This is a genomic window from Pinisolibacter sp., from assembly GCF_036782435.1.
Taxonomy (GTDB): domain Bacteria; phylum Pseudomonadota; class Alphaproteobacteria; order Rhizobiales; family Ancalomicrobiaceae; genus CALBKH01.
The window spans coordinates 113,025-170,695 of record NZ_DAIPZB010000002.1 but is presented as its reverse complement, the minus strand read 5'-3'; the positions used below and the strand labels follow the sequence as shown (position 1 = coordinate 170,695).

Here is a 57,671-nt window from a genome sequence, read left to right as displayed (position 1 = left end):
CGAGTCCGCTCCGTCCGTCTCCGCTGGAAACACTTCGCCGACTTCGGTCGCGCCTTCCCGGTGATGTTGCGCCTCGCCGACGGCACCTGGCTGGTGGCCGAAGGCTTCCGCGACGTCGGCGGCGTCCCGGCGGTGATGCTGCGCGACCCGCGCGATCCCGACGGCGCCGCCCAGCCGATCGACGAGATCCGCCTCTCCGCCGCCTGGACCGGCGAAGCGATGCTGCTGCGCCGCCGCCCCGGCGAGGGCATCGAGGAGCAGCCCTTCGGCTTCGGCTGGATGATCCGCCAGGTGATGCGCGAGAAGCGGCTGGTGCGCGACGTCGCGCTCGCCGCCCTGGTGCTCTCCGTCCTCGCCCTGGTGCCGCCGCTCCTCTACATGGTCATCGTCGACCGGGTGCTCGTCCATCAGCGCATGTCGACGCTCGTCGTTCTCGTCGTCTTCGTCGTCGCCGCGCTCGCCTTCGAGACGCTCCTCGGCTTCCTTCGCCGCACCGTCATCGCCGTGGCGACGGCCAAGATCGACGCCCGCATCGGCCTGCACCTCTTCGATCGGCTGCTGCGCCTGCCGATGGACTTCTTCGACCGCAACCCCACCGGCCTCGTCGCCCACAAGCTCGGCGAGGCGCGGCGCATCCGCGTCTTCCTCACCGGCCAACTGTTCAACGGCCTGCTCGACGGGTTGACGCTGATGGTGCTGGTCCCGGCGCTGTTCATGCTCGAACCGAAGCTGGCGGCCTACGTGCTGGTGATCGGCGCGGTGATGGCGGTGGTGATCGCCGCCTATCTCGGGCCGATCCGCCGCGCCTACACCCGCGTGCTCGAGGCCGAGCATCGCAAGAGCTCGATGATGATCGAGACCATCCAGGGGATGCGGACGATCAAGTCGCTGGCGCTGGAAGGCCGTCGCCGCAACGAATGGGACGCCCGCGTCGCCGAAGCGGTGCGCGCCGCCACCGACCTGCAGTTCCTCGCCAACCAGCCCCAGACCTTGCTGGCGCCCTTGGAACGGGCGATCTACTCCGGATCGCTCTGCCTCGGCGCCTATCTGGCGATCACCGAGACCTCGATCGTCCACGCCGGCACGCTGGTCGCTTTCACCATGATCGCCACCCGCGCCACCCAGCCGATCGCTCAGCTCGCCGGCATGATGCAGCAGTTCCAGGAAGCGCGCGGGGCGCTCGCCGAGGTCGCCTCGGTGGTCAACGCCACGCCCGAGCCGCGCCGCGAGAACGGCGTCAAGCCGGACATGCGCGGCACCATCTCGTTCGAAGAGGTGCGCTTCACCTATCCGGGCGCCGCCACTCCGGCTCTCGACGGCATCGACTTCACCATCCGCCCCGGCTCGGTGGTCGGCATGATGGGCCGCTCCGGCTCCGGCAAGACCACCGTCACCCGCCTGCTCCAGGGCCTGCATCAGGTGCAGCAGGGGCTGATCAAGATCGACGGCGTCGACATGCGCGAGATCGACGTCGATCACCTGCGCTCGCGCATGGGCGTCGTCCTCCAGGACAGCTTCCTGTTCAAGGGCACCATTCGCGAGAACATCCTGGTCGCCCGTCCCGACGCTTCGCCGTCGGCGATGATCGAGGCGGCGCGGCTCGCCGGCGCCGAGGAGTTCATCGAGCGCCTGCCGCGCGGCTACGAGACCCCGATCGAAGAGGGCGGCGCCAATCTCTCCGGCGGTCAGCGCCAGCGCCTCGCCATCGCCCGCGCCCTGGTGACCGATCCGGCACTGCTCGTCTTCGACGAGGCGACCAGTGCCCTCGACCCCGACAGCGAGGCGATCATCCACGAGAACCTGCGCCTCATCGCCGCCGGTCGCACGGTGATCATGATCTCCCACCGCCTGACCTCGCTCACCGACTGCGACCAGATCCTGGTTCTCGAGCGCGGCCGCCTCCAGGACGCCGGCCGCCACGACGACCTCCTCGCCCGTTGCGACACCTACCGCCACATGTGGTTCCAACAGAACCGCCATCTCTCGCCCGGACCCGCCCATGACGATCGTGTCGCTCTCGCCGCCGTCGCTCGCGGCTGACCGGGCCGCCGCCCGCGCCGTGGCGGATTTCCAGTCCGACACCGCCGAGATCCTGTCGGCCGACCTGTCGCGCGCTTCGCGGCTGACGCTGCACGCGCTGGCGGCGATGATGGTGATCGCCCTCGCGCTCGCCGCCCTGTTGCCGATCGACCGGGTGGTGACGGCCCGCGGCCGCGTCGCCTCGGTCGAACCGCACATCGTGGTGCAACCGCTCGAGACCTCGATCGTCCGCCAGATCGCCGTGCGCGAGGGTCAGATCGTCAAGGCCGGCGACATCCTGGCGCGCCTCGACCCGACCTTCTCCGGCGCCGACGTCGCCATGCTCGGCCAGCGCATGACCACGCTCGAGGCCGAGATCGCCCGCCTCCGGGCGGAGTTGCACGGCGAGGCCTACCGGCCGAAGTCCGAAGATCCGGTGGAGACGCTCCAGTCGCGCCTGTGGGAGGCGCGGCAGGCGCAGTTGCGCGCCCTCGACCTCGGCTACGAGGAGAAGATCGCCGGCGCGGTCTCCACCCGCGAGCGCGCCGAAAAGGAGCTGAGCTTCTACACCGAGCGTCTCGGCCTCATCCGCGAGGTCGAGACCATGCGCACCACCCTGCAGGAGCGCCAGTCGGGCAGCCGCCTCAACACCATCATCGCCTCCGACCAGCGCGTCGACATCGAGCGCAACGTCGAGGTGCAGCGGATGATCGCCGTCTCCGCTGCCCATCAGATCGAATCGCTGCGCGCCGAACAGGAGACGACCCGGCGCAAATGGGCCGCCGACGTCGCCGAACAGCTGGTCGAGAAGCAGCGCCAGCTCGCCGCGGTGCGCGAAGAGGCGACCAAGGCCGGCAAACGCCGCGAACTCATCGATCTGAAGGCGGTGCAGGACGCGGTGGTCCTCCAGGTCGCCGACATCTCGATCGGTTCGGTGGTGGAGAGCGCCAAGAAGCTCTTCGTCCTGGTGCCGCTCGCCGGCGGCCTCCAGGTCGAGATCGAAGTCGACGCCCGTGACCAGGGCTACATCGAGGTCGGCCAGCCGGTGGAGCTCAAATACGAGGCCTGGCCCTATTCGCGTCACGGCACCGGCAAGGGCGTGGTGCGCACCATCTCCGCCGACGCCTTCCGCCGCCAGAACCAACAAGGGTCGACCGGGCCGGCGATCTATCTCGCCCATGTCGACATCCGCGAGACCAATCTGCGCGGCGTCCCCGCTGATTTCCGGCTGGTGCCGGGCATGCCGGTGACCGCCGATGTCGCGGTTGGGTCGCGCACGCCGCTCGGGTATCTTCTCGACAAGGTGATTCCCTTGACGAGCGAAGGCCTGCGAGAGCCATGAGCAGCGGAAAGCGAGGGCGTGCGGGTTGGGTCGGACGCGTTCTCGCGCGCCTCGCTCCGCGTCGCCTGTCGCCCGCCGAGCGCCTCGCCACCGCCCGTGATCTCGTCGACGCCGACCGCGCCGGCGAAGCCGCCCGTCTCCTCGCCGCCGCTCCGGCCGACGATGCCGAGGCCCGCTACGAACTCGGCCGCCTCTACGAGACCGGCCGCGGTGTCCTGCGCGATCTCGCCGACGCCGCCGCCTGTTACGAGGACGCCGCCGCCTGCGGCCACGCCGAGGCCATGACCCGCCTCGCCATCCTGCTGGTCACCGGCACCGCGACCGCCGAGGCCGCGCCGATCTCGTCCCTCCATCCCAACGGCGCCGGCGTCGTCCGCGCGCCCGAGCGGGCGCGGCAACTCGCCTGCGCCGCGGCCGCGGCCGGCAACCTCGAAGCCGCGACCCTCGCCGGCTATTTCCATGCCGCGGGGATCGGCGGACCGGTCGACACCTCCGCCGCGCTCGCCCATTACCGGCCCGCGGCCGACGCCGGCAGCGTCGAAGCCGCGCTCGGCCTCGGCACGCTGCTCGCCGGCGGCCACGTCGGCCCCGCCGACGCCGCCGCGGCGCGCCCCTGGTTCGAGAAGGCCGCCGCCGCCGGCAACGCCACCGCTCGAACGTCGCTGGCGATCGATCTCCTGCGCGGCCTCGGCGGCGACGCCGATCCGGCGCGCGCCCGCGACCTGCTCGAGGCGGCGGCGACGAGCGGCCACGCCGCGGCGTCGCGCATCCTCGGCCTCGCCCTTCTCGAAGGCGAGGCGGGACCGGCGGACGCGGAGACCGGGGAGCGCCACCTGCGCGCCGCCGCGGCGCGCGGCGACGTCGAAGCGATCCATCGGTTGGCCGAACTGGTCCGCAAGCGGGCGCCGGCGGAGGCGCGCTCGCTCCACCGCCGCGCCGCCGAGCGCGACCACGTCGGCTCGATGCGGCGCCTCGCCGACATGCTGCGCCGGGGCGAGGGTGGCGAGCGCGATCCCGAAGGGGCGCTCCGCTGGCTCGAAGCGGCGGCGGAGAGCGGCGATCGCGACGCCCAATTCGCCCTCGGCGTCGCCCATGCCGTCGGCGACGGCGTGCCCTTCGACCTCGCCAAGGCGGCGACGTGGTCGCAGCGCGCCGCCGAAGCCGGCCATTCGGCCGCCAAGGTCAACATCGGTCGCTTCCAGATGCAGGGGACCGGCACCGCCCGCGATCCGGCGAGCGCCCTGCGCTGGCTCGGCTCCGCCTTCGACGACGGCGAACTGGCGGCGGTGGTGGCGCTCGGCGAACTCTTCGCCTTCTGGGCCGACCCACCCGATCGCCCGCGGGCCCGCGCGCTCTTCGAGCGTGCGGTGCAGCTCGGCGACCTCAGGGCGCGCGATCTTCTGCGCCGTCTCGACGAGACGGAGAAGGCGACCGCGGATCGCTGCCGGGCCTGACGCCGGGTGGCGGACGGATCGACATTCACCGGTGCCGGCGGCCGGCGCCGAGGACCGGAACGAGACGAGTGGTTTCCAGGAAGGAACGGTCGAAGATGCGCGGCGTCAACTTCTCATCCCACCCCAAGAAGATCCTGGTGACGGGAGGTGCCGGCTTCATCGGCTCGCACCTCTGCGAGACCCTGCTCGGCCGCGGCTACGAGGTGCTCTGCGTCGACAACTACTTCACCGGCAGCCGCACCAACATCTCCCACCTGATGGGCCAGTCGCGCTTCGAGGTGATGCGCCACGACGTCACCTTCCCGCTCTATGTCGAGGTCGACGAGATCTACAACCTCGCTTGCCCCGCGTCGCCGATCCACTACCAGTTCGATCCGGTGCAGACGACCAAGACCAGCGTCCACGGCGCCATCAACATGTTGGGTCTGGCCAAGCGCACCAAGGCCAAGTTCTTCCAGGCCTCGACCTCCGAGGTCTACGGCGACCCGGAGGTCCACCCCCAGACCGAGGACTATTGGGGCAACGTCAACCCGATCGGCGTCAGGTCCTGCTACGACGAGGGCAAGCGCTGCGCCGAGACGCTGTGCTTCGACTACAACCGTCAGCACGGCACCCGCATCAAGGTGGCGCGCATCTTCAACACCTACGGCCCGCGCATGCATCCCGCCGACGGCCGCGTCGTCTCCAACTTCATCGTCCAGGCGCTGCGCGGCGAGCCCATCACCCTCTACGGCGACGGCTCCCAGACGCGTGCCTTCTGTTACGTCGACGACCTGATCGCCGCCTTCGTCAAATTCATGGAAGAGACGCCCGACGACTTCACCGGCCCGATGAACCTCGGCAATCCCGGCGAATTCTCCATCCGCGAGCTCGCCGAGATCGTCGTCGAACTCGTCGGCTCGAAGTCGGTGATCGAATACCGGCCGCTGCCGGCCGACGATCCGAAGCAGCGCCGCCCGGACATCTCGCTCGCCAAGAAGATGATCGACTGGGAGCCGCGTATCCCGTTGCGCGACGGTCTGAAGGAGACCATCGCCTACTTCCGTCATACCCTCGGTGCGTGATCGAATCGATCGCGATGTCCGATCCCGACAGGCTGCGGCCGCCGGCGACCGAAGGGTTCCGGCGGCCGCGTCACGTCTCGTCACGATGTGAAATCAAGGGCGTTGCGCTCGACTTACGCCTGTTCAGTCGGTCGAACATCGACGACCACGACCGTCCCGGATCGGAACGATATCGGCTCGTGGTAAAGCTTTTCGAACCTCGGCTTAACGGTGGATTAACCAACCAATAGCGAAACTGCGGGTTGATTGAAGACGACCGTGTCGGATCGTGCCGTGATTTTCGTGTCGCGGCGGGCCGTGCGGACTTCAGAGGGACCGGACCCGTGGCGACCTATAATTACGGCAACACCCCGACCACTGCGACCGTCACCAATGCGACGGCGATCACCAGTGGCACGGGCGACGATGTCATCACGGTCTCCGGGACCACCACCGGCGCCATCATCGATCTGGGCGGAGGCACCGACCAGTTGAGGTTCACCGGCATCGCGACGGCGACGGTGAAGAATGTCGAGACCATCACCGGCAGCGCCTCGAACGACACCATCACCCTCGGCAGTCAGGCGACCGGCAGCACGATCGACCTCGGTCTCGGCAAGGACACGCTCCGCCTCGGCGCCTACGACAACACCGTCACCGTTTCCAACGCCGAGACCATCCTCGGCAACACCGGCGACGACGTCGTCGTGCTGCGTGGCACGACGTCCGGTGCGGTCATCAATCTCGGCGCCGGCCAGGATTCGCTCGCCTTCACCGCCGGCACCACCGCGACGGTCTCCAACGTCGAAGTCCTGACCGGCAGCTCCGTCACCGATTCGGTCGTCCTCGGCGCCCGCATCACCGGCGGTACCATCGACCTCGGCGCCGGCGCCGACCGCCTGACCCTCGGCGCCTACATCAACAAGGTCACCGTCTCCAACGTCGAGACCATCCTCGGCGGCGTCTCGTCCGACACCGTGGTCCTCGGTTCGCAGGCCGCCGGCATCACCGTCGACCTCGCCGCCGGCTCCGACAAGCTGTCGCTCGGCGACTTCGTCAATACGCTGACCGTCGCCAACGTCGAGACCATCGTCGGCGGTTCGACCAACGACACCGTCACCTTGTCGGCGCGTGCCACCGGCACCACCGTCGACCTCGGTGCCGGCAACGACAAGCTGACGCTCGGCGCCTTCATCAACACCGTCACCGTCACCGGCGCCGAGACGATCATCGGCGGCGCGTCCTCCGACACCGTCGTGCTCGGTGCGGCCGTGACCGGCGGCTTCGTCGACCTCGCCGGCGGCACCGACCGGCTCGTGCTGAGCCCGGCCGGCGGCACCCTCACCGTGGCCAACGTCGAGACCGTCACCGCCGGCACCGGCGACGACGCGATCACCTATTCCAGTGCCGCGGCGGCGGTGATCGACCTCGGCGACGGCGACGACGCCCTGACGCTCGGCAACTACCGCAACACCGTCACGGTCTCCGGGGTGGAGACCATCACCGGTGGCGCCTCGATCGACACGGTGACCCTCGCCACCCAGGCGACGGGAACGACGATCGACCTCGGCGGCGGCGCCGACAAGCTGACCCTCGGTGCCTTCGACAACACCCTGACGGTCTCCAACGTCGAGACCATCGTCGGTGGTGCGTCCTCCGATACCGTGAACTTCGCCGCACAGGCGACCGGCGGCACCGTCGACCTCGGCGCCGGGGTCGACACGCTGACCCTCGGCGATTTCGTCAATACCCTGACGATCCTCAACGTCGAGACCATCACGGGCGGCTCGACCAACGACGTCCTGACCCTCGGCTCGCGCGTCACCGACGCGACCGTCGATCTCGGCGGCGGCCGCGATTCGCTGACCCTCGGCAACTTCATCAATACCGTCACGGTCATCGACGCCGAGACCATCGTCGGCGGCGCTTCCGCCGACACCGTCGTGATGGACGGCGAAACCACCGGGGCGGTCATCGACCTCAAGACCGGTTTCGACACGCTCTATCTGGCGACCGGCGGCGCGACCGTCACCGTGTCCAACGTCGAAACCATCGTCGGCTCCACCGCCGGCGACGTCGTGACCCTCGGCTCCGGCGCGACCGGCGGCCTCATCGACCTCGGCGAAGGCGCCGACAGCATCACGCTCGCCGCCAAGATCAACTCGATCTCGCTCGCCAACGTCGAGACCATCACCGGCGCCGCATCCGCCGACACCGTCGTGCTCACCACCCAGGCGACCGGAACCGCCGTGGATCTCGGCGCCGGCCTCGACAAGCTGGTGCTCGGCGCTTTCGTCAACACCGTTTCGGTGGCCAACGTCGAAACCGTCGTCGGCGGTTCGACCAACGACACCGTGGTCTTCACCACCCAGGCGACCCGTTCGGTGATCGACATGGGGGCGGGCAACGACAAGCTCTACCTCGGCGATTTCCTCAACACCCTGTCGGTGGCCAATGCGGAGACCATCGTCGGCGGCTCGACCAACGACGCCGTCACGCTCTCCTCGCAGTCGGTGCGCACCGTCGTCGATCTCGGCGCCGGCAACGACACCCTGACGCTCGGCGCCTTCGTCAACACCGTCACCGTCTCCAACGTCGAGACCATCGTCGGTGGCGTCTCTTCCGACACTGTCGTCCTCAAGGCGGCCACCACCCGCGCCGTCGTCGATCTCGGCGGTGGTGCCGACAAACTGACGCTGGCCGCCGGCGGTGGCACGGTGATCGTCTCCAACGTCGAAACCGTCGTCGGCGCCACGGCCGCCGATCAGGTGACCCTGGGCGGCGTCGCCGCGAACGTCCGCATCGACCTCGGTGGCGGCAACGACAAGCTGGTCCTCGGCTCCTTCGCCAACACGGTCACGGTTTCCAACGTCGAGACCATCATCGGCGGCGCTTCGGCCGATCTCGTCTCCATCTGGGGTCAGGCCACGCGGGTCAGCATCGATCTCGGCGCCGGCGCCGACAAGCTGATGCTCTCCAGCACCGCCAACACGGTCACGGTCTCCAACGTCGAAACCGTCATCGGCGGCTCCAGCTCGGATACCGTCTACCTCGGCACACAGTCGACCGGGTCCGTGATCAACCTCGGCGCCGGCGACGACCGCCTGTATCTCGGCGATTTCATCAACACGGTCACGGTCTCCAACACCGAGACCATCCTCGGCGGCGCCTCCACCGACACCGTCGTGCTCGCCTCGCAGGCGACGGGCATCGAGGTCGATCTCGGCGCCGGCATCGACAGGCTGACGCTCGGCGCCTACCTCAACACCGTGATGGTCTCCAACGTCGAAACCGTCGTCGGTGGCGCATCGTCCGACACCGTCACCTTCGCCACCCAGGTGACCGGAGCGATCGTCGATCTCGGCAACGGCCTCGACCGGCTGATTCTCGGCGACTTCGTCAACACCGTCACCGTCTCCAATACCGAGACCATCACCGGCGGAGCCTCCACCGACCTCGTCACGCTCGCCTCGGCCGGGACCGGCTCGACCATCGACCTCGGTGGCGGCGACGACCGGCTGACCCTCGGCGCCTTCGTCAACACCGTCACCGTGTCGAACGTCGAGACCATCGTCGGCGGCGCCTCGTCCGACATCGTCACCCTCGGCGGCGCCGTCACCGGCGCCACCGTCGACCTCGGCCGCGGCGCCGACCGTCTGACGCTCTCGGCGAGCGGCGGCACGGTCACCGTGTCGAACGTCGAAACCGTCGTCGGCGGTGCCGCCGGCGATCTCGTCACCTTCGTCGCCCAGGCCACCAACGTCGCCGTCGACCTCGCCGGTGGTGCCGACACCCTGGTGCTCGGTGACTTCCAGAACACTCTCTCCGTCGCCAACGTCGAAACGATCCTCGGCGGCGCCTCGGTCGATTCCGTCGTTCTGTCCGCTCAGGCGACCGGCACCACCGTCGATCTGGGGACCGGCAACGACAAGCTGACGCTCGGCAACTTCGTCAACACGGTTTCGGTCGCCGACGTCGAAACCCTGATCGGCGGCATCTCCTCCGACACCGTCGTCCTCACCTCCGGCGTCACCGGCGTCATCGTCGATCTCGGCATCGGCGCCGACAAGCTCGTCCTCGGCGACTTCGCGAACTCGCTCACCGTCTCCAACACCGAGACCATCCTCGGCGGCTCCGACGTCGACATCGTGGTTCTCGGCAGTTCCACCACCGGCGCGACCATCGACCTCGGCGCCGGCGCCGACAGGCTGACCCTCTCCGCCACCGGCGGCACCCTCACCGTTTCCGACATCGAGACCATCGTCGGCTCCAACGCCGCCGACGTCGTCACCCTCGGTGCCCAGGCGACCGGTGCTGTGATCAACCTCGGCACCGGTGTCGATCGCCTGATCCTCGGCGCCTTCGACAACACCGTGACCGTCTCCAACGTCGAGACCATCGTCGGCGGCGCTTCCTCCGACGTCGTCACCCTCGGCGCGGCGGCGAGCAACGGCACGATCTCGCTCGGCGGCGGCGCCGACCAACTGATCCTCGCGGCCGCCGGCGGCACCGTCACCGTCGCCGACGTCGAGACCATCACCGGCGGCGGCGGAACCGACATCATCACCCTGTCGGCTCAGGCGACCGGTACGACCATCGATCTCGGCGCCGGCAACGACAGGCTGACCCTCGGCGCCTTCGCCAACACCGTCACCGTCGCCAACGTCGAGACGCTCGTCGCCTCGGCGAGCGCCGACACCGTCACCTACGCCAGCGCCCTGACGGGCTCCGTCGATCTCGGCGCCGGCGAAGACCGCCTGACCCTCGGCGACTTCCAGAACACCGCCACCGTCTCCAACGTCGAGACCATCATCGGCGGGGTCTCCGCCGATACCGTCGTTCTGGCGACCCAGGCGCGCGGCATCACCGTCGACCTCGGCGCCGGCGCCGACAAGCTGACCCTCGGCAACTTCGTCAATACCGTCACCGTTTCCGACGTCGAGACCATCGTCGGCGGCTCTTCGAGCGACCTCGTGACCTTCGGCGCCGCCGTCACCGGCGCCACCGTCGATCTCGGCGCCGGCGCCGACCGTCTGGTGTTCGACGACTCCGGGGCGACCGTGACCGTCGCCAACGTCGAGACCGTCACCGGCGGCGCCGGCGACGACGCGCTCTTCCTCGGCGGCGTCGTCAGCGGCGTCACGATCGATCTCGGCGCCGGGTCCGACACACTGACCTTCGGCGATGCGCTCGAGACGGTGACCGTCACCAACGTCGAGACCATCATCGGTGGCGCCTCCGGCGACACCCTGGTGATCGGCTCCGCCTTCACGTCCGGTACCATCGACCTCGCCGGCGGCAACGACAGCCTGCGGTTGGGCGACTTCGTCAACACCGTCACCGTGTCGAACGTCGAGACCATCACCGGCGGCACGTCCGCCGACACGATCGTCCTCGGCGCGGTGACCACCGGCGCGACCATCGATCTCGGCGCCGGGTCCGACACGCTGACCTTCACCGATGCGGCCACCGTCCAGATCGCCAACGTCGAGAACGTCGTCGGCAGCGCGGCGGACGACGACGTGACCGCGATCGGTGCCTTCGCCGGCACCGTCGACCTGGGCGACGGCGACGATCTCCTGACCCTCGACGAGGCGGCCAACACCGTCACCGTCGCCAATGTCGAAACCCTCTTCGGCGGGGCTTCGAGCGATGTCGTCGTGCTCTCCGGCGCCACCACCGGCGGCACCTTCAATCTCGGCGAAGGTGGCGACACGCTGACCATCGACGACGCCGGCGGCACCATCACCGTGGCCGGCGTCGAGACCATCGTCGGCGGCGCGGCGGACGACGTCGTCGTCTATTTCGGCAACATGGAAGAGTCCGCCGTCGACCTCGGCGGCGGCAACGACACCCTGATTCTGCGCAGCGCATCGACGCTGACCGTCTCGAACGTCGAGACCATCGTCGGCGGCGCGTCCTCCGACGCCGTCACCCTCGGGACGGCGATCACCGAAGGGACGATCGATCTCGGCGCCGGCCCCGACACCTTGACTCTCGGCGACTTCGTCAACACCCTGACCATCCTCGACGTCGAGAACCTGGTCGGCGGCGCGTCCGACGACACCGTCACCCTCGGCGGCGCCACCACCGGTTCGCTCATCGACCTCGGTGGCGGCGACGACACCCTGATCCTCGCCGCGGCCGGCGGCACCGTGACCCTGACCGGGGTCGAGACCATCGTCGGCGGCGGTGGCGACGACGACGTCACCTTGGCCGAAGGGGGCGACGGCGTCTTCCTCGACCTCGATTCGGGCGACGACACTCTGCACCTCGGCGATTTCGACAACACCGTCACCGTCGCCAATATCGAAACCGTGCTCGGCGGCGCCTCCGCCGACGTCGTCACCTTCGGCGGCGTCGTGACCGGCGGGACCGTCGACCTCGGCGCCGGCGACGACGCTCTCGTCTTCGACGCCTCCGGTGCCACCGTCACCGTCACCGGTGTCGAGACCGTCACCGGATCGGGCGTCGCCGACGTCCTCACCTTCTCCGGGCAGGTCACCGGCAGCACCGTCGATCTCGGCGCCGGCCTCGACCGTGTCGTCCTCGGCGATACGGTGAACACCGTCACGCTCTCGAACGTCGAAATCGTCGCCGGCGGTGCTTCGGCCGATCAGGTCGTCCTCGCCACCCAGGCCACCGACGTCACCATCGATCTGGGCGCCGGCAACGACAAGCTCTACCTCGGCGGCTTCGCCAACACGATCACCGTGTCGAACGTCGAGACCATCGTCGGCGGCAGCGACGCCGACACCGTCCGCTTCTCCGGCGCGACGTCGCGCACCACCGTCGATCTCGGTGCCGGCGACGACGTCGTCACCTTCGACGACCAGATCAACACGGCGACCGTCTCCAACGCCGAGACCATCTTCGGCGGCGTCAGCTCCGACATCGTCACCCTCGGCGCCCAGGCGACCGGGAGCGTGGTCGATCTCGGTGGTGGCGGCGATCGCTTGGTTCTGAAATCCTTCGTCAACACCGTCACGGTGTTCAACGTCGAGACGGTTTGGGGTGGCGCCAGCTCCGATACCGTGGTTCTCGGAGCCGCGGTCACCGGTGCCGCTCTCGGCCTGGGGGCCGGCCTCGACACCGTGATCTTCGACGATGCCGGCGCCACCGTCATGCTCGGCTACGTGGAATCGGTCGTCGGTGGTGCCGCGGACGACGAGGTCACGTTCTACAGCCAGGTCACCGCGACCAACATCGATCTCGGCGGCGGCCACGACCGGCTGGTCCTGACGTCCTTCGTCAACACCCTGACCGTCGCCGACGTCGAAGGGATCGTCGGCGGCGCCTCCGCCGACATCGTGACGCTGTCGACGGCGGCGACCGACACGACCATCGATCTCGGTGCCGGCAACGACAAGCTGACGCTCGGCGACTTCGTCAACACCGTCACCGTCTCGAACATCGAATCGGTGGTCGGCGGCGATTCCGCCGACACCGTCGTGCTCGCGGCGCGGATCACCTCCGGCACCTACGATCTCGGCGCCGGCGACGACACCCTCGTGCTCGCTTCCGCCGTGAACACCGTCACCGTCGTCGACGTGGAAACCGTCGTCGGTGGTTCGACCGACGACACGATCGTGTTCGGCGCCCAGGCGACCGGCAACGTCGTCGACCTCGGCGCCGGCCTCGACCGGCTGGTGCTCGGCGACTACGCCAACACCGTGACCGTCTCCGGCGTGGAGACCGTGGTCGGCGGCGCCGACGACGACACCGTGACCCTCGGGGCCGCGACGACCGGCACGGTCGTCACCCTCGGCGAGGGCAACGACACCCTCGATCTCGGCGCCTCCGGCGCCACCGTCACCGTGCACGACGTCGAGACCATCGTCGGTGGCGCCGGTGACGACACCGTCACGCTCGCCACCGCGGCGGCGGAGATCGACATCGCCTTCGGCGCGGGCGCCGACACGCTGGTGCTCGGCGACTTCGTCAACACCGTCACCGTGGCCGACGTCGAAGCCATCGTCGGCGGTTCGGCCGACGACACCGTCACCCTCTCCGGCACGATCACCGGCGCCACCGTCGATCTCGGCGGCGGCGACGACACCTTGACCCTCGCCTCCGGCGGCTCGACCCTCACCGTCACCAATGTCGAAACCGTTCTCGGCGGCGACGGCGACGACACCGTCGTCCTCGGCGCACAGACCGACAGCCTGACCATCGACCTCGGCGGTGGCCACAACACCCTGGTCTTCGGCGACTTCGTCAACACCCTGACGGTCGCCAACATGGCGACCATCACCGGCGGTTCGACCGACGACACGGTCACCCTGTCGACCGCCGTGACCGCCGGATCCGTCGATCTCGGCGCCGGACTCGACACGCTGACCCTCGGCGACTTCGTCAACACCCTGACGGTCTCCGGCGTCGAGACCGTCGTCGGCGGCGCGTCGTCCGACACCGTGACGGTCGCCACCCAGGCGACCGGAAACGTCCTCGATCTCGGTGCCGGCGCCGACCGGCTGACCCTCGGCGACTTCGCCAACACCGTCACCCTCTCCGGCGTCGAGACCGTCACCGGCGGGGCCGACGTCGACATCCTCGTCTTCGCCGGTCGAGCGACCGGCAGCACCGTCGATCTCGGTGCCGGCGCCGACGCCGTCCACCTCGGCGACTTCGTCAACACCGTCACGCTGTCCAACGTCGAGACCATCGTCGGCGGCGCCTCCGCCGATCACGTCACGCTGGCGACCGCCTTCGTCGACGGGACGATCGATCTCGGCGGCGGCGGCGACGCGCTGACCCTCGGCGCCTTCGTCAACACCGTCACCGCGGCGAACATCGAGACGATCACCGGCGGCGCCTCCGCCGACACGCTCGTTCTCGCCACCCAGGCGACCGGTGCGACGATCGACCTCGCCGGCGGCGCCGATACGCTGACCCTCGGAGCCTTCGTCAACACCGTCACCGTCTCCGACGTCGAGACCATCACCGGCGGCTCGACCGACGACACCGTCACTCTCGCCGCCCAGGCGACGGGCGCGACCATCGACCTCGGGGCCGGCCTCGACACGCTGACCCTCGGCGCCTTCGTCAACACCCTCACCGTCTCGAACTTCGAGACGATCGTCGGCGGCTCGACCGACGACACCGTGGTCTTCGGCACCGCCGTCACCGGCGCCGTGGTGAACCTCGGCGCCGGTGGCGACACCGTCACCTTCGCCGACACCGGCGCGACGGTCACTCTGTCGAACGTCGAGACCGTGGTCGGTTCGGCGATCGACGACCTCGTCACCATCGCCGCCGGCACCACGCCGATGTCCGTCGACCTCGGCTCCGGTTCCGACCATCTGGTGCTCGGTGCCTTCGTCGGCACCGTGACCGCCTCGAACGTCGAGACCATCACCGGCGGCGCCTCCGCCGACACCGTGATCCTCGTCTCGCAGGCGACCGGCACCACCGTCGATCTCGCCGGCGGCGCCGACGCGCTGACGCTGGGCGCCTTCGTCAACACCGTGACCGCCTCGAACGTCGAGACCATCACCGGCGGCGTCTCCTCCGACACCGTGACGCTGGCCACTCGGGCGAGCGGCACCACCGTCGATCTCGGCGGCGGCGCCGACAAGCTGGTGCTCGGCGGCTTCGCCAACACCCTGACCGTCTCCAATGTCGAGACCCTGGTCGGCGGCGGCCTCGCCGACACCGTGACGCTGGCCACCCAGGCGACCGGCACCACCGTCGATCTCGGTGCCGGCGCCGACCACCTGGTTCTCGGCGCCTTCGTCAACACCGTCACCGTCACCGACGTCGAGACCGTCACCGGCGGTTCGACCGACGACACCGTCGTGCTCTCCGGCGCCGTCACCGGCGGCACCTTCGATCTCGGCGCGGGCGCCGACACGCTCGTCTTCGCCGCGGCCGGCGCCACCGTCACCGTCTCCGGCGTCGAGACCATCACCGCGTCCGCCGTCGACGACCGGGTGACCCTCGGCGATCAGGCGACCGGCACGACGATCGATCTTTCCGGCGGGTCCGACACGCTGGTGCTCGGGGCCTTCGTCAACACCGTCACCGTCTCCGACGTCGAGACCGTCACCGGCGGGGCCTCGGCCGACACCGTGACGCTGGCCACCCAGGCCGGCGGTGTCGTCGTCGACCTCGGCGGCGGCGCCGACCACCTGGTTCTCGGCGACTTCGTCAACACCGTCACGGTCTCGAACGTCGAGACCATCACCGGCGGCACCTCGACCGACGCCGTCACCCTCGCCGCCCAGGCGACGGGCGCGACCATCGACCTCGGTGCGGGATCCGACACGCTGGTGCTCGGCGCCTTCGTCAACACCGTCACGGTGTCGAACGTCGAGACCCTGACCGGCGGTTCGACCGACGACACCGTCACCCTCGCCGCTCAGGCGACCGGTTCGGTGATCGATCTCGGCGCCGGCAACGACAAGCTGACGCTCGGCAACTTCGTCGACACCGTCACCGTGTCCAACGTCGAGACCATCATCGGCGGCACGACCGACGATACCGTCGTCTTCGGTGCCGCGGCCACCGGCGCCACGGTCGATCTCGGTGCCGGCAACGACACCCTGGTCTTCGCCGCGACCGGCGCCACCGTCACCGTCGCCAATGTCGAGACGATCACCGGCTCGACCGTCACCGATCTGCTGACCCTCGGTTCCCAGGCGACCGGCTTCACCGTCGACCTCGGCGCCGGCGCCGACGCGCTGACGCTCGGTAACTTCGTCAACACGGTCACCGTGTCGAACGTCGAGACCGTCACCGGCGGCGCCTCCGCCGATACGGTCACCTTCGGCTCCGCCGTCACCGGCGCGACCGTCGACCTCGCCGGCGGTGCCGACCGCCTGATCCTCGGCGCGGCCGGGGCCACCGTCACCGTGTCCAACGTCGAGACCATCACCGGCGCCGGCGGCACCGACGTGGTGACGCTCGCCACCCAGGCGATCGCCACCTCGATCGACCTCGGCGGCGGCGCCGACGCGCTGACCCTCGGTGCCTTCGTCAACACCGTCACCGTCTCGAACGTCGAGACGCTCACCGGTGGGTCGACCAACGACACCGTGGTCCTCGCCGCCCAGGCGACAGGCTCGGTGATCGATCTCGGCACCGGTCTCGACAAGCTGACGCTCGGCGCCTTCGTCAACACCGTCACGGTCTCGAACGCCGAGACCGTCGTCGGTGGTTCGACCGACGACACCGTCACTCTGGCCGCCCAGGCGACCGGCTCGGTGGTCGACCTCGGCGCCGGCCTCGACAAGCTGGTGCTCGGCGCCTTCGTCAACACCGTCACCGTCTCCAATGTCGAGACCATCACCGGTGGTTCGACCGACGACACCGTGACGCTCGCGGCCCGCGCCACCGGTTCGATGATCGACCTCGGCGCCGGCGACGACACGCTGACGCTCGGCGCCTTCGTCAACACCGTGACCGTCTCCGACGTCGAGACCGTCATCGGTGCGATCTCCTCCGACACCGTGGTGCTGGGCGCCGCCGTCACCGGCGCGGTCATCGACCTCGGCGCCGGCAACGACTCCGTCACCCTCGCCGCCGCCGGCGGCACCCTGACGGTCTCCAACGTCGAAACCGTCACCGGCGGTGCGGCCGACGACGTCGTCACCCTCGGCGCTCAGGCGCTCTCCGGCACCATCGATCTCGCCGGCGGTGCCGACACCGTGATCCTCGGCGCCTTCGTCAACACCGTCACGGTCGCCAACGTCGAGACCGTCACCGGCGGTTCGACCAACGACACCGTCGTCCTCGGCGCCCAGGCGACCGACGTGACACTCGATCTCGGCGCCGGCCTCGACAGGCTGGTGCTCGGCGCCTTCGTCAACACCGTCACCGTCTCGAACGTCGAGACCGTCACCGGTGGTACGACCGACGACACCGTCGTCTTCGGGGCGGCGATCACCGGCGCCTCCGTCGATCTCGGCGCCGGCGACGACACGCTGGTCTTCGCCGCGAGCGGCGCGACCGTCACCGTCTCCAACGTCGAGACCGTCACCGGTTCGGCGGTCACCGACGTCGTCACCCTCGGCGCGCAGGCCACCGGCATCACCGTCGACCTCGGCGGCGGCGCCGATGCGTTGACCCTGCGCAACCAGGTCAACACCATCACCGTCGCCAACGTCGAAACCGTCACCGGCGGCGCCTCGTCCGACATCGTCACCTTCTCCGGTGCCGTCACCGGCTCGACCGTCGATCTCGGCGTCGGCAACGATCACCTGACCCTCGGTTCGGGCGGCGCGACCGTCACCGTGTCCAATGTCGAGACCATCACCGGCGGTGCCGATACCGACGCGGTGACCCTCGCCACCCAGGCCTACGGCACTTCCATCGACCTCGCCGGCGGCGCCGATGCGCTGACCCTCGGGGCGTTCCTCAACACCCTGACCATCTCGAACGTCGAGACCCTCACCGGCGGGTCGACCAACGACACCGTGACCTTCGGTGCGCAGGCGACCGGTTCGACCGTCGATCTCGGCGCCGGCCTCGACAAGCTGGTGCTCGGCGCCTTCGTCAACACCGTGACGATCGCCGACGTCGAGACCCTGGTCGGCGGCTCGACCGACGACACCGTGACCCTGTCGGCCCAGACCACCGGGTCGTTCGTCGATCTCGGCGCCGGCCTCGACAGGCTGACCCTCGGCGCCTTCGTCAACACGATCACCGTGTCGAACGTCGAGACCGTCCACGGCGGCTCGACCGACGACACCGTGACCTTCGGTGCGCAGGCGACCGGCGCGACCGTCGACCTCGGCGCCGGCCTCGACACGCTGACCCTCGGGTCCTTCGTCAACACCGTGACGGTCTCGAACATCGAGACCATCGTCGGCGGCGCCTCCTCCGACACCGTGGTGTTGGCGACGGCGGTCACCGGTGCCGTGATCGATCTCGGCGCCGGCGCCGACGGGCTGACCTTCTCCGACGACGGCGCCACCGTGACGGTCTCCGGCATCGAGACCATCACCGGCGGTGCGGCCTACGATTCGGTCACCCTGTCGACCGCCGCGGCCGGCCTGCGCATCGACCTCGCCGGCGGCGTCGACGTCGTCACGCTCGCCGACTTCGTCAACACCGTCACCGTGTCGAACGTCGAAGTTCTGACCGGCGGTGCCTCCTCCGACACCGTCACGCTCGGCGCCCAGGCGACCGACATGACCATCGACCTCGGGGCCGGCTCCGACAAGCTGACGCTCGGCGCCTTCGACAACACCGTGACCGTCTCCAACGCCGAGACGATCATCGGCGCGGCCGGATCGGACACCGTGGTGCTCGCCACCCAGGCCACCGGCACGACGGTCAATCTGTCCACCGGCGCCGACAAGCTGGTGCTCGGGGCCTTCGTCAACACCCTGACCGTCCAGAGTGTCGAGACCATCGTCGGCGGCGTGTCCTCCGACACCGTGACGCTCGGCAATCAGGCGACCGGCACCATCGTCGATCTCGGCGGCGGCTCGGACAAGCTGACGCTCGGTGCCTACGTCAACACCGTGACCGTGTCCGGCGTCGAAACCCTGGTCGGCGGCGTGTCCTCCGACACCGTCGTCTTCGGTGCGGCGATCACCGGGGCCACCGTCGATCTCGGCGGCGGTGCCGACAGCCTGACCTTCTCCGACGACGGCGCCACCGTCACCATCTCCAACGTCGAGACCATCACGGCCGGCGCGGCCAACGACATCGTCACCCTCGGCTCGGCCGCCACCGGGATCACCATCGATCTCGACGACGGCTACGACACGCTGGTTCTCGGCGCTTTCGTCAACACCGTCACCGTGTCGAACGTCGAAGTTCTGACCGGCGGCGCCTCCTCCGACATCGTCACCCTGGGCAGCCAGGTCACCGATGCCGACATCGACCTCGCCGGCGGCGCCGACAAGCTCGTCCTCGGTGATTTCGACAATACCCTGACCGTCGCCAACGTCGAGACCATCGTCGGCGGCGCCTCCTCCGACATCCTCACCCTCGCCACCCAGGCGACCGGTCAGTCGATCGATCTCGGCACCGGCACCGACCAGATCAGGCTCGGCGCCTTCGTCAACACCGTCACCCTGTCCAACATCGAGACGGTGCTCGGCGGCACGACGAACGACACCGTCACCCTCGCCACCCGGGCGCAGGGCGTCGTCGTCGATCTCGGCACCGGCCTCGACACCCTGGTGCTGCGCAACTTCGCCAACACCGTCACCGTCTTCAATGTCGAGACGATCACCGGCGGTGCCTCCTCCGACATCGTCACCTTCGGGGCCGACGTGACCGGCGCCAACGTCGATCTCGGCGGCGGCAGCGACAAGCTGGTGTTCCACGATGCCGGCGCCACGGTCACCGTGAGCCACGTCGAGACCATCGTCGGCGGTGCCGCGGACGATCTCGTCACGCTCGCCTCCTCGGTCGTCTCGATCGACCTCGGCGGCGGCGCCGACGGGCTGATCCTCGGCGACATCGTCAACACCCTGACCGTCTCCAACGCCGAGACGATCACCGGCGGCGCCTCCTCCGACATCGTCACCCTCGCCACCCAGGCGACCGGGACCGAGATCGATCTGGCCGGCGGCGCCGACAAGCTGGTGCTCGGCAATTTCGCCAACACGGTCACCGTCGCGCACGTCGAGACGATCACCGGCGCGGCTGCGGCCGACACCGTGACTCTCACCACCCAGGCGACGGGCACCACCGTCGATCTGGCCGGCGGGGCCGATACGCTGAAGCTCGGCGACTTCGTCAACACCGTCACGCTCGCGGGGGTCGAGACCCTCACCGGTGGTGCGACCAACGACACCGCGGTGTTCTCCGCCCAGGTCACCGGCGCGACCGTCGATCTCGCCGACGGCCTCGACGAGCTGGTGCTCGGCGACTTCGTCAACACGGTCACGGTGTCGAACGTCGAGACCATTCTCGGCGGCTCCGACAAGGACACCGTCACCTTCGCCGTCGAGGTGGAGGACACCGTCGTCGACCTCGGCGCCGGCGGCGACACCCTGATCATCGACGCCACCGGCGCGACGGTCACGGTCGCCAACATCGAGACGATCACCGGCGGCGGCGCCGCCGACCTCGTCACCTTCTCCGCTCAGTCGACCGCCACGGTGATCGATCTGGCGGGCGGCAACGATCGCCTCGTGCTCGGCGACTTCGTCAACACGATCACCGTGTCGAACGTCGAGACCATCACCGGCGGCGCCTCGGCCGATACCGTCACCCTCGGCGCCCAGGCGACCGGAGGCCGGATCGACCTCGCCGGCGGCGGCGATGGCCTCACCCTCGGCGACTTCATCAACACGATCACCGTGTCGAACGTCGAGACCATCACCGGCGGCACGACCAACGACACCGTCGCCTTCGGCGCGCAGGTGACCGGAGCGACGCTCGACCTCGGGGCCGGCCTCGACACGCTGGTGCTCGGCGCCTTCGTCAACACGGTCACCGTGTCGAACGTCGAGACGATCACCGGCGGGTCCACGAACGACACCGTCGTCTTCGCCGCCCAGGCGACCGGCGCGGAGATCGATCTGGCCGCCGGCAACGACCGATTGGTGCTCGGCAACTTCGTCAACACCGTCACGGTGTCGAACGTCGAGACCATCGTCGGCGGCTCGGACGACGACGAGGTGATCTTCGGGAGCGCCGTCACCGGCGGAGCGATCGACCTCGGCGCCGGCGACGACACGCTGACCTTCGACGCCACCGGCGCGACGGTCACGGTGTCGAACGTCGAGACGATCACCGGCTCGGCCGCCGACGACGTCGTCACTCTCGGCGGTCAGGCGACCGGCGTGATCCTCGACCTCGATGACGGCGACGACACGCTGGTTCTCGGCGCCTTCGCCAACACGGTCACGGCGTCGAACGTCGAGACGATCACCGGCGGGGCCTCCTCCGACACCGTCACGCTCGCCACCCAGGCGACGGGGATGGTCATCGATCTGGCCGGCGGCTCCGACAAGCTGGTGCTCGGCGCCTTCGCCAACACCGTTTCGGTCGCCCATGTCGAGACCCTCACCGGCGGCAACGCCGCCGACGAGGTGGTGCTCACCGCCCAGTCGACCGGCGCGTCGATCGACCTCGGTGCCGGCGACGACGTCCTCACCCTCGGGGCCTTCGTCAACACGGTCACCGTGTCGAACGTCGAAACGATCACCGGCGGGTCCACGAACGACACCGTCACTCTCGGTGCGCAGTCGACCGGCACGATCATCGATCTGGCCGCCGGCAACGACACGCTGGTGCTCGGCGACTTCACCAACACCGTCACCGTCGACAACGTCGAGACCATTCTCGGCGGCAGCGGCGCCGACGAGGTGGTGTTCGCCGCCGCCGTGACCGGCGCCACCGTCGACCTCGGCACCGGCGCCGACACCCTGGTCTTCGACGCCACCGGCGCGACGGTCACCGTGTCGAACGTCGAGATCCTCACCGGCTCGGCGGCCGACGACGTCGTCACCCTCGGCGGTCAGGCGACCGGCTCGACCCTCGACCTCGCCGGCGGCGACGACACCCTGGTGCTCGGGGCCTTCGTCAACACGGTCACCGTGTCGAATGCCGAGACGATCACCGGCGGCGCGTCCTCCGACACCGTCACCCTCGCCACCCAGGCGACGGGCACGACGGTCGACCTCGCCGGCGGTTCCGACAAGCTGGTGCTCGGCGACTTCGCCAACACCGTCACGGTGTCGAACGTCGAGACCGTCGTCGGCGGCAACGCGGCCGACGAATTGGTCCTCGGGGCCCGGGTCACCGCCATGTCGGTCGATCTCGGCGCCGGCGCCGACACCCTGACTCTGGGTGCCTTCGTCAACACGCTCACCGTATCGAACGTCGAAACCGTCACCGGCGGCTCGACCGACGACACCGTCACCCTCGGTGCCCAGTCGACGGGTTCGGAGATCGATCTCGGAGCCGGCAACGACACGCTGGTGCTCGGCGCCTTCGTCAACACCGTCACGGTGTCGAACGTCGAGACCATCACCGGCGGGTCGAACGACGACGAGGTGATCTTCGGCGCGGCCGTCACCGGCGGAGCGATCGACCTCGGCGACGGCGACGACACGCTGACCTTCGACGCCACCGGCGCGACGGTCACGGTGTCGAACGTCGAGACCGTCACCGGTTCGGCGGCCGACGACGTCGTCACCCTCGGCGGTCAGGCGACCGGCGTGATCCTCGATCTCGCGGGCGGCGACGACATCCTCGCGCTCGGCGCCTTCGACAACACCGTCACCGCCTCGAACGTCGAGACGATCACCGGCGGCGCCTCCTCCGACATCGTCACCCTCGGTGCGCAGGCGACCGGCGCGGTGATCGATCTCGCCGGCGGCGACGACCACCTCACCCTCGGCGCCTTCGTCAACACGGTCACCGTGTCGAACGTCGAGACCGTCACCGGTGGCTCGACCAACGACGAGGTGATCTTCGCCTCCGCCGTCACCGGTGGGGCGATCGACCTCGGCGCCGGCGACGACACGCTGACGCTGGGCGCCTTCGTCAACACGGTCACCGTGTCGAACGTCGAAACCGTCACCGGCGGTTCGACCAACGACAACGTCACCTTCGGGGCCCAGGCGACGGGCATCACCGTCGATCTCGGCGCCGGTCTCGACCGGCTGGTCCTCGGCGCCTTCGTCAACACCGTCACGGCGTCGAACGTCGAGACCATCACCGGCGGCTCGACCGACGACGAAGTCACCTTCGGCGCCGCCGTCACCGGTGCGACCGTCGATCTCGGGGCCGGCGACGACACCCTGATCCTCGCCGCGGCCGGCGCCACGGTCACCGTGGCAAACATCGAGACCGTCACCGGCGACGCCGGCGACGACACCGTCACCATCTCCGGCCAGGCGACCGGCATCGTCGTCGACCTCGACGCCGGCGACGACATCCTCCTGCTCGGCAACCACCTCAACACCGTCACCGCCTCGAACGTCGAGACGATCACCGGTGGAGCCTCCACCGACACGATCACCCTCGGCGCTCAGTCGACGGGCATGACGATCGACCTCGGCGGTGGTTACGACACCCTCACCCTCGGCGATTTCATCAACACGGTCACCGTGTCGAACGTCGAGACCGTGACCGGTGGTACGACCAACGACGAAGTGGTGGTCGGGGCGCAGCTGCAGCGCGGCGTCTTCGATCTCGGTGCCGGCGACGACACGCTGACGCTGGGCAACTTCATCAACACCGTCACGGTGTCGAACGTCGAGACGCTGACCGGCGGCTCGACCAACGACAGTGTCACGCTCGGCGCCCAGGCGACCGGTGCGACGATCGACCTCGGGGCCGGCCTCGACACGCTGACCCTCGGCGCCTTCGTCAACACCGTCACGGTGTCGAACGTCGAGACCATCATCGGTGGTTCCGACGACGACGAAGTGGTCTTCGGTGCGGCCATCACCGGCGGAGCGATCGACCTCGGTGCCGGCGACGACACTCTGACGCTCGCCGCGGCGGGCGCCACGGCCACCGTCTCCAACGTCGAGACCGTCACCGGCGATGCCGGCGACGACGTCGTCACCCTCGCCGGTCAGGCGACGGGCACGACGGTCGACCTCGACGCCGGCGACGACATCCTGGTGCTCGGCGCGCACGTCAACACCGTCACGGTGTCGAACGTCGAGACGATCACCGGCGGCGCCTCCTCCGACACCGTCACCCTCGGCGCCCAGGCGACCGGCGCGGTGATCGATCTCGCCGGCGGTAGCGACACCCTCACCCTCGGCGCCTTCATCAACACGGTCACCGTGTCGAACGTCGAGACCCTGACCGGTGGCTCGACCAACGACGAAGTGGTGCTCGGGGCGCAGCAGCAGCGCGGCGTCTTCGACCTCGGTGCCGGCGACGACACCCTGACGTTGGGCAACTGGATCAACACCCTGACGGTCTCCGATGCCGAGACCATCACCGGCGGTTCGACCAACGACATCGTCACCCTGGGTGCCCAGTCGACCGGTTCGGAGATCGACCTCGGAGCCGGCCGCGACAAGCTGACCCTCGGCGCCTTCGTCAACACGGTCACGGTGTCGAACGTCGAGACCATCATCGGCGGGGCCACCGACGACGAGGTGATCTTCGGCGGAGCCATCACCGGGGCGACCGTCGACCTCGGTGCCGGCGACGACACCCTGACCTTCGCCGCGGCCGGTGCCACGGTCACGCTGTCCAACGTCGAGACCGTCACCGGCTCGGCGGCGGCGGACGCCGTCACCTTCGCGGTCCAGGTCACCGGCGCGGAGATCGATCTGGCCGGCGGTGCCGATACCCTGACGCTGGCGGCCTACATCAACACCTTGACCGTCTCCGGCGTCGAGAACCTGACCGGCGGGGCCTCCTCCGACATCGTCACCTTCGCCGCCCAGGCGACGGGTTCGGTGATCGATCTCGCCGGCGGCTTCGATGCACTGACGCTCGCCGACTTCGCCAACACCGTCACGGTGTCGAACGTCGAGACGCTGACCGGCGGTTCGGCCGACGACATCGTGGTGGTCGGGGCGCAGTTGCTCCGTGGTCTCTTCGACCTCGGCGGCGGCGACGACAGCCTGACCCTCGGCGACTGGATCAACACCGTCACGGTGTCCGACGCCGAGACCATCATCGGCGGTTCGACCAACGACATCGTCACCCTCGGTGCCCAGGCGACCGGAGCGACGATCGATCTCGGCACCGGCCTCGACAAGCTGACCCTCGGCGCCTTCGCCAACACGGTCACCGTGTCCGACGTCGAAACCCTCATCGGCGGCTCCGCCGACGACGAGGTGACCTTCGGCGCGGCCGTCACCGGCGCCACCGTCGACCTCGGGGCCGGCAACGACATGCTGACCTTCGACGCCGCCGGCGCCACGGTCACCGTGGCCAATGCCGAGACCATCACCGGTGGTGCGGCGGCCGACGTGGTGACGATCAGCGGGTCCTTCACCGGCTCGATCGATCTGGCCGGCGGCAACGACACGCTGACGCTCGGCTCGGGGACGACCGCGACGATCGCCAACGTCGAGACCGTCGTCGGCGGCAGCGGTGCCGACGTGATCGTCCTCACCGGCAGCTCGGGAGCGACCGTCTCCCTCGGCGGCGGGGCGGACGCCTTCACCGGCGGCACCGGCTCCGACACGATCACCGGCGGTGCCGGTGCGGACCAGTTCGTCTTCACCGCGGCCAACCAGTCGGCGACCGGCTCCGGCGACGTCATCCTCGACTTCGTCGCGGGCACCGACAAGTTGGTGTTCCAGGGTCTGTTGACCGGCGGCAGCTTCTCCTACCTGGGGAGCGGGGCGCTGACCAACACCGGCCACAGCCAGGCGCGCTTCGACGACGGGACGGAGACGTTGCAGGTCGACGTCGACGGCGACGGCGCCGCCGACATGGAGATCAAGCTCACCGGCAAGACCGCGGGCGACCTCACCGCCGGCGACTTCACCTGGAGCTGACGCCCACCGGGCGCGATGCTGGACAGTCCGAGCGACTTTCTGGCATCGTCCGGCGAGCGGCACTGCGAATCGGTCTCGACGACCGGACCGGACGGGGCACCGCGCAGGCGGCGCCCCGTTTTCGGTTCGATCGACCGGTCCGATGCCGATTTGGGCGTCTGTGACGGGGTCGGAAGATCATGATCGAAGTGCCGGTCGCCTGGGGCGAACTCGTCGACAAGATCACCATTCTGGAGATCAAGTCGGAGCGCATCGCCGACCCGGCGAAACTCGCCAATGTCTCGACCGAACTGCGCCTGCTGCGCGAGCGTCTCGGCGACGTCGAGCGCGACCCGGAAGTGGCGCGCCTCCACGCCGCCCTCAAGGGCGTCAACGAGACCCTGTGGCAGATCGAGGACGACATCCGCGACTGCGAGCGCGACGGCGATTTCGGCGCGAAGTTCGTCGAACTGGCGCGGTCGGTCTACCGCACCAACGATCGGCGGGCGGAGCTGAAGCGCGAGATCAATCTCGCCCTCGGATCGGCGATCCTCGAGGAGAAATCCTACAAGCCCTACTGATCCGATCGGCCGGGGCGCCGCTGCTTGCGGGAGTGTACGCGACACGATGGCTGCCGGTTCTGCCCGCGATGACGCTCTCGCCGAGGGACGACGCCTCCAGACGGCGGGCGACTTCGCGGCGGCCGAAACGATCTGGCGCCGCCTTCTCGACGTGGATCCGGGAGATCTCGAGGTCCGTCACCTCCTCGGCGTCGTTCTCCATCAGCGCGGCGACGACGAGACCGCGGTCGCGACGATCCGCGAAGTCCTCGCCGCTCGACCCGATTTCGCCCCCGGTTGGCAGAACATCGTCCTGCCGCTCGTCGCCCTCGCCCGCCTCGACGAGGCGATCGACGCCGGCCGCCGCGCCGTGGCGCTCGCTCCCGACAAGCCCGGGGTGCGCACCAATCTGGTGCGGGCGCTGATCGAGGCCCGTCGCCTCGACGAGGCGGCCGAGGTGGTCGCCGAAGCGCTCGCCCGCCCGCCCGAAGACCCGATCGTCCTCTCGCAGGCCGGCCATCTGCGCCTCCTCGCCGAGGACGAGACCGCCGCCGAGACGTATTTCCGCCGCGCCGCGCGCGTCGATCCGGATCACGTCGACGCCCATTACAATCTCGGCGTCGCCCTCCAGGCGCAGATGCGCGACGCCGAGGCCGCCGCCGCCTATCGCCGGGCCCTGTCACTGGAGCCCGGCCATCGCGGCGCCCGCCTCAATCTCGGCGTGGCGCTGCGCGCGCAGGGCGACGTCGCCGCGGCGCTGGAGGTGTGGCGCGGCTTCGACGTCGCACCCGAAGACTGGGCCGAGCTCGGCTACAACATCGGCTGCGCCCGTCTCCTAGCCGGCGAGTGGGCGGAGGCCTGGCCACGCTACGAATACCGGCTGGAGGCGACCCGTCCCTTCGCCCGGCCGCCGGCGGTCGACGCCCCCAAGTGGGACGGCGCGCCGCTACCCGGCGGCACCCTCGTCGTCCACCATGAACAGGGTCTCGGCGATACGCTGCATTTCGTCCGCCTGATCCCCGAGATCGCCGACCGCGTCGGTCGGGTGGTCCTGGTCTGCCAACCGGCGCTCCACGCGCTCCTCGCCACCTCGCCGATCTTCGCCGGATCGGACGGACGCGTCACCGTGATCCCCGAGGGCGCGCCGGTCCCGCCGCATGTCGCCTGGACGCCCTTGGTGTCGCTCGCCGGCATCCTCGGCCTGCGGCGCGACACGGTGCCCGCTTCCGCCCCCTGGCTCGTCGCCGAGCCCGAGCGGGTGGCGCGTTGGCGCGCCCATCCGGCGCTCGCGGGAGGGGCCTTCCGCGTCGGCCTCACCTGGCAGGGCAATCCCAAGGCGCCGGTCGAGAAGGGCCGGTCGATCCCGCTCGCCGCCTTCGCCCCCCTCGCCGCGGTCGCGGGCGTCCGCTTCGTCTCGCTGCAGAAGGGCTTCGGCCGCGAGCAGACGCCGCCCGACGGCATGACGCTCACCGATCTCGGCGACGACTTCGACGCCTCGGGTGGCGCCTTCCTCGACAGCGCCGCGGTGATCGCCTCGCTCGATCTGGTGATCACCTCCGACACCGCCATGGCCCATGTCGCCGCCGCCCTCGGTCGGCCGGTCTGGCTCGTCCTCAAGCGCGTGCCGGAATGGCGCTGGGGGCTTTCGGGCTCGCTCTCGCCCTGGTACCCGTCGATGCGCATCTTCCGCCAGCGCCGCGATCGCGACTGGTCCGACCCGATGCGGGAGGTGGCGCGCGACCTCGAGCGGTTGGTCCGCCTCTTCGCCGGCTCCGGTCCGGACGGCAGCGAGGCCGCGGCGTTGTTCGACGAGGGCGTCGCCGCCTATGGCCGCGGCGCCCCGGCCGAGGCGGTCGCTCGGTTCACCCGCGCCGCACCGGCACGGCCGCGCGACGCCCGCCTCCTCAACTACCTCGCGATGGCGGGAATGGCCGTGGCGCCCGCCGATCCCGAGGCGCTGGCATCGGCCTCGACCTTCGCCGCGCATTCGGTCGCCCTCGACGGCGGCGACCCCGACCTCCTCGCCAATCTCGCCGTCGTCGCCAAGCGCCGCGGCGCCCTCGACGATGCGGCCGTCGCCCTCGACCGCGCCCTGATGCTCGCGCCGGGCCACCGCGCCGCCGGCCTCAACCGCATCAACGTCGACCTCGGCCGCGGTCGCACCGAAGAGGCGGCCCGCCGCGCCGAGGCGATGGCCGCCCGGTTTCCCGCCGACGCCGGCGTCCTCGCGGTCGCCGCCGAAGCCCTGCGCGCCGCCGGTCTGTTCGACCTCGCGACCGAGGTCGGCCGTCGTGCCGTCGCCGCCGCACCGAACGAGGCGCGTCACCGCGTCTCGCTCGGGCGCATCCTCTCCGAGGCCGGCGATGCCGACGGCGCCGCCCGTGCCTGGGAGGATGCGGTGGCGCTCGCCCCCGACGAGGCCGACGCGCTCTCCAACCTCGGCGTCCACGAACGCAACCACGGCGAGACCGGCCTCGCCCTGTGGTTCGCCCGCGCCGCCGTCGCCGCCGACCCGAACCATGCCGACGCCTGGTCGAACCTCGGCATCGCCGCCGGCGAGCGCGAGCGCCCCGAGGAGGCGCGCGCCGGCTTCGCCCGCGCCATCGCGCTCCGCCCCGATCACGCCGATGCCCGCATGGCCCACGGCATGACCCTGCTCGCCGAAGGCGATTACGCCGCCGGCCTGCCGGACTACGAGTTCCGCCTGAAGAGCGCCCGTCTCGGCCTCGATGGCCGCCCGACCAAGCTGCCGCCCTGGACGGGCGGCGATCCGGCCGGCAAGCGGCTGCTGATCCTCGCCGAACAGGGTTTCGGCGACGCGTTGCAGTTCGTCCGCTACGCTGCCGTACTGAAGGCGCGCGGCGCGGTGTCGGTCCACGTCGGTTGCCGCAAGCGGCTGAAGGTGCTGCTTTCGACCGCTGCGGGCGTCGACGGGGTCGTCTCGGAAGGCGAGAGCCTGCCGGCGGTCGACGCCGTCGCCCAGATGATGAGCCTGCCGCTCCTCACCGGAACCCGGGTCGAGACCATCCCCGGCGACGTGCCCTATCTCGCCGCCGAGCCCGACCGGGTGACCCGCTGGGCGCGGCATCTCTCGCGCCGCGACGGCTTCCGCATCGGCCTCGTCTGGCAGGGCAATCCCGACCCGATGGTCGACCGCGGCCGCTCCGTCGCCCTCGCCGCCCTGGCGCCGCTGGCGCGCATCCCCGGCGTCCGTCTGATCGCCCTGCAGAAGGGGCCGGGCAGCGAGCAGGTCGAGGCGGTGGCGCCCGACATGACCGTCGAGACCCTGGGCGACGAGTTCGACGGCGGCCCCGACGCCTTCGTCGACACCGCCGCGGTGATGGCCAACCTCGATCTCGTCATCTCCACCGACACCGCCGCCGCCCATCTCGCCGGCGCCCTCGGTCGACCGGTGTGGATCCTGCTCAAGGCGCTGCCCGAATGGCGCTGGCTCGGCGAGGATCGCGGCGACAGCCCGTGGTATCCGACCGCCCGCCTGTTCCGGCAGGCCCGCGGCCTGCGCCCCGGCGAGGACCGTTGGGCGCCGGTGGTGGAACGCCTCGCGGGCGAAGTCGCCCGCCTCGTCGCCGGCGACCGTTCCCGCCTCTTCGACCGCACCGTGCCCCCGGCCGCCCCGGTCGCCGATCCGCCGGCCGAGGCGCTCTTCCGCGCCGGGCTCGCCGCCCATGTCGCCGGTCGTCGCGCCGAGGCCCGCCGCGCCTATGCCGAAGTGCTGGTGCGCGACGGCACCCACGCGGAAACGCTGCACATGACCGGCGTACTCGCCCTCCAGGACGGACGCTACCCGCGCGCCCACCTCTTCTTCGAACGCGCCCGCCGCGCCGGCCTCGACACGCCGGAGCTCGACACCAACCGCGCCGTGGTGCTGCGCCATCTCGGCCGGCCGCAGTCGGCGGAGGCCCTTCTCGCCGCGGTGATGGCGAAGGCCCCGTCGGTCGAGGCGGCCATCGGCCTCGGCAACGTGCGGCGCGATCTCGACCGCCCGGCCGAGGCGATCGCCGCCTTCGAGCGCGGCCTCGCTCTCGACCCCGCCTCGCCCAAACTCCTGCGCGGCCTCGGCAACGCCCTGCGCGACGTCGGTCGGGCGGCCGACGCGGTGGACGTGCTGGAGCGCGCCGCGGCCCTCGCCCCCGACGACGCCGAGGTCCATCTCGATCGCGCCCACGCGCTGCTCCAGGCCGGCCGCCTCGCCGACGGGCTCACCGCCTATCGCTGGCGTTGGAAGAGCGCCGAGATGAAGCCGCACGGCCACGACGCCCCCGAATGGGACGGCGCCGATCTCGCCGGCCGCGCCGTGCTCGTCCACGGCGAACAGGGCCTCGGCGACCAGATCCAGTTCGCCCGCTTCCTCGCCCTCGTCGCCACCCGCGGCGGCCGCGTCGTGGTCGAGGCGCGCCGCGTGCTGCACGGCCTGCTGTCGCGCCTGATCCTGCCCGAAGGCACGCGGATCGACCTCGTCGAAGCCGGCGCGGCGCTTCCCGTCCACGACCTGCAGCTGCCGATGCTCGATCTGCCGCGCGTCCTCGGCCTCGATCAGGCGGATCTGCCCGGCACGGTCCCCTATCTCGCCGCCGACCCGTCGCGCCTCGAGGCGTGGCGCGCCCGCCTCGCCGGCGACGGACGGCTGCGCGTCGGCCTGATCTGGCAGGGCAACCCGTCGGCCCGCGCCGACAAGGGCCGGTCGCCGTCGCTCGCCGCTCTCGCGCCCGTCCTCGCGCTCGATGGCGTGCGCATCCTGGCACTGCAGAAGGAGCACGGGCTCGACCAAATGGCGACGAGCCCCTTCGCCGAGCGCATCGAGCGGCCGGGCGACGCGTTCGACGCCGGCCCGGAGGGCTTCCTCGACACCGCCGCGGCGATGACGGTCCTCGACGTGATCGTCACCTCCGACACCGCCGCCGCGCATCTCGCGGGCGCCCTCGGCCGGCCGACGCTGCTGCTCCTCAAGAAGGCCGCCGACTGGCGCTGGCTCGAGGCGCGCACCGACAGCCCGTGGTATCCGTCCCTCGAGCTCTTCCGCCAGACGACGACCGGTGATTGGTCCGGTCCCGCCGCCGCCGTCGCCGCGCGCCTCGTCGAGTTGCGCGACCGGGGCGCCTCATCGGGCGCCCCGCGCCGCCGAGCGAGCCGGTCATGACCGAGGCCGAGATCGCCGCCGTCCTCGCCGAGGCCTATCGCGACCATCGCGCCGGCCGTCTCACCGAGGCGCTCGTCGGCTACGCCCGCGTCCTCGCCGTCCGCCCCGATCATCCCGACGCCCTCAACCTCGCCGCCTCCGCCACGCGCGCCAAGGGCGACGGCGCGGCCGCCGTCGCGCTCGCCCGCCGCGCCGCCGCCGCCGCACCGGCCCGCGCCGACATCCGCTACAACCTCGGCAACGCCCTTTCCGCCATCGGCGATCCCGAAGCGGCGGCGGACGCCTTCCGCGCCGCCCTGATGCTCGCCCCCGGTCACGCCGATGCCGCCGCCAATCTCGGCGTCGCCCTCGGCCGACTCGCCGACACGACCGACGCCGAGGCCGCTTATCGCGCGGCGCTCGCCATCGACCCCGATCATCGCATGGCGCGTCTCAACCTCGGCAACCTCCTCGGCGAACTCGGCCGCGCCGATGACGGGATCGCCGAATTGCGCGAAGTGGTGCGCCGCCACCCCGATCTCGCCGAAGGCCGCTACAACCTCGCCCTCGCCCTGCTGCGCGCCGGCGACTGGGTCGCCGGTTTCCGCGACTACGAATGGCGCTGGCGGACCGAGGACTTCGCCTCGCCGGCCCGCCACGGCGACATCCCCGACTGGGACGGCCGGCCGCTCGACGGACGTCGGTTGCTGGTCCATGCCGAGCAGGGCCTCGGCGACACGTTGCAGTTCGCACGGCTCTTGCCGCTCGCCGCCTCTCTCGGCGCCCGCATCACGCTGGAAGCGCCGACCGTGCTGGTTCGCCTCCTCACCGGCATCGCCGGCGCCGACGAGGTGACCGACCGGGTCGATCCCGCCGCCTTCGCCTGTCAGACGCCGCTGATGGGCCTGCCCCACCGCCTCGGCCTCACCCCGGGCTCGGTTCCCGCGCCGGCCGCCTCGCTCACCGCCGATCCGCAGCGGGTGGCGACGTGGTCCGAGCGCCTGCGCCTCGGCGGAGCCGAAGAGGTGGTGGCGGTGGCGTGGCGCGGCAATCCGGCGTCGCCGGCCGATCGCGGCCGTAGCCTCGATCGTGCCGACCGTCTGGCGCCGCTCGCCGCCCCGCGGCGGCGGCTGATGGCGGTGCAGAAACTGGCGCGCGACGAGTTGGAGGTCGCCGACGTGGCGAGCGGCTGGCGGGTCGCCGACACCGGCGATCTGATGATCGAACACCCCGGCCCCGACTTCGACGCCGGCCGCGACGCCTTCCTCGACACCGCCGCCGTCTTCATGGCCTGCGACCGGGTGGTGACCATCGACACCGCGCTCGCCCACCTCGCCGCCGCCCTCGGCCGCCCGACCGAGGTGCTGCTGAAGCGTGTGCCCGACTGGCGTTGGTTGGAAGAGCGGACCGACACGCCGTGGTATCCGACGGTGTGCCTGCATCGTCAGACGGTCGCCGGCGACTACGCCGGCCCGATCGCCTCGGCCGCGGCGGCGCTGGCGCGGGGCTGAGCCGCCTCAGCCCCGCGCCGGCTTGCGCTGGATGAAGCCCCAATATTTGTCGGGGCCCATCTTCAGTTGGAAGCCGATGTCGAAATGGCTGATGTCGGTGAAGCCTGAGCGCTCGATCAGGTCGCGCAGCATCCTCAGGCCGAAGACCGAATAGTGGTTCTTGTTGAGCTCGTGCCCGGCGACCGTGTCGGGGCAGGGCACCTCGATGTAGACCACTCCGCCCGGCTTCAGCACCCGGAAGATCTCGGCGAGCGTGAAGAACGGCATGATCGAATGTTCGAGCACGTGCCGGCACCAGACGAGATCGAAGCTCTCGTCGGGGAACTCGAGGAAGGTCAGATCCATCTCGACCGCGTCGAACCCCTGCGCCCGGCAGATGTTCACGTCCTCGCCGATGGCGATGCCGATGGCGTCGAGCCCGTCGGCGGCGAAGTGCTTCAGCGCCACGCCCTGACCGCAGCCGATGTCGAGCACCTTCGCGCCCTTCGCCATCGGCCACGTCTCCTTCACCCGCGCCCACACCCGGGCGGTGATGTCGGCGTGGAGATTGGTCGGCGTCTCGGGATAGACGTCGCTCCACAGCTTCTTGCAGAAGGCTTCGAGCCGGGCGTATTTCGCCAACGGATCGGCCGTGGGGGTAGCCGGGGCGGGCTTCGCCTTCTTCGATGCGGGCTTGGACATCGGCGTCTCCGTCAGTCGAGATCCATGACGATGCGCTTCATCCCGCGGGCGGTGTCGCCCCAGGTGAGCGTCGAGAGGAAGTCGGCGCCGGCCGCGCCGCGACGGCGGGCCTCGGCGCGATCGGCATGAACCCGCTCCAGCGTCTCGACGATCTCGTCGACGTCGCTCTCGCCCCAGCCGGCGGTGCCGCCGACCGCCGCTCCGGCGCCGCCCATCGGGCTCTGGTGCGCCAACGGATAGCAGCGATCGTCGCCGACGAGGTCCATGTGGCCGGTGTTGGCGGAGAGGATGGTCGGCACGCCGCAGGCCATGCATTCCATGGCGACGAGGTTGGTGCCGCCCTCCGAGCGGTTGGGGAAGAGCGCCACGTCCATCTCGCGCAGGATCGGCGGCATGAAGGCGTTGGCGACCGCGCCGAGATCGAGGAACTGATGGTCGGGGATGCCGTTGGCGCGCGCCCAGGCGGCGTTGTCGACCGCCTTGCCGGCGGCGTCGTAGGGGACCGGCGCCGCCTTGCCCGACTGGTCGAGGGTGCGGGCGAACTGGACCCAGGGGCTGTGCCAGGCGGTGACCAGCATCGCTTCCGGGTGGCGTTTGGCGAAGCGGGCGAAGGCGGCGACCACCAGGTCCTGCCCCTTGCGCAGCTCGAGCTTGCCGCCGGAGAACACCAGGAAACGGTCGCCCATGGTGCCGAGCTTCGGCGCCGGGTGGAACAGGCTCTGGTCGATGCCCTGGATGACGGTGGTGACGTTGGTCAGCCCGTATTCGCGCAGAACTTTCTCGTTCCAGGTCGAGCCGCAGACGATCAGCGGGAAGGCGCGGGCGCGCTCCACCGTCTCGGCGTCGAGCTGCGGCGTCTCGAAGAAGACGACGCCGACCGTCGGCCTGCCCCTCAGCGGCACGCCGTGCGCGCCGGGACTGACGCGGAAGTCGTTGCCGAGAGCGGCGAGCAGCGGCCCGTCGAGATCGAGCGATTTGCCGGCGCGTGTCGCCAGTTGATCGGCGAGCCAGCGCGACCGGGTGACGAAGCCGTCGAGAGCGAGCCGGCGCAACTTGTCGACGGCGATCTGGCTCTCCTGGATCGGGAACGAACCGAAGGCTTCGATGTCGGCGTCGCGCGCCCAGTGGAGCGCCAGATTGAGACCGTAGACGCCCCAGCCGAAGAAACTGGAGATGCCCCAGTGGATCACCACACGCCGCATGCCGACGAGCCCCCGCCCGGAGCCCGCCATTCCTCGCGAATCACCCGCGCGCCCCATCGATTCGATTTGTATTCCGCCGCCGCGGCGGCGTCGACGGCGGTCGGGCGGGACGACGCGACCCTCAGGCGCCCGTTTCGTCCACCAGCACCAGTTCGAAGGTCATCAGCACCGGATTGACTCCGCGGGCGAAGCGCCCGCCGGCGAGCGCCCCGGTGAAATCGACGAGGCCGCCGTCGAGTTCGGCACGGGGCGAACCGTCTCCATCGGGAACGATCCGGCCGGCTGACAGGTGGACCTCGGTAGCGAAGGCGGCGATCTCGGCGCCGCTCTCGAAAGTCGCGCCGATGGTCGAGCCGACGCCGCCTTCGATCCGCGCCCGGGTGATGCCGTGGTCACGGCAATAGCCCTCGAGCGTCCCGGCGAAATCCTGGTTCGGCCGCAGCCGCAGCGCATGGGCGCGCTCCACAGCGCCGTCCCGAGAGGCGCTTTCCGTCGCCACCGGACCGAAGACCGAGAACCTAGTCTCGGCATCGGCGTCGACCCGGAAGGCCGCGCCGTCGATGCCGTAGGCCTGCAGGCTCACGTCCTCGGCGACGACGCTGCCGTCGGCCAGCACGTGGCCGCCGTGCGCGGCGCCGTCCGCCTCGCGCCACAGCCCGTGGGCGTGGAAAGCCGTCGCCCCGTCGCGCTGCCCGACCGTCATCGCGCCTTCGAGGAAGCGCGTGATCCCCGCCGGGCGGAACGTCTCCGAATAGAAGGCGGCATGACGGTCGTCGCGGGCGAGCGCCGGCATGCAATAGGCGAAGGGCGCGAGCGCCAGCCCGTCGAGCTTCACCGTGCCGGAGTCGAATCCTTCGCCAGCGAAGCATCGTGTGATCCCGGCGAGAAGCGGTTCATCCGCTCGCAGCCGCACCTCGAACCGCCGCCCCCGGCAGGGCACCGCCACCAGCCGCTCGGCCGGCGCCGGGCCCGGCTGGCGGATGTGGGGCGGCCGGGGGACCCCGGTGCTCGCCCCGCCGTCTCGACGCGTGTCGGTCACGACGCCCCCTTGTCCCGCTCGGCGGCCATCTCGGCGAGGACGCCGCGCGCCTCGAGTTCGTCGCGCACCATGCGTTTCGGCACCTTGCCGTAACCGGAGCGCGGCAGTGCCTCCCAGAAGACGAAGCGGCGCGGCATCTTGTAACGCGGGATCTCGGCGGCGAGCGCCGCGGCGAGCCGTCCCTCGTCGATCACCGCCCCCTCGCGCGGCACGCAGACGGCGACGCCGACCTCGCCCCACAGCGGATCCGGCACGCCGAGCACGGCGACCTCGGCGATCTCGGGGAAGGTGAGGATCTTCTCCTCGATCTCGCGCGGATAGATGTTGGAGCCGCCGGAGATGTACATGTCCGAGGCGCGGCCGGTGATGTAGACGAAGCCCTGGTCGTCGACGTGGCCGAGGTCGCCGGTGCGGAACCAGCCGTCGTGAAAGGCCTTCGCATTGGCCTGGGGGTCGTCGTAGTAGCCGGCGAAGACGGCCGGACCGATGACGCAGATCTCGCCGGTCTCTTGGGGGCCGAGCTCGCGCCCCTCCGCGTCGCGGATCGTGACCTGCATGGCGGTCCTCGGATAGCCGCAGGTGCCGACGCGCGCCCCCGGTCCATCCTCGATCGTATGGGCGCCGGTCGGCAACACCGTGATGGCGCCGGTCACCTCGCCGAGGCCGAAATACTGCACCAGCACCGGCCCGAGCGTGGCGAGCGCCCGCTTCTGGTCCTCGCGGTACATCGGCGCGCCGGCATAGATGACGTGGCGCAGGCTCGAGTGATCGTGCTCGGAAACCGAGGGATGCTCGACCATCAGCTTGAGGATGGTCGGCACGGTGAAGAGGTTGGTCACCCGATGGGTCTCGATCAGCCGCCACGCCTCGGCGACGTCGAACTTCTCCGAGGGCATCAGCACCGTCGGCGCGCCGCGCGCCATGATGTTCAGGAAATGCACACCCGCGCCGTGGCTGAGCGGCGCCACCACCAGCGAGGCGTCGGCCTCGGTCGTGCCCGGCAGCAGGTCGGCGAGGTGGTTGGTGACGACGAAGGCCATCTGGCCGTGGGTCAGCACCGCCGCCTTCGACCGACCGGTGGTGCCGGAGGTGAAGAAGAACCAACAGGGATCGTCGTACTCGACCGCGGCTTCGGCGATCCGCACCCCGTGATGGGCGGCGATGCGTTCGCCGACGTCGGCCTCGCCGAAGGCGCTGTCGCGCGCCATCTCGTCGAAGCGCCAGACGAACTCGATCGTCGCGGCCTCGGCCGTCGTCGCCGCGGCGTGATCGGGGAAGTCGCCGTGGCAGAGAAAGGCGCGGGCTCCCGACGCCGTCGCCAGCGCCGCCACCTCCTTCGGCATCAGGCGGAAGTTGGTCGGCACCCACACCGCGCCGAGGCGGAAGCAGGCGAACATCGACAGGATCATCTGCACGGTGTTCTTGGAGTGGACGAGCACGCGGTCGCCCTTGACGGTGCCGCGGCTCGCCAGCGCCGCCGCCAGCGCTTCCGACCCGGAGGCGATCTCGGCCCAGGTCCAGCGCTCTTCGCCACGCACGAAGGCGGTGTGATCGGGCAGCCGCCGGGCCGTCTGGGTGAGGAAATGGGCGAGGTTCATCACCCGTCGCGACACGCGCGCGACGCCGCCGAGCGGAACGGCCTCGCTCATCGCGTCCGCTCCAGGATCGAGACGTAGCTGGCGACCGCCGCGCCGCCCATGTTGAAGACGCCGGCGAGGCTCGCCCCGTCGAGCTGCATGTCGCCCGCCTCGCCGGCGAGCTGCATCGCCGCCATGACGTGCTGCGACACGCCGGTGGCGCCGATCGGATGACCGCGCGATTTGAGGCCGCCGGAGAGATTGACCGGCAGCCGGCCGCCGCGCCGCGTCGCCCCCTCGCGCGCCACCTTCCAGCCCTCGCCGGGGGCGGCGAGCCCCATCGCCTCGTATTCGATCATCTCGGCGACGGTGAAACAGTCGTGGGTCTCGACCAGATCGAGATCGTCGATCGTCAGACCCGCCGTCGCGAGCCCCACCTTCCAGGCGCGATGGGCGCCGTCGAAGGCGATCGGGTCGCGACGCGACAGGGGCAGGAAGTCGTTCGCCTGGACGCGGGCGCGGATGGCGACCGTGCGGGCGAGGCCCGCCGCCGTCTCGGCGTCGGCGACGACCAGCGCCGCCGCGCCGTCGGAGACCAGCGAACAGTCGGTGCGGCGCAGGGGACCGGCGACCAGCGGGTTCTTGTCCGACACGGTGTTGCAGAAGTCGAAGCCGAAGTCCTTGCGCATGTGGGCGAAGGGGTTCCGCACCCCGTTCTCGTGGTTCTTGGCGGCGATCATCGCCAGCTCGGCGCTGCGGTCGCCGTGCCGCTGGAAATAGTGGGCGGCGATCTTGCCGAAGATACCGGCGAAACCGGCGTCGACCGCCGCCTCCTCGCGCCGATAACAGGCGGAGAGCAGGATCTCGCCGACCTCCGCCGTCGGTGTCGCGGTCATCTTCTCGGCGCCGACCACCAGCGCGATCCGCCCGCGCCCGCTCTCGATGAAGTCGAGGGCGGCGTTGAGCGCCGCCGAGCCGGTGGCGCAGGCGTTCTCCAGGTGGACGGCCGGTACGTGCGCCAGCTCCGGCACGGCGGTGCCCACCAGCGACGCCTCGAAGCCCTGGCGCGAGAAGCCGTTGTTGTAGGTGCCGACGGTGATGAAATCGACGTCGTCCGTCCCGATCCCGGCATGCGCCAGCGCCTCGCCGGCGACGCGGCCGATCAGGCTCTCGACGTCCGGATCTTCGAGCTTGCCGAAGGGCGAATGGGCCCAGCCGACGATGGCGGCGGTGGTACGGGTCATGGACGTCCTCCTGTCGGGCCCGTGGGTCGCGCGCGAAGCGCCTCGGCCTCGTTCTCGTGTCTATTCGGGCATGGAACCACCGTTCGCCCGAGGCGGGTTCCCACGCCCCGGATGAACGACGGCCGAAGCCGCGTCGGATCGATTTGTAGACCTCACGATGGGGGTGGGGAAGCGTCTCGTCGCGACGTCCGCTGGCGGCCGTCTCCCCGATGGCCGGTCGCGGAAGCAGCTCTCGCCTCACGAGGCATCGCAGCGCGCGCCCCTTCTCCCCTCGGGGGAGAAGGTGCCCGAAGGGCGGATGAGGGGGCTGGGCCTCGCCCCGAAGGGCCGCGTCCGTGGTGTGTGCCCGTTGCCGCTTCGCGGCGCCCCCTCATCCGACCGCTTCGCGGCCACCTTCCCCCGCGAGGGGGAAGGGAGGTGGCGCCATCCGAAAGGCCGGAGACCCGGCGAAAGCACGTGGCGACGGCGTGGGGCGCGCGGTCGCTCAGACGCCGCCGCTGTGGACGACCCGGTAGTAGACCGCTTCCAGCTCGTTCTTGTGCTTGGTCTCCTCGTTGGCGAGGAAGACGAAGACGTTGCGCAGCGCCCCCGGCGGCGTGGCCTCGGCCAGCGCCGTGTACTGCTCCATCGCCGCGTGTTCGCGCGCCAGCGCATATTGCAGCACCGCCTGATCGTCGGGATTGTCGCCGAGATCCGGCAGATGGATGCAGTCGGAAAACTTGCGGTCGCTCGCCGGCCGTTCGATCTCGGTCTCCAGCACCGCCTCGACGTCGGCGCGGCCCGCGAGACCGGCGAAGAGATCGAGATGCTGCTGCTCCTCGGCGACCAGTTCCTCGACCAGATAGCGGATGCTCTTGCTCACCTTGGGCGCCAGAGCCGTATAGAAATCACGCGCCGTCCGCTCGAACTCGGTCGCGACGGTGAGGACCTCCCTCAGGTTGGTGAGGGTCTTCAGCTTGGCGTGGCCTTTCCCTTCGGGCATCTCGTCACTCCCTCGCGTCGGACCGTTCGGCGAACACGGCGGCGATGCTCGCCGCCACCCGATGGCCGTCGGCCACCGCGTGCACCACGTCGGGACCGGCGACGCAGTCGCCGGCCGACCACAGCCACGGCACCGAGGTGCGGCCGTCCGGATCGATGGCGATGCGACCGCGGTTCCAGGCGAGTTCCTCGGTCAGCGCCTCGCCGAGCAGCGACACGTCGGACGCCTGACCGATCGCCTCGATCACCATCTCGGCCGGATGGAACAACTCGTCGCTCTCGTCGTAGCTCGGCGCGAAGCGGCCCTTGTCGTCGAAGATCGACTTCACCCGCCAGGTGCGCAACCCCGTGACCCGACCCGCATCGTCGATGACGATCTGCTGCGGCCCGCGGGCGTCGAAGATCGGGATGCCCTCTTCGCCGCACTCCTTCACTTCCTCCCTGTCGGCGAGGAAGTGGGGCAGGTCCTCGAGCGCCGTCACCGTGACGTCGACCTTGCCGTGGATCTGCTTCTGCAGGCGGGCGAGCGAGCGGGCGATGTCCATGGCGACGTTGCCGCCGCCGATCACCACGGCGCTTTTCGGCACGTCGAAGGCCTCGCCGTCGGTGATCTGGCGGAGGAGGTCGACCGCCTTCTTCACCTGGGCGTGCTCGGACCCGGGGATGCGGGTCGAGCGGCCGAGATGCAGCCCGATCGCCAACACCACCGCATCGTTGGCGGCATGCAGGTCGGCCATCGCGACGTCGCGGCCGATGCGCGTGTCGCAGCGGATGTCGACGCCGAGCGAGGTGATGACGTCGACGTCGCGATCGAGCGCGTCGTAGGGCAGCCGGTATTCCGGGATGCCGTAGCGGGTCATGCCGCCGGCCGCGTGGCGCGTCTCGTAGACGGTGACGGCATGTCCGGCCTTGGCGAGGTCGAAGGCGGCGGTGAGACCGGCCGGCCCGGCGCCGACGATCGCCACCTTGCGGCCCGTCGCCGGGCCCGGCTTGCCGACGATCTCGCGTACCTTCTCCTGCGGTACCTGATCCATGATGTGGCGCTTCAGCCAGCGGATGGCGATCGCCTCACCCTCGTTGTGGACGGCGCAGGCGGTCTCGCACTTGTGGGTGCAGACGCGGCCGCAGGTGTTGGAGAACGGGTTGGTCTCGTAGAGCAGGGCGACGCCGCGCTCGTAGTCGCCGTCGCGCACCGCCTCGATGTACTGCGGGATCGCCATGTGCGCCGGACAGGTGGCGATGCACAGGCCGCAGGAGACGCAGCGGTCGGCCTCGAGCTTGGCCCGCGCGACGTCGTAGCCGGCGACGATCTCGTCGAAGTTGGAGATCCGCGCCTCCGGCTCCATCTCGTCCATCGGCACCCGCTCGAGCGCCGTCAGGTGATGGCCTTCGGCGCAGACGTAGCCGTGTTCGGAGCCGTCCCAGCTCTTGGCGTCGACGCCGGGGATGAAGCGGAAGGCGTCGGGATCGGCGTCCACCCACTTGTAGGCGTTCGACATGGTGAGCGAGCCGGTCATGCAGACGTCGACGCACAGCGCGCACCAGCAGCAGCGGCCGTAGTCGATGCGCGGGCGCAACCCGGAATCACCGTTCTTCGGATCGAATCCGTCGACCGGCACCATGTCGATGGCGCCGTTCTGACAGATCGTCTCGCAGGTGCCGCAGCCGATGCACTTTTCGACATCGTTCTTGTGGAAGCCGCGATAGCGCGGGGCCGCCTCCCGATTCAGCGGGTCGCGGATCGACACCGGATCGCGGAACAGGTTCTTCCAGGCGAGGAAGGGGGAAAGGACGTCGCGCATGACCGGCTACCTTTCGATCTCCGGCGGATAGGTGTGCAGCGACACCATCAGCGCCGCCACGTCCGCGATGTTGGTACCCGGGATGAGATGCTCGAGCAGCGCCATCGCATGGGTGTAGGAGGGGCCGCGCACGTTGATGCGCCGCGGATGGCCGCTGCCGTCGGTGACGGTGTAGTAGCCGTATTCGCCGCGCGAGCACTCGCCCCGCACGTAGGTCTCGCCGCGCGGGATCTTCCAGTGCAGCACGTTGGGCAGCTTCGCCGTCAGCGGCCCGGTCCGCGGCATCTTGGCTATGATCTGGCGGATCAGGTCGACCGACACCGCCACGTCGCGTCGGCGCACGTCGGCACGCGTGTACATGTCGGAATCGGTCCCGGTCACCGGCTCGAAGGTGAGCTCGGGGTAGACCAGATAGGGGTGATCCTTGCGGACGTCGTTGGGCAGGCCCGCCGCCCGCGCGTTGGGACCGGTGACGCCGTAACGGTCGATGAGATCGACCGGGATGACGCCGACGCCCTTGGTGCGCTTCTTGAAGACCGCGTTGTGGAACATGACGTCCTCGACGTCGGCGAGCGTCCGCTCGATCTCGCGGAGCGTCTCCTCCATGCGGCCGTCGAAGCCGTCCGGCAGGCCGTCGCGCACCCCGCCCGGCAGGATGAACATGTGATAGATGCGCGCCCCGGTCAGTTCCTCGAAGCGGTCGAGCATCAGGTCGCGGACGTAGGTCGTCCACTGGCCGATGACGCCCATGCCGAGGGCGCCGGCCTGACCGCCGAGATACATCATGTAGCTGTTGATGCGCCCCATCTCGAGGATCAGCGTGCGGATCCACAGCGCCCGCTCCGGCGCCTCGATGCCCGCCAGTTCCTCGATCGTCGCGGCGTAGCAATATTCGTTGAAGTCCGGCTCCGGCACGCAGACGCGGCAGACGATCGGGAAGACCTGGATGAAGGTCCGCCGCTCCATCAGCTTCTCGAAGCCGCGGTGCAGATAGCCGACGTGGGTCTTGCCCTCCACCACCTCGTCGCCGCAGACGGTCAGCTCGACCGACATGTTGCCGGTGATGCCGGGGTGCTGCGGCCCCTGCCACAGTTTGAGATATTTACCCGACGAAAGATCGATCGGCGGCGAGGAGGCCGCCGTGGATCCACCGGGGGAAGACGTCGCCCGTCCGGTCATTTCGAGCCCCCCTGCGTGGCCATGCGTTCCCGCATGTGGGTCGCCGGATCGGTGGTGCCGCGTCCCGCCCGGTGTTCGAAGTTCTCTTCCGCGAACTTCAGCGTGTCGAAGTCGCGCCGGTAGGGCGGGATGTCGACCCAGCCCTCCAGGATGAACTCCTCGTCGAGCCGCGGGCTGCCGGGGAAGGGGATGCCGAACATCTCCTTCAGCTCCCGCTGGTAGGTCGCCGCCGTCGGCCACAGATCGTGGATGCTCTCCATCTCCGGCTCGTCGCGCGGCAGCATCACCCTCAGGCCGATGTCGCGGGCGTTCGCCCGGTCGTGGACGAGATAGGTGAGCTGGAACAGGTTCTCCTCGATCCAGTCGACGGCCGTCAGCAGGACGAGGTGGGTGAAACCCTCGCGGTCACGCAGATGGACGATGAGCGGGCGCAGGGTCTCGCGCTCGACGGTGACGAAGGCGAGGTCGGGCCGTTGCTCGGTGATCGGGCCGAGCGGGAACCGTTCCTTCAGGCTCTCGAGAAGTGTCCGCATCGGCCTCACCAATTGTAATCCGGCATGTCCCAGTCGTGGATGACCCGCTTCTGGTTGGCCTTGTACCAATCGAAGTTCTGGGCGTAGAGGTTCGCCCCTTCCGCCTTGCCGGCGCGGATGATCCGCTTCAGCTCTTCGAAGCCGGCGAGCAGCGCCTCGGGGCGCGGCATGCAGCCGGCGATGTAGACGTCGACCGGCAGGTACTCGTCGAGCTTCTTGATGGTGTTGTAGCTGTCCCAGTACATGCCGCCGTTGATCGTGCAGGAGCCGAGGCCGACGACGTATTTCGGGCTCTGCATCTGCTCGTAGGAACGGATCGCCCGCTTCAGCGTCTTCACCGACAGGTAGCCGGAGATGACGAACAGGTTGGCCTGGCGCGGCGTCGGCCGCCACTGGATGCCGTAGCGATAGGCATCGAAGCGCGGCGTCATCAAGGGCCGCATCTCGATGGCGCCGCAGCCCGTGCCGAAGCCGAGGATCCACAGGCTCTCCGAGCGCGCCCAGTTGAACAGGTCCTCGACGATCCTGACGTAGGACCCGGGCCGAACCTCCGGCCGCGCGTCGCAGTAGTAGTCCTGGATCGGATCGACCTCGAACTCGAGACCGTCCGGGCCCTTGACGACGCGCTTCTTCAGCTCGTCCTTGACGGGGACCCGACGCACGAGGGTGTCTTCGTCTCGCATCACGGCCTCATACGATGAGAATGGCGGCGATACCGATCGGCACCGCCCAGATCAGGAACCAGCGGATCGACTGCTCGACGCGGAAGCGCGGGAAGACCACGCCGACGAACGCCGAGAACAGGTAGAGCAGGAAGACCTTCACGAAGAAGACCGGCCAGCTCGTCGCGCCGCCGAAGAACAGGTTCATGTAGATGACCATCTTGGCGACGGGGAAGATCGCCCGGTTGGTCTGCATCAGCGCCAGATAGGAGGAGTGGTACTCGGTCGGCGGGCCGATCGGGATCTCCTGCGGCGCCAGTACGACGTCGAACGGCGGCCGCATCATCGAGCCGAGGAAGGACAGCATGGCGGCGGCGACGGCGAGCGGATTGGTGACGACCGTCCAGTGGGCGACGCCGCCCTGCTGCGCTGCGACGATGTCGGTGACCGACAGCGTCTGGTACTGCAGCGCCACCGAGAACACCGCGAGCGCCAGCGGCAGCTCCGCCGCGGTGACCTGCGACAGGCCGCGGCTGACGCCGATCGCGGCGTGCGGATGGCCGCTCTCGCCGGCGCCCAGCGCCATGCCCAGCGTGCCGAAGAAGATGAAATAGAGCGCCAGGATGAGGTCGCCGGCGAACGACAGGTTGGAGAACATCTCCGACCCGTAGATGCTGGGGACGAACAACAGCAGCCCGACGCCGCCCGACAGCCGGAACACCGGGCCGAGGTAGTACATCACGCCATGGGTGATGTGGGTCCTGAGCGCGTAGTTCTTCAGGAGGTCGACGTAGTTCTGCCAGATCGGTATGCCGTGCCGGCGCCCTGCTCGCGCTCCGATCTTCTGGATCAGGGCGGTGAGCAGCAGTCCGTAGTTGAGGACGATGAACAGCGTCAGCAGGGCGTAGGGGATCTTCATCCAATCGAAGGTCATGGCCGGCCCCCCAATGCTGCCAGATAGACGACCACCACGAAGGCGATGACCTGGACGGCATAGACCTGTCCGTTGCCGGTGTAGAAGCGACGGGCGAAGCGCGCCGTCCCGTGCAACGTGTCCATCTGCGCCTGCCAGAAACGCTCGAACCAGGGTTCGGCGAGGAAGCCGACGGCGCGTTTGTACGGGGCGAAGAAGTTCCACGCGAAGTGGGTGGTCTCCGGCCGATAGGGCCGCTCGGCGGCGAAGACGATGTTGAACTGCTTCACCATCTGCGCCCGGTGGTTCAGGAACACGAGCCACAGGAACAGCACCACGAAGATCACCGCGACGATGATCATGATGGCGACCGGGTTCCAGTAGCCGTAGGCGCTGGTGATCGTCTGTCCCGTCCAGTTCAGGCCGTGCTCGGGCATGAACCGGCCGATGAAATCGTCGACCCGGCGCAGCGCCAGCCCGGGGAAGATGGCGAAGCCGATGAGGAAGGCGACGTACATCATCTGCGGGATGATCAGCCAGATCGGCGCTTCCTTCACCCGCCGGTGCTCGTCCTTGAGCTGCCCGAGGAAGATCGTGTGGATCAGCCGGAACAGGTAGAGGAAGGCGATCGGGCCGGAGAGGAAGATCACCGCCATCGGCAGGCGCGCGTCGCTGTCCATGATGGCGTTGTAGAAGATCCAGCGGCCGCCGAAGCCGGACAGCGGCGGCACGCCCGACATGGCGATGATCGAGACCAGCACCGCGACGAAGGAGAGCGGCATCAGCGTGATCAGGCCGCCCATGCGGTACATCTCGCGGGTGCCGGTGCGCTTGGCGACGCCGCCGACCGACAGGAACAGCGACGACTTGTAGATGTAGTGGTTGATGACGAACATCATCGCCATCAGCCAGCCGAGGTTGTTCATCAGCGCGATGCCGAACACCGCATAACCCATCTGGCCGATCGAGGAATAGGCGAGGAGGCGCTTGGCGTCTTCCTGGAAGGCCGCCATCAGATTGCCGATGAGCGCCGATCCCGCACCGATCCACAGCATCGCGTGGGTGAGGTCGACGCCGAAGAGCGACTGCCGTCCCAGGTGCATGACCAGCACGAAGAGGCCGAAGAGCCCCGCCTTGAGCAGCACGCCCGAGACCATCGGCGAGACGTCGGTCTCGGCCTCGGCATGGGCGCCGGGCAGCCAGATGTGCACCCCGAGCGCCGCCGTCTTGGTCATGAATCCGGCCGCCAGCAGCAGGAACACCCAGGGCGCATGCGTCGCGGCGACCTGCTTCAACCCCTCCACCGGGAAGGTCGCGGTCGTCTGGGCGGCGAGCGCGAAGCCGGCGAGGATGGCGAAGGCGCCGCCGAGCGAGAACACGATGTAGGAGAGGGCGTGCGGCTCGCTCTCCTTGCCGCGCAGGATCAGGAAATACGACCCGACGGTCAGCACTTCCCAGGCGGCGAAGAAGGAGAACGTGTCCTTGGCGACGATCAGCATCGCCAGTCCCGCGTACATCAACATCGCCGACGGATAGAAGCCGACCCGCCGCCCGTGGGCGAAGGTGTAGCTGGCGATGAAGATCACCGCACCGCCGAGGAGGATGATCGCCCCGAAGATCATCTGCATCGGGTCGAAGTGCGGATAGGCGACGACGAAGCCGGCGACGAGACCGAGGATCGCGACGGTGTTCTTGATCCACGCCGGCAGCCATTCCAGCACCAGGAAGGCGAGGGCGAACATCAGCGGCACGACGGTGAGAAGGTTACCGTAACGCGACGCCTCACCCCAGCCGTAGGCGACGGCCCAGCCGCCGAGCGCGGTGAGCGCCACGACCGCCACCGCGCCGACCGGCGGCTGGACGGTTTCGTCCGGCAGCGGCGCCTTGAGGGCGCGGCCGAACCAGCGGAAGAGGTATCCCGCCTCCAAGAGCGCGCCGACGAGGATCGCCGCGACCACGGCATGACGGCCGTCGGCGACCAGCGCATGCACCAGTTCCCATTTGGCATAGAAGCCGGGGAACGGCGGCAGGCCGGCGAGCATGGCGACGAAGGTGGCGAAGGCGAAGATCATGAAGGGATCGCGCCGCAACGCCGCCCAGGCGGAGAGCTCGCGCGAGGCGACGAGGCCGGAGATCCAGAAGAGCCCGGCCTTGGCCACCGCATGAGCGATCAGGATGCCGCCGCCGATCATCAGATAGCGGTCACCGAGCAGGTCGCGAAGCCCGATCACCGTGAGCACCAGGCCGATCTGCGCCACCGAGGAATAGCCGAGCAGGCGGCGGTCGTCGGTCTGCGACAGGGCGACGAGGTTCGAGCCGACGAAGGTGACGAGGCCGACCGCCGCGGCGATCGGCAGCCACGGCGTCCCGCCGATGCCGATCACCTTGTCGAGCGCCCACAGCGCCGCGGTCGACGAGCCGGCCGAGAAGATCGCCGAGAAGCCCGGATGGGCCGCCTGATAGACGTCGAGCGCCCAGCCGTTGGCCGGGAACGGCTTCAACTCGATCACCAGGGCGACGAACAGCAGGAAGAAGGCGAGCGCCGCCGCGCCTCCGGCCGCCGCGACCGGGGTGCCGGTCATGTCGTCGAGATTGAGGCTGCCGCTCGCGTGATAGACGAAGACGATGCCGATCAGCATCAGCATCGACACCACCTGCGACACCACCAGATATTTGAAGCCGGCGCCGAGCGCCCGCGGGTCGTCCGAGAGCAGCACCAGACCGCCGGTGGCGATGGCGATCAGCTCGAAGAAGACGAAGAGGTTGAAGACGTCGCGCGTCAGGATCAGGCCTGAGAGCGCCATCACCACGACCAGGAACACCGCCATGGCACGATGCCCGAGCCGCATCAGCGCCTCGCGCATGTAGACGGCCGAGAGCAGCCCGACGAGCGTGACGATCTCGACCAGCACCGCCTCCGGCAGACCCATGCGCAGGTTGATGGCGAAGGGCGGCGGTGCACCGGCGGTCATGATGGTGACGGGCGCCGCGCCGGCGACGACGAAGGCCCACAGCCATTGTCCGCCGATGGCGGTCATGGCGAGAAGCGCGACCACGGTGACGACGTAGGCGAGCACACGAGCGCCGTGGTTCAAGAGCCCGAGGAAGAACGCCGCGCCCAGCCCGACCGCCAGAATGTGAAGGGGGCTCACCATTTCAGCTCCGTGAATTTAGAGATGTCGAGGGAGCCTCTCGTCGCATGCAGGCGATAGGCATAGGCGAGCATCAGAGCGGTGACGCCGAGACCGATGACGATGGCCGTGAGCACCAGCGCCTGGGGCAGCGGGTCGATGATCCGCCGCGCCGCGTCGCCGACCGGCACCGCCGCATCGAGGATCGGCGCGGTGCGCCCCGGCATCGCCCCGACGGCGACCAACACGAGGTTGACGCCGGCATCTGCGACCGTGAACGACACGATCATCCTGAGAATGTTGCGGTTGGTCAGCGCGCCGTAGAGGCCGGCGAGCACCAGGGCGAAGCCCGTGACGAGAGCGACCGTGATCATCACGACTTCTCCGTTTCCGAGAGGCTCGCCAGCATCGAGGCGAATTCGGCGCCGACCTTGAGGCCGATCAGCGTGTAGATCACCGGGATCGCACCGGCCGAGAACAGCGTGCCGAAGTCGCCCAGTGGCAGAAAACGGTTGTCGAGGAAGCCGCCGGCCCAGGCGAGGCCGAGGAGACCGATGGCGACATAGGCGACACCGGAGAGCGACTCCACCACCGCGATCAGGCGATGGCCGAAACGGTGCAGCGGATCGGCGAGCAGCATCAACAGCGCCGCCGAGGCGAGGATGGCGCCGCCCTGGAAGCCGCCGCCCGGGGTGAGGTGGCCGTTGACGAAGACGTAGACGCCGGCGAGTAGGATCAGCGGCACCAGGAGCCGGCTGCCGGTCCTGAGCAGTTCGCCCGCCGCCGGGATGCCGGTCGCGCGGCCTTCGCCGGTGGCGCGATGGGTCGACAGGATCAGCCCGACGATGGCCGAGGTCAGGAACAGCACCGTCACTTCGCCGAGCGTGTCGAGACCGCGATAGGTGACGACGATCGCCGTGACGATGTTCTGCGCGCCGAGGTCCTTCGCCGTGTTCTCGGCGTAGTAGAGCGCCGTGCGATTGAGCGCGGCGTCGGGCTGGTAGCCGAGGGTGAGGGAGGCGAAGACCGCCGCGAGCACCGCCAGCAACAGGAAGGCGACGAGGTGTTTAACCATGGCCCTTCCCTCCGACCCGGCCGAGCACGAAGAAGAACAGGAAGGTGGTGAGACCGCTGCCGATCGCCGCTTCGGTCATCGCCACGTCGGGCGCCGCCAGAAGCATGAACATGATCGAGGCGAAGAGGCTCACCGCCCCCGCCGACAGGATGGCGAGCGGCAGGCTTCGCGTGATGATCGACAGGAGCGCGGCGACGAGCATACCCGCCGCCAACACCAGGCTCATGGCCGTCGACAGGTTGCTCATGCCTCTTCTCCCGTCTCTTCGTCGAGCAGGTCGACCTCGGTCGCCGGCGTGGTGGCGACGTGCATGCGGTGCGCCGCGTGCGCCAGGACCTGCGAGGACAGCGGGTTGGTGAACAGGAGGAAGAGGCCGATCAGCAACAGCTTGATCGCCCAATCGGGATGGAGGCAGGCGGCGCCGGCCAGCGTCAGCAAGGTGCCGAGCGTCGTCGCCTTGGTGCCGGCCTGGATACGGTTGTAGACGTCCGGCATGCGGACGAGCCCGAGCCCGCCGAGCAGCAGGAAGGTGGTGCCGGCGACCAGCAGCAGACCGCCGAGGATGTCGAGAGCCGCGGCCATCACAGTCCCCTCTCCAGGTAGCGGGCGACGACGATGACGCCGAGGAACGACATCAGCGCATAGACCAGCGCCACGTCGAGGTAGACGACGCGCTCTTCGACCACCGCACCGAGGACGATGCCGGTGATCGAGACGATGGTCATGACGTCGAAGGCGACCACCCGGTCGAAGGTGCGCGGCCCGCGGACGAAGCGGTACATCGCCAGGAGGAAGGCCAGTCCCGCCAGGACGGCGGCGAAGGTGATCAGTGCGTCAGCCATACATCACCTCCAGATAGCTCTCGAAGCCGGCGACGATCTGCCTCGTCGCCTCCTCCTGATCGGCCGCCTCCATCGTCACCCAGTGCACGTAGAGCCACTCGTCCTCGATCGCGACGGTGAGCGTACCGGGGGTCAGCGTGATCGAATTGGCCAGCAGCAGCCGCCCCATGCGGCTCTTCAGCCGGGTGTGCACCTTGACGATGCCGGGATGGACCGGCAGCGCCGGGTCGAGTACGACGGCGGCGATGTGCAGGTTCGATTTGACCAGTTCCTTCAGGAAATAGCCGATGTAACCGAAGGTGGCGGCGATCGCCGCGGGCGTCCAGCGCGCCTCGGTGAAGATCGACAGGCCGTCCCGGTAGATGAGCGCGATCGCCGCGGAGGCGACGGCACCGACGATCAGCACGTCGCTCGCCAGTGAGCCGTTGAGCATCACCCAGAACAGCATGAGCAGCACGAACGACGCACCGGCGCTGCGCATCCGGCCGATCGGCATGACATCCATGATCCGGCTTCTCCACGTTGGCTTCGCCGAGAAGGTCGACGAACGCGGGCGGCGACTTACCGATGGGGCCGCGCGGAACCGGCCGGACGTCCGTCCCGTCACCGCGCCCACTCGTCACACCAACGCAACCCACCCGACCATGCCGGGCAATATTCGAATATCAGAATATGCTTGATTCGAATTTGCGGGGCATCAAATCTCGGGTCCGCTTCGCCACGTACGGTTCTTCACCTGTCGCAGACCCGAACATGTTGACGTCACGGTCTTTCCGCCGCACGCGGCCATGTGTGGTGGTCGCCGCCCCGGGAAGCGCGGTCGCGGTCCGCGTCGCTCGTCGCGGTCACCCGACCGCCCCTTCCATGACCATGTGTCCGGGCGCGACGGTGCGATAACGTCGCTCCGGCGCCACGTAGTCGAGCGGCCGGACCGGGCTCTTCAACTCCTGGCCGGAAAGATCGCGGCGGATGCCGCGCCGCGCCGGATCGGGAACCGGGACGGCGGCCATCAGACGCTTGGTGTAGGGGTGCTGCGGGTCGCCGAAGATCGCTTCGCGCGGTCCGATTTCGACGATCTCGCCGAGATACATGACGGCGATGCGGTGACTGACCCGTTCGACCACGGCCATGTCGTGGGAGATGAACAGGAAGGCGATCTTCAGGTTCTCCTGCAGATCCATCAGCAGGTTGCACACCTGCGCCTTGATCGACACGTCGAGCGCCGAGACGCTCTCGTCGGCGACGATCACCTTCGGGTCGAGCGCCAGCGCCCGGGCGATGGCGATGCGTTGACGCTGGCCGCCGGAGAATTCGTGCGGATAGCGGCTCATCATCGTCGGATCGAGGCCGACGCGGGTGAGGAGGTCGGCCGCCTTGTCGCGCGCTTCCGCGCGCGTGCCGAGGCGGTGGGCGGTGTAGGGCTCCGCCACCGACGCGCCGACGGTCATGCGCGGATTGAGACTGGCGAACGGATCCTGGAAGATCATCTGGACGCTGCGCCGCATGCGCAGCAGGTCGCGGGAATCGAGATCGAGGACGTCGAACCCGTCGAGGTCGACGCGGCCGCTACGCGGTTCGACCAGCCGCAGGATCGACCGCCCGGTCGTCGACTTGCCGCAACCGGACTCGCCGACCAGAGACAGCGTCTCGCCCTGGAAGAGATCGAACGACACCTTCTCCACCGCATGGATCTCGCCGGTCTTGCGGCCGAAGACGCCGCCGCGCACCTCGAAGCGGGTGACGAGATCGCGGACCGCCAGCACCGGCTCCTCGTGCGTCGCGACGGTGGCGTCGACCGATTTGCCCTCCGCCTGGACGCCGGTCGCCATGTCGACGATCGGGAAGCGCCGCGGCCAATGCTCCCCCGCCATCTCGCCGAGCCGCGGCACCGCGGCGAGCAGCGCCCGGGTGTAGGGATGACGACCGGCGAGGAACACCTCCTCGGTCGTACCGGTCTCCACCGCGTCGCCGCGGAACATCACCATGGTGCGATCGGCCACCTCGGCGACCACGCCCATGTCGTGGGTGATGAAGAGGACGGCCATGTCCTCCTCTTCCTGGAGCTGTTTGATCAGATCGAGGATCTGGCCCTGGATGGTGACGTCGAGCGCCGTCGTCGGCTCGTCGGCGATCAGGAGCTTCGGCCGCGAGGCGAGCGCCATGGCGATCATCACCCGCTGCCGCATGCCGCCGGAGAACTGGTGTGGATGTTCGTCGAAGCGCGACGCGGCATTGGGAATGCGCACCTTCTCGAGCAGCCGCAACGTCTCGGCGCGGGCGTCGCGCTTGGAGAGGCCGAGATGGCAGGTGAGGGATTCCGAGATCTGCCGCCCGATCGTGAAGATCGGATTGAGGCTGGTCATCGGCTCCTGGAAGATCATCGCCATGTCGCGCCCGCGCACGGCGCGCATCTCCTTCTCGGAGAGCCCGCCGAGGTCGCGGCCGGCGAGTCGGATCCGCCCCTCGATGCGCGACACCCGCGGCGGTAAGAGGCGCATGATCGACAGCGACGTGACGCTCTTGCCCGAGCCGCTTTCGCCGACGATCGCCAGGGTCTCGCCCGGCCGCACCTCGAACGAGACGTCACGCACCACCGTCGACCACCGGCCGTCGACCTGGAACGACGTCGACAGGCCTTCGACGGTGAGAACGGGTTCGGTGGGGGAGGCGGCGGTCATCGGCGGGTCCTTCGGCGTCCTGTCGGGCGATGCGAGGTCACGGCTTCCACGGCGTGGCGAACGAGGCCGACGGACGACCTTCGGCTTCGCGCGCCGCTTCCAACTCGGCGATCTTGCGATCGATGACCGAGCGATCGAGCATGCCGTCCGGGTTCGCCCGGGTCGGCAGGGTCTCGGCGACATGGAGAAAGCGCTCCTGCGCCACGGCGTAGAGGCGGCGCAGCTCGGCGAGCGGATCGGTGTGGTCGTCGGCGCGGATGTCGAGCCACGGGTAGTCCTGGTCGCGATGGATGACGATCGCCGCCGACTGCTTGCCGCGCTTGTCGCCGCCGGCGTCCTCACCGGCCTGCATCGCCTCGAGGAAGCGCTCGATCAGCGGCTTGCCGGCGGTCTTCTCGAACACCTCGAGCGTCGTGGCGATCACCTGCGGCCCGGCCAGCATGTTGCCGGCGACCGAGACGTTGTCCGAGATCAGATGCCCGGCCCAGTCGATGCAGGCCGCGCCGGTGAAGGCGGTGTTGCGTCCGGTCGCGTCGATCAGGTGGAACTGGCGCTGGCGGTGGCCGGCGTCGCGACCGGTGAGGATCGGCACGATCTCCTCCGGCGATTTTCCTTCGGCGAGCAGCGTCAGGCCGTCGACGCCGTAGAGCGGATTGACGAAAGCCTGAGTGGCGACGGCGCCGACGCCGGCGCGGATGTGCGGCACCAGCGTGCCGACGGAGAAGAAGCGGCTGGCGACGGCGATGCCGAAATGGCCGGTTGCCGGATCACGCGCGACGATGGACCAGGTCATGGATCACCTCCCGATGGCATAGGCTTGCATCAGCCGCGGCGTCGCGCCGGCGCGCAGCAGCCCGTCTGGGTCACGTTTCGCCGCCGTCAGGCGGCCGATCGACCACGGTTCGGTCACCGTCAGGCGGTGGCCGCGGCGGCGCAGTTCGTCGATGGTCGCGACCCCGAACGTCTCCTCCAGCATCAGGCTGCCCGGTTCGCGGGTGCGCGGATGGAACGAGCCGGGGAAATGCGCCGTGTGGAACAACGGCCGATCGATCGTCGCCTGAAGATCGAGGCCGTGATGGACGTGGCGCAGGAAGAAGGACAGCTGCCACTGATCCTGCTGGTCGCCGCCGGGCGTGCCGAAGGCGAGGGTGGGGCGTCCCTCGTGCAGCGCCAGCGACGGCGTCAGCGTGGTCCGCGGCCGTTTGCCCGGGGCGAGCGAAGACGGCAGACCGGGCTCCAGCCAGAACATCTGCGCCCGCGAGTTGAGGCAGAAGCCGAGGCCCGGAATGGTCGGCGAGGATTGCAGCCAACCGCCCGACGGCGTCGTCGACACCATGTTGCCCCAGCGGTCGATGACGTCGATGTGCACCGTGTCGCCGCGCTTCTCCGAGAGGTGCGCCATGGTCGGCTCGTAGACCGCGCCGGTCTTCGACGACGCCCCGAGCATCGCCAGGGTGCGCTCCCGCTGCGCCTCGTAGCCGGCGATGAGGCCGGGCCTCAGATCGAGCGACGCCGTGTCGCCGATGAGCGCGCGCCGCTCGGCGGCGTAGGCCGCGCTCAGCAGCGTCTCGACCGGGACGTCGATGAAGGCGGGGTCGCCGTAGTAGACCTCGCGGTCGGCGAAGGCGAGTTTCATCGCCTCGACCACGGTGTGGACGAAGTCGGGCCCGTTCGGATCCATCGCGGCGATGTCGTAGCCGGCGAGGATCGCCAGCGACTGGAGGAGCACCGGCCCCTGACCCCACGGACCGGTCTTGGCGACCGTCCAGCCGTGGTAGTCGAGCGTGGTCGGCGCCTCGGTGCTCGCCGACCAGCCGGCGAGGTCCTGCGCCGAGAGCACGCCCTTGTGGCGCGCACCCGAGCCGTCCATCACTTCCGCAGAGCGCAGATGGGCCTCGATCTTCTCGGCGACGAACCCGCGATAGAAGGCGTCGCGCGCCGCCTCGATACCCGCCTCGCGGCCGCGCGCCGCCTCCGCCTCGGCGACGATCCGCCGCCAGGTGTCGGCGAGGACCGGATTGCGGAAGAGCGCATGCGGCCGCGGCGGCGCCCCGCCCGGCAGCCACGTCGCGTAGGACGTCGGCCAGTGTTCGCGGAAGAAGTCGCCGAGCCCGGCGATGGTGGCGGCGACCCGCGGCAGCACCGGATGGCCCGCTTCGGCATAGTGGATGGCCGGTTCGAGCACCTCGCGCACGCTCATCGTGCCGTGGTCGCGCAGCATGAGCATCCAGCCGTCGAAGGCGCCGGGGATGACGGCGGCGAGCAACCCGTCGCCGGGGATCAGGTCGATGCCCTCGCGGCGATAGTGCTCGATGGTGGCGCCGGCCGGTGCCGGTCCCTGACCGCAGATCACCTCGACCTTGCCGGTGCGGGCGGAGTGGTAGACCACCGGCAGATCGCCGCCGGGGCCGCACAGATGCGGCTCGACGATCTGCAGGACGAAGCCGGTCGCCACCGCCGCGTCGAAGGCGTTGCCGCCCTTTTCCAGGATCGACATGCCGACGGCGGAGGCGATCCAGTGGGTCGAGGTGACGACGCCGAAGGTGCCGAGGATTTCCGGACGGGTGGTGAAGCCGGTCATGGTCGTTTCCGATCTCGGAGGGTCAGGCGGAGCGAGGGTCGAGGGCGTCGCGCAGACCGTCGCCCAGAAGATTGAAGCCGATGACGACGAGGAAGATCGCGCTGCCCGGCCACACCGCCATCCACGGCGCCTGCACCAGGAAGTTCTTGGCGACGTTGAGCATCGACCCCCAACTGGCGGCCGGCGGTTGCTGGCCGAGACCGAGGAAGGAGAGGCTCGCCTCGGCGATGATGGCGGTCGCCACCGTCAGCGTCGCCTGCACCAGGATCGGCGGCAGCACGTTGGGGAAGATGTAGCGGACCATGATCGCCACCGGCCCGAGGCCGATGGATCGAGCGCCCTCGACATATTCCTCGGTCTTCACCGCCAGCACCTGACCGCGGGTCAGTCGCACGAAGATCGGCAGCGCCGACAGCGCGATGGCGATCATCGAATTGATCAGGCTCGGGCCGAGGAACGCGGCGAGCGCGATCGCGGTGATCAGGAACGGCATCGCCAGGAAGGCCTCGGTGACGCGCGACACGAGAATGTCGAACCACTTGCCGAAGTAGCCGGAGAGGATGCCGAGCGGCACGCCGATCGACACCGCCAGCGTCACCGAGAAGAACCCGGCGGAGAGCGAAGCCCGCGCCCCCCAGATCATCCGGGCGAGGATGTCGCGACCGAGCTCGTCGGTGCCGAGCGGGTGGAGGAGCGACGGCGCCTTGCGGATCGCCGTCCAACTGGTGGCGTTGGGGTCGGGGATCGGCAGCAGCGGCGCGGCGAGCGCCAGGAGCGTGAAGAAGCCGACGATGCAGAGCCCGACGACGGCTCCCTTGTGCGCCTTCAGCTTGCGCCAGGCGCGGTTCGTCGGGGAGGAGATCGCCGTCTCGGGGGTGTCGATCGCGCTCACAGCGAGGCCCTCATCCGCGGATTGAGCAGGACGTAGAGCACGTCCGCGATCAGGTTCATGGTGATGAAGCCGAAGGCGGTGCACAGCACGACGCCCTGGACCACGGCGTAGTCGCGGGTGAAGACCGCATCGACGATCAGCTTGCCGAAACCGGGGATGGTGAAGATCTGTTCGGTGAGCACCGCGCCGGCGAGGAGCTCGCCGAAGAGGAGTGCGCTGAGGGTGACGATCGGCAGGACGGCGTTGCGCAAGGCGTGCGACAGGATGACGGACCGTTCGGCGAGCCCCTTGGCGCGGGCGGTGCGGATGTAGTCGGAACTGAGCACCCCGATCATCGACGACCGCGTGTGCCGCATCATCGAGGCGGCGAGCGCGTTGCCGAGCACGAAGGACGGCATCAGCATGGTCTTGAGCGACAGGAGCGGATCGACGAAGAACGGCTGATACCCCGACGCCGGCAGCCAGCCGAGCTGCACCGAAACGAGCAGGATCAGCATGATGCCGAGCCAGAAGTTCGGTACCGACAGGCCCGAGAGCGCCAGAACGCTGGCCAGATAGTCGATCGCCGTGTTCTTCTTCACCGCCGCCAGGATGCCCATCGGGATGCCGAGCAGCAGCGCGAAGGTCATCGACATCACCGCCAGCTGCAGCGTCACCGGCAGTTTCTCGGCGATCAGCGACAATACCGGCTGGTTGGTACGCAGCGAGATGCCGAGGTCGCCCTGGAGCGCGTTGCCGAGCCAGGCGAGGTACTGCATCGGCACCGGGTCGTTGAGGTGATACTTCTCGCGCAGCGCCTCGATCACCGCCGGATCGCGCTCCTCGCCGGCCATCACCAGGACGGGGTCGCCCGGCAGCAGCTTCTGCAGCGAGAAGACGAAGAGCGAGATGATCAGCAGCGTCGGGATCGCCAGCAGCAGTCGTCGCGCAATGAAGGCGTACATCGCGAACTCCGGATCGGGCGGAGGGGGGCGGGAGGAGAGGGGATCTCCCCTCCCGCCGATCGGTCAGTTGGCCTTGGCCATGCCGGTCAGACGGATCATGCCGTCGGGCGAGGGCACGAAGCCGGTCACCTTCTTGTCGAAGCCCCACAGCCACGACTGATGCGCCAGGTAGATGTAGGGCAGGTCGTCGTCGAGGATGGCGGCGGCCGCGTCGTACTTCTCCTTGCGCACCTTGAGGTCGACCGAGGCGCGGGCGGCGTTCAGAAGCTCGTCGACC

At 69.6% G+C, this 57,671-nt stretch carries 32 protein-coding genes (2 of these 32 cut by a window edge); 8 read left to right on the top strand and 24 right to left on the bottom strand.

The window, feature by feature from the left end; genetic code table 11:
• From V7Q42_RS01600 to V7Q42_RS01565, 8 genes are all read left to right on the top strand, one after another.
• Nucleotides 1–2,040, top strand: partial view of a peptidase domain-containing ABC transporter gene (locus V7Q42_RS01600; protein ID WP_333821937.1) — the 3' portion only. Its footprint begins 198 nt before the window's first position; the window shows 2,040 of its 2,238 coding nt (coding positions 199–2,238); the start codon falls outside the window, past its left edge; it ends in the stop codon at nucleotides 2,038–2,040.
• The gene (locus tag V7Q42_RS01595; RefSeq protein ID WP_333821936.1) at nucleotides 2,000–3,361 is read left to right on the top strand and encodes an HlyD family type I secretion periplasmic adaptor subunit; all 1,362 of its coding nucleotides are present in this window, start codon (nucleotides 2,000–2,002) and stop codon (nucleotides 3,359–3,361) included. The genes V7Q42_RS01600 and V7Q42_RS01595 overlap by 41 nt, the downstream gene beginning before the upstream one ends.
• Nucleotides 3,358–4,815, top strand: a complete 1,458-nt coding sequence (locus tag V7Q42_RS01590; RefSeq protein ID WP_333821934.1) for a tetratricopeptide repeat protein — start codon at nucleotides 3,358–3,360, stop codon at nucleotides 4,813–4,815. Before V7Q42_RS01595 ends, V7Q42_RS01590 begins: the two co-directional genes overlap by 4 nt.
• Before the next feature lie 95 nt (nucleotides 4,816–4,910).
• Nucleotides 4,911–5,879, top strand: a complete 969-nt coding sequence (locus tag V7Q42_RS01585; protein WP_333821933.1) for a UDP-glucuronic acid decarboxylase family protein — start codon at nucleotides 4,911–4,913, stop codon at nucleotides 5,877–5,879.
• A gap of 323 nt (nucleotides 5,880–6,202) precedes the next feature.
• Nucleotides 6,203–26,251, top strand: coding sequence for a calcium-binding protein (locus V7Q42_RS01580; RefSeq protein ID WP_333821932.1), 20,049 nt, complete (start codon nucleotides 6,203–6,205; stop codon nucleotides 26,249–26,251).
• A 179-nt stretch (nucleotides 26,252–26,430) separates the two neighbouring features.
• Complete coding sequence (locus V7Q42_RS01575) at nucleotides 26,431–26,811, top strand: DUF6165 family protein (RefSeq protein WP_333821930.1); 381 nt, start codon at nucleotides 26,431–26,433, stop codon at nucleotides 26,809–26,811.
• Nucleotides 26,812–26,857: 46 nt separating this feature from the next.
• Nucleotides 26,858–31,948 (top strand): tetratricopeptide repeat protein, encoded by a 5,091-nt coding sequence (locus V7Q42_RS01570; RefSeq protein WP_333821929.1) that lies wholly within the window; start codon nucleotides 26,858–26,860, stop codon nucleotides 31,946–31,948.
• Nucleotides 31,945–33,438, top strand: coding sequence for a tetratricopeptide repeat protein (locus V7Q42_RS01565; protein ID WP_333821928.1), 1,494 nt, complete (start codon nucleotides 31,945–31,947; stop codon nucleotides 33,436–33,438). The genes V7Q42_RS01570 and V7Q42_RS01565 overlap by 4 nt, the downstream gene beginning before the upstream one ends.
• A 6-nt stretch (nucleotides 33,439–33,444) precedes the next feature.
• Here V7Q42_RS01565 and V7Q42_RS01560 read toward each other — a convergent pair whose 3' ends face one another.
• The 24 genes from V7Q42_RS01560 to V7Q42_RS01445 all read right to left on the bottom strand — a co-directional run.
• Nucleotides 33,445–34,119 carry a class I SAM-dependent methyltransferase gene (locus V7Q42_RS01560; protein ID WP_333821927.1) on the bottom strand — a complete coding sequence of 225 codons (675 nt, stop codon included), beginning with the start codon at nucleotides 34,117–34,119 and terminating at the stop codon, nucleotides 33,445–33,447.
• A gap of 11 nt (nucleotides 34,120–34,130) precedes the next feature.
• Nucleotides 34,131–35,321 carry a glycosyltransferase gene (locus V7Q42_RS01555; RefSeq protein WP_333821926.1) on the bottom strand — a complete coding sequence of 397 codons (1,191 nt, stop codon included), beginning with the start codon at nucleotides 35,319–35,321 and terminating at the stop codon, nucleotides 34,131–34,133.
• A 121-nt stretch (nucleotides 35,322–35,442) separates the two neighbouring features.
• A complete protein-coding gene (locus V7Q42_RS01550; protein WP_333821925.1) occupies nucleotides 35,443–36,360 on the bottom strand; it encodes a PCC domain-containing protein in 918 nt (305 codons plus the stop codon).
• Nucleotides 36,357–38,009, bottom strand: coding sequence for an acyl-CoA synthetase (locus V7Q42_RS01545; RefSeq protein WP_333821924.1), 1,653 nt, complete (start codon nucleotides 38,007–38,009; stop codon nucleotides 36,357–36,359). Before V7Q42_RS01545 ends, V7Q42_RS01550 begins: the two co-directional genes overlap by 4 nt.
• Complete coding sequence (locus V7Q42_RS01540) at nucleotides 38,006–39,181, bottom strand: acetyl-CoA acetyltransferase (RefSeq protein WP_333821923.1); 1,176 nt, start codon at nucleotides 39,179–39,181, stop codon at nucleotides 38,006–38,008. The genes V7Q42_RS01545 and V7Q42_RS01540 overlap by 4 nt, the downstream gene beginning before the upstream one ends.
• A 484-nt stretch (nucleotides 39,182–39,665) precedes the next feature.
• The gene (locus V7Q42_RS01535; RefSeq protein ID WP_333821921.1) at nucleotides 39,666–40,163 is read right to left on the bottom strand and encodes a ferritin family protein; all 498 of its coding nucleotides are present in this window, start codon (nucleotides 40,161–40,163) and stop codon (nucleotides 39,666–39,668) included.
• 4 nt (nucleotides 40,164–40,167) lie between these two features.
• A complete protein-coding gene (locus tag V7Q42_RS01530; protein WP_333821920.1) occupies nucleotides 40,168–41,964 on the bottom strand; it encodes an FAD-dependent oxidoreductase in 1,797 nt (598 codons plus the stop codon).
• Between the two features lie 6 nt (nucleotides 41,965–41,970).
• Nucleotides 41,971–43,143, bottom strand: a complete 1,173-nt coding sequence (locus V7Q42_RS01525) for an NADH-quinone oxidoreductase subunit D (RefSeq protein WP_333821918.1) — start codon at nucleotides 43,141–43,143, stop codon at nucleotides 41,971–41,973.
• Nucleotides 43,140–43,676: an NADH-quinone oxidoreductase subunit C gene (locus tag V7Q42_RS01520; RefSeq protein WP_333821915.1), complete on the bottom strand. Its 537-nt coding sequence runs from the start codon at nucleotides 43,674–43,676 to the stop codon at nucleotides 43,140–43,142. The genes V7Q42_RS01525 and V7Q42_RS01520 overlap by 4 nt, the downstream gene beginning before the upstream one ends.
• A gap of 5 nt (nucleotides 43,677–43,681) precedes the next feature.
• Nucleotides 43,682–44,338: a NuoB/complex I 20 kDa subunit family protein gene (locus tag V7Q42_RS01515; RefSeq protein WP_333821913.1), complete on the bottom strand. Its 657-nt coding sequence runs from the start codon at nucleotides 44,336–44,338 to the stop codon at nucleotides 43,682–43,684.
• Nucleotides 44,339–44,366: 28 nt separating this feature from the next.
• Complete coding sequence (locus V7Q42_RS01510) at nucleotides 44,367–45,272, bottom strand: respiratory chain complex I subunit 1 family protein (protein WP_333821912.1); 906 nt, start codon at nucleotides 45,270–45,272, stop codon at nucleotides 44,367–44,369.
• Nucleotides 45,269–48,406, bottom strand: coding sequence for a proton-conducting transporter transmembrane domain-containing protein (locus V7Q42_RS01505; RefSeq protein WP_333821911.1), 3,138 nt, complete (start codon nucleotides 48,404–48,406; stop codon nucleotides 45,269–45,271). The genes V7Q42_RS01510 and V7Q42_RS01505 overlap by 4 nt, the downstream gene beginning before the upstream one ends.
• Entirely contained in the window at nucleotides 48,400–48,756 is a 357-nt protein-coding gene (locus V7Q42_RS01500) for a sodium:proton antiporter (protein ID WP_333821909.1), read from the bottom strand. The genes V7Q42_RS01505 and V7Q42_RS01500 overlap by 7 nt, the downstream gene beginning before the upstream one ends.
• Complete coding sequence (gene mbhE / locus V7Q42_RS01495; RefSeq protein WP_333821907.1) at nucleotides 48,756–49,457, bottom strand: hydrogen gas-evolving membrane-bound hydrogenase subunit E; 702 nt, start codon at nucleotides 49,455–49,457, stop codon at nucleotides 48,756–48,758. Before mbhE ends, V7Q42_RS01500 begins: the two co-directional genes overlap by 1 nt.
• Nucleotides 49,450–49,704, bottom strand: coding sequence for a hydrogenase subunit MbhD domain-containing protein (locus V7Q42_RS01490; protein ID WP_333821904.1), 255 nt, complete (start codon nucleotides 49,702–49,704; stop codon nucleotides 49,450–49,452). The genes mbhE and V7Q42_RS01490 overlap by 8 nt, the downstream gene beginning before the upstream one ends.
• Complete coding sequence (gene mnhG, locus V7Q42_RS01485) at nucleotides 49,701–50,039, bottom strand: monovalent cation/H(+) antiporter subunit G (RefSeq protein WP_333821902.1); 339 nt, start codon at nucleotides 50,037–50,039, stop codon at nucleotides 49,701–49,703. The genes V7Q42_RS01490 and mnhG overlap by 4 nt, the downstream gene beginning before the upstream one ends.
• Entirely contained in the window at nucleotides 50,039–50,299 is a 261-nt protein-coding gene (locus V7Q42_RS01480; protein ID WP_333821901.1) for a monovalent cation/H+ antiporter complex subunit F, read from the bottom strand. Before V7Q42_RS01480 ends, mnhG begins: the two co-directional genes overlap by 1 nt.
• A complete protein-coding gene (locus V7Q42_RS01475; RefSeq protein WP_333821900.1) occupies nucleotides 50,292–50,804 on the bottom strand; it encodes a Na+/H+ antiporter subunit E in 513 nt (170 codons plus the stop codon). The genes V7Q42_RS01480 and V7Q42_RS01475 overlap by 8 nt, the downstream gene beginning before the upstream one ends.
• 340 nt (nucleotides 50,805–51,144) lie before the next feature.
• Nucleotides 51,145–52,977, bottom strand: a complete 1,833-nt coding sequence (locus V7Q42_RS01470; RefSeq protein WP_333821899.1) for an ABC transporter ATP-binding protein — start codon at nucleotides 52,975–52,977, stop codon at nucleotides 51,145–51,147.
• Between the two features lie 37 nt (nucleotides 52,978–53,014).
• Nucleotides 53,015–53,770 carry a DUF1028 domain-containing protein gene (locus V7Q42_RS01465; RefSeq protein ID WP_333821898.1) on the bottom strand — a complete coding sequence of 252 codons (756 nt, stop codon included), beginning with the start codon at nucleotides 53,768–53,770 and terminating at the stop codon, nucleotides 53,015–53,017.
• 3 nt (nucleotides 53,771–53,773) lie between these two features.
• Complete coding sequence (locus V7Q42_RS01460) at nucleotides 53,774–55,558, bottom strand: gamma-glutamyltransferase family protein (protein ID WP_333821896.1); 1,785 nt, start codon at nucleotides 55,556–55,558, stop codon at nucleotides 53,774–53,776.
• 22 nt (nucleotides 55,559–55,580) lie between these two features.
• Nucleotides 55,581–56,450: an ABC transporter permease gene (locus V7Q42_RS01455; RefSeq protein ID WP_333821895.1), complete on the bottom strand. Its 870-nt coding sequence runs from the start codon at nucleotides 56,448–56,450 to the stop codon at nucleotides 55,581–55,583.
• Nucleotides 56,447–57,394 (bottom strand): ABC transporter permease, encoded by a 948-nt coding sequence (locus tag V7Q42_RS01450; RefSeq protein ID WP_333821894.1) that lies wholly within the window; start codon nucleotides 57,392–57,394, stop codon nucleotides 56,447–56,449. Before V7Q42_RS01450 ends, V7Q42_RS01455 begins: the two co-directional genes overlap by 4 nt.
• 63 nt (nucleotides 57,395–57,457) lie before the next feature.
• Nucleotides 57,458–57,671, bottom strand: the 3' end of a protein-coding gene (locus V7Q42_RS01445; protein WP_333821893.1) for an ABC transporter substrate-binding protein. 1,295 nt of this gene lie beyond the right edge of the window; 214 of the gene's 1,509 nt are visible here — the last part of the coding sequence; its start codon lies beyond the right edge, outside the window — the gene reads right to left on this strand; its stop codon occupies nucleotides 57,458–57,460.

Excerpts from the sequence above, each read along its gene's own strand:
- V7Q42_RS01595 (WP_333821936.1), top strand. The coding sequence starts at position 2,000 with ATGACGATCGTGTCGCTCTCGCCGCCGTCGCTCGCGGCTGACCGGGCC.
- V7Q42_RS01590 (WP_333821934.1), top strand. The coding sequence starts at position 3,358 with ATGAGCAGCGGAAAGCGAGGGCGTGCGGGTTGGGTCGGACGCGTTCTC.
- V7Q42_RS01585 (WP_333821933.1), top strand. The coding sequence starts at position 4,911 with ATGCGCGGCGTCAACTTCTCATCCCACCCCAAGAAGATCCTGGTGACG.
- V7Q42_RS01575 (WP_333821930.1), top strand. The coding sequence starts at position 26,431 with ATGATCGAAGTGCCGGTCGCCTGGGGCGAACTCGTCGACAAGATCACC.
- V7Q42_RS01570 (WP_333821929.1), top strand. The coding sequence starts at position 26,858 with ATGGCTGCCGGTTCTGCCCGCGATGACGCTCTCGCCGAGGGACGACGC.
- V7Q42_RS01565 (WP_333821928.1), top strand. The coding sequence starts at position 31,945 with ATGACCGAGGCCGAGATCGCCGCCGTCCTCGCCGAGGCCTATCGCGAC.
- V7Q42_RS01560 (WP_333821927.1), bottom strand. The coding sequence starts at position 34,119 with ATGTCCAAGCCCGCATCGAAGAAGGCGAAGCCCGCCCCGGCTACCCCC.
- V7Q42_RS01555 (WP_333821926.1), bottom strand. The coding sequence starts at position 35,321 with ATGCGGCGTGTGGTGATCCACTGGGGCATCTCCAGTTTCTTCGGCTGG.
- V7Q42_RS01545 (WP_333821924.1), bottom strand. The coding sequence starts at position 38,009 with ATGAGCGAGGCCGTTCCGCTCGGCGGCGTCGCGCGCGTGTCGCGACGG.
- V7Q42_RS01540 (WP_333821923.1), bottom strand. The coding sequence starts at position 39,181 with ATGACCCGTACCACCGCCGCCATCGTCGGCTGGGCCCATTCGCCCTTC.
- V7Q42_RS01535 (WP_333821921.1), bottom strand. The coding sequence starts at position 40,163 with ATGCCCGAAGGGAAAGGCCACGCCAAGCTGAAGACCCTCACCAACCTG.
- V7Q42_RS01530 (WP_333821920.1), bottom strand. The coding sequence starts at position 41,964 with ATGCGCGACGTCCTTTCCCCCTTCCTCGCCTGGAAGAACCTGTTCCGC.
- V7Q42_RS01525 (WP_333821918.1), bottom strand. The coding sequence starts at position 43,143 with ATGACCGGACGGGCGACGTCTTCCCCCGGTGGATCCACGGCGGCCTCC.
- V7Q42_RS01520 (WP_333821915.1), bottom strand. The coding sequence starts at position 43,676 with ATGCGGACACTTCTCGAGAGCCTGAAGGAACGGTTCCCGCTCGGCCCG.
- V7Q42_RS01510 (WP_333821912.1), bottom strand. The coding sequence starts at position 45,272 with ATGACCTTCGATTGGATGAAGATCCCCTACGCCCTGCTGACGCTGTTC.
- V7Q42_RS01505 (WP_333821911.1), bottom strand. The coding sequence starts at position 48,406 with ATGGTGAGCCCCCTTCACATTCTGGCGGTCGGGCTGGGCGCGGCGTTC.
- V7Q42_RS01500 (WP_333821909.1), bottom strand. The coding sequence starts at position 48,756 with ATGATCACGGTCGCTCTCGTCACGGGCTTCGCCCTGGTGCTCGCCGGC.
- mbhE (WP_333821907.1), bottom strand. The coding sequence starts at position 49,457 with ATGGTTAAACACCTCGTCGCCTTCCTGTTGCTGGCGGTGCTCGCGGCG.
- V7Q42_RS01490 (WP_333821904.1), bottom strand. The coding sequence starts at position 49,704 with ATGAGCAACCTGTCGACGGCCATGAGCCTGGTGTTGGCGGCGGGTATG.
- mnhG (WP_333821902.1), bottom strand. The coding sequence starts at position 50,039 with ATGGCCGCGGCTCTCGACATCCTCGGCGGTCTGCTGCTGGTCGCCGGC.
- V7Q42_RS01480 (WP_333821901.1), bottom strand. The coding sequence starts at position 50,299 with ATGGCTGACGCACTGATCACCTTCGCCGCCGTCCTGGCGGGACTGGCC.
- V7Q42_RS01475 (WP_333821900.1), bottom strand. The coding sequence starts at position 50,804 with ATGGATGTCATGCCGATCGGCCGGATGCGCAGCGCCGGTGCGTCGTTC.
- V7Q42_RS01470 (WP_333821899.1), bottom strand. The coding sequence starts at position 52,977 with ATGACCGCCGCCTCCCCCACCGAACCCGTTCTCACCGTCGAAGGCCTG.
- V7Q42_RS01465 (WP_333821898.1), bottom strand. The coding sequence starts at position 53,770 with ATGACCTGGTCCATCGTCGCGCGTGATCCGGCAACCGGCCATTTCGGC.
- V7Q42_RS01460 (WP_333821896.1), bottom strand. The coding sequence starts at position 55,558 with ATGACCGGCTTCACCACCCGTCCGGAAATCCTCGGCACCTTCGGCGTC.
- V7Q42_RS01450 (WP_333821894.1), bottom strand. The coding sequence starts at position 57,394 with ATGTACGCCTTCATTGCGCGACGACTGCTGCTGGCGATCCCGACGCTG.